The sequence below is a fragment of the Rhodanobacter sp. FW510-R10 genome (assembly GCF_058781105.1).
Genome location: NZ_JBYSWL010000001.1, coordinates 1948810 through 2006480, shown reverse-complemented (window position 1 = coordinate 2006480; position 57671 = coordinate 1948810). Strand labels below are relative to the sequence as shown.

Below are 57671 nucleotides of genomic sequence, written 5' to 3'. Positions count from 1 at the left end.
GCCGGGCTCGGCGAGGACATCGACCTGCGCGCCAGCATCTTCGGGCGCATCGACCTGATCACCCAGCTCGCGACCCTGCTGGTGCAGGTGCTAATTGCCGGGCGCTTGATGAAGCGCCTGGGCGTGCACATCGTGCTGGCGCTGTTGCCACTCACCGCCATGCTCGGCTTCATTGGCCTGGCCATGGTCGGCTCGCTGGCCGCGTTGATCGCATTCGAAGCGGCGTTCCGCGCCGTGCAGCGCGCCCTGGCGCGGCCGGCGCGGGAGACGCTGTATACCGTGGTCAGCCGCGAGGACAAGTACAAGTCCAAGGCCTTCATCGACACTTTCGTCTATCGCGGCGGCGACGTGCTTGGCGCCCAGGTCGAAGGCGGCCTGGGCCGACTCGGCCTCGGCCTGGGTGCGCTGGCCAGCGTGGCCGTGCCCTTGGCCGTGGCCTGGGCTGCCCTCGGCATCTGGCTGGGCCGCCGCCAACTGCGCCTGGCTGCTGCCGCCGAGATTGAAGGCAGCAGACCCGTGGCCTTCCCGGCCCCCTACCTGAGGAGTACGCCATGATCACCCGTCGTGAGTACCTGAAACTCTCCTTGGCCGCCGGCGCCGCCCTGGCGCTCGGCCCGCGGTGGTCCTGGGCCGACGACCAGCCCGCGAAGCTGATCACCCGCGCCATCCCCGGTACCGGCGAGCGCCTGCCGGTCGTGGGGCTCGGCAGCTCAGCCACCTTTGCCCAGGTCGCGAGCCGCGACGACGTGGCCACGGTGCGCGAGGTGTTGCAGGCGCTGTACCAGGATGGCGGAAGGGTGTTCGACACCGCGCCCAGCTACGGCGCATCCGAGGAAGTTGCCGGCAAACTGGCGCGGGAACTCGGCTTGAACCGCAAGCTGTTCTGGGCCACCAAGCTCAACGTGGCCGGCCGCGGCGGCGGCAAGGCGGATCCGGCGGCCGCGCGCGCGCAATTGGCGACTTCGTTCGCGCGCATCGGCAAGAGCCCGATCGACCTGGTGCAGGTACACAACCTGGGCGACCCGCCCACGCAACTGGCCTTGCTCAGGGAGGCCAAGGCCGCCGGCCGCGTGCGCTACGTCGGCATCACCAACACCTCGCCATCGTTGCATCCTGAATTGGAGCGGGTGATGCGTGCCGAGAAGCTGGACTTCATCGGCATCGACTATGCGCTCGACAACCGCCTGGTGGAGCAGCGCATCCTGCCGCTGGCCAAGGACCAGGGTATCGGCGTGCTGGCCTACGCGCCGTTTGGCCGCACGCGGCTGTGGGGCACGGTGCGCAGCAAGCCGCTGCCGGAATGGGCTGCGGAGTTCGATGCACGCAGCTGGGCGCAGTTCTTCCTGAAGTTCGTGCTCGCGCACCCGGTGGTGACGGTCACCACGCCGGCGACCAGCAAGGCCAGCCACATGCTCGACAACCTGGGCGGCGCCATGGGCCGGCTGCCTGACGCAGCCATGCGCCAGCGCATGATCGCCTACGTGGCGTCGCTCTAGGGAAGGTCTGAATAATTGCCGTCATCCCCGCGAGGCGCTCTTCAACAGCCGAAGGCTGGTCAAGCGGGGATCCAGTGAGATTAAGCTGTTGAGATCAAAGACACTGGATTCCCGCTTTCGCGCACTACTGTCCGGAACGTTTTCGGAACCGCCTTTGCTTCATCTACGGTATCGTGCCAGGACGCCGAAACCCTACCTGGCGTCATTCCCGCGCAAGCGGGAGGCGCTTTTCAACAGACGAATGTCTGGTCATCCAGTGCTTTGGCCTTCGCAGACACCTAAAAGCACTGGATCCCCGCTTGCGCGGGGATGACGATGGAGGTTCGAGGGTCTGGGTAAGACAACGGGGTGACCACCTTTTTTTGAGTCCAGGTTGCGCGTGACAGCCGTCCAGCCTTGCGTCGTCACGTCTTCGGTGTCGCGGCACGAATTTATTCCGGACAGCAGTGCGCTTTCGCGGGAATGACGATCAAGAGCGAATTGTTCAGAGCTCCCCTAGCCGCGGCTAAGGGATACCGGTGCCGGCGCCGCGCATCCACAGGCAGCCGGCGCGCTCGAGCACGTCAAAACGCAAGGCCCGTACCCCGTCCGGGTCGTCGCGCGCGCCCGTGTCGACGGTCAACGTCGTCGGGATGGATTCCCGCCCCGGCGCTGAACTCGATGGCGGCGCAGGCAGATCGCCACCGCCCTCCCCGGCCGGTTCCGTGCTCACGCCGAGCAAGGGGCGGCGCATGACGTCCTGCAGGGCGCGGATGTCGGCAACCGCGGCATGTGCCCCGTAGCCGCCCCACAACATCACCGCCGCCAGGCGATTGGCGTCGCGCCTGGCAAATGCCTCGATCACCACGCGCTTGAGCTGGCTGGCGTTGGCCGCGCACAGCGTCACGGGCGCGGGTGGACCCGCGGCCGGTGGCGCCGCCGGACTGGGTGTCACCAGTGTGGCGTCGAGCGTCGCACAGGGCTGGTCGGTGAAAACCGGGTTGCCCTGGTCGCCGACGCAGCGGTGGATCACGGTCTGCGCCGCCGCCGGGGCCATGCCAGTCCAGACGAACAGGAACACCAAGGCAAGCAGGGGACGCATCGCGCCAGCATACGGGATCGCGCACGGATCGCCGCAGGCCCCGGCGCGTCGACGCGCGTCGGCCGCGCTCCTAGGCCAGCCGGCGCAACACCGCGCGCGGTGCGTTCGCGCGATTCAGGGTGTAGATGTGCAGCCCCGGCGCACCGCCATCCAGCAGGCGCCGGCAGAGTTGCGCCACCACGTCGGCGCCCAGCGCGCGCACCGCCTTGGCGTCGTCGCCCAGCGCCTGCATGCGCTTGGCGAGCCAGCGCGGGATCTCCGCCCCGCACAGGTCGGAAAAGCGCTGCAGCTCGCTGTAGCTGGAAATCGGCATGATGCCGGGCACGATCGGCACGTGCACGCCGAGCCTCGCCACGTCGTCGACAAAACGGAAATAGGCGTCCGGGTTGAAGAAATACTGGGTGATCGCGCCATCGGCGCCAGCATCGATCTTGGCCTTGAAATGCTCCAGGTCGCGCCGGGCGTTTTCCGCCTGCGGATGGATCTCCGGATAGGCCGCCACCTGGATGTCGAAATGATCGCCGCTGCGCTTGCGGATGAACTCGACCAGTTCCGCCGCGTGGCGGAAATCGCCAGGGGACGCCATGCCGGACGGCAGGTCGCCGCGCAGCGCCACCAGGCGGCGGTAGCCGGCGGCCTGGTAGCCGTCCAGCAGCGCGCCCAGCTCGGCGCGGGTACCGCCGGTGCACGACACGTGCGGCGCGACGGCCAAGCCGTGGGCGCAGCGCAGGCGTTCGGCCGTGTCCCGGGTATAGCTCAGCGTCGAGCCGCCGGCGCCAAAAGTCACCGAGGCGTACTCGGGCAAGTTCGCCTTCAGGGCCTGTGCAGCGCGATCAAGCTGGGCGCGCTGCTCGTCGGTCTTGGGCGGAAAGAATTCAAAACTGATCGTCGGCATCGGTGGCTTCCTGGTGCTGCGCGGCCAAGTGTATCTCTATGTCGCGATGAAGCGATAGCTGGTACCCGACGGGTGCCGACCGATGCCGCGCCGGCCATCCCCAACCCGCCGCCAGGCGTTGCGTCGGCTCGCCGCGCAGCGCGCCAGCCGCCTATACTGGAACCGTTTCCCCAGGTCTGGATCGACACGGCGTGCAGCACCCACTGCCATCTTGCATCCATCGTCGTTGCTTGCGCCTAGGAACGGGCCAGTGGGATTGACGCTCACCCCCGACATGATCCTGGTGCTGGGCCTGCTGGTCTTCACCATGCTGATGCTGGTCCTGGAATGGATCCGCGCGGACATGGTGGCGCTGCTGGTGGTGGTCACCATTGGCCTGACCGGGCTGCTGCCGCCTGAGCAAATCTTCCAGGGCTTCGCCGGCAACGCCGTGATCACGATTCTCGCGGTGATGATCATGGGCACCGGCCTGGACCGGGCCGGTGTGTTGAACAGCGCGACCAGCTTCGTCATGCGCCTGGCCGGCGGCGTGGAATCCCGGCTGGGGCTGGTGGTGAACTCGCTGGCGTCCGCCTTCAGCGCGATCATTCCCAGCCAGGCGCTGGCCGCGTTGATGATCCCGGTCACCAGCCGCCTGTCGGCGCGCACGGGCGTGCCGCTCTCGCGCCTGCTGCTGCCCATGGCGTATTGCATCCTCACCGGCACGAACACCACGCTGATTGCCAACTCCCCGCTGATCCTGCTCAACGACCTGATCGCCAGCGCCAACCGCAACCTGCCGCCGGGCGCCCACACGATCCAGAAATTCAGCATGTTCAGCGTGACCCCGCTTGGCCTGGCCTGGGCAGTGACCGGCATCGCGTTCTTTTATTTCTTCTCGCGCAAGCTGCTGCTGCCGCGCGACGACGAGCGCCATGCGGTCACGCCCCGGCGCACCGAGAGTTATTTTGCCGAGACCTACGGCATCGTCGGCAACATGGCCGAGCTTACGGTCACCGCGGAAAGTCCCCTGGTCGGCATGAGCGTGTCCGAGGTCGAGCAACTCTACGAGGCGCCGCTGATCCTGGCGATCAAGAGCGGCAACGACGCGCGCATGGCGCCGCCGACCGACCACGTGATCTGGGTGGGCTCGGTGCTCGGGGTGCTTGGCCCGCGCGAACAGCTCAACCGCTTCGCCAACAACCAACTATGCCGGCTCTCGACCCGCATGCGCCAGTTGGGCGAGCTGTTCAACCCGACCCGTGCGGGCATTTCCGAAGCGGTGCTGCCGCCGAGCTCGCGCTTCGTCAAGCAGGTGCTGGGGGATCTCCACCTGCGCAAGCGCTTCGGCATCTCGGTGCTGGCGGTGAACCGCGGCGACCAGGTGTTCCGCGAGGACCTGCGCAGCATCAGCCTGCGCGCCGGCGACACCCTGGTGCTGCACAGCACCTGGCGCGACCTCACCCTGGTCCAGGAGGACAAGGACCTGATCGTGGTTACCGACATCCCCAAGGAGGAACAACGCCCGGGCAAGCTGTGGCTGGCGTTGGGCTTCTTCCTGGGAGCCATGGCGCTGGCCCTGTTCACCGAACTCGACCTGTCGGTGGCCATGATGACCGGCGCCATCGGCATGCTGCTCTCCGGCGTGCTGAACATGGACGAGGCCTACAAGGGCATCAACTGGATGACCATCTTCGTCACCGCCTGCCTGCTGCCGCTGGGCTGGTCGATGGATTCGACCGGCACGGCCAGCTGGCTCGCCCAGGAAATGCTGGTCTTTTCCCACGGTGCGCCGCAATGGTCGCTGCAGCTCGCGATCGCGGTGCTGACCCTGGTCTCCTCGCAGATCATGTCCAACGTCGGCGCCACGGTGATGATGGTGCCGATCGCCATCAGCATCGCGGTGGCCACGGGCGGCAATCCGGCCGGCTACGCGCTGCTGGTGGCGGTGTCCTCGTCCAACGGCTTCCTGCTCAGCGCCGGCCATCCGGCACTGATGATGGTAGCCGGCCCGGGCGGCTACAAGAGCCGCGACTTCCTGCGCGTGGGCCTGCCGCTGACCGGCGTCATCCTGCTGGTCACCATGATCAGCATCAACCTGATGTTCCGCTGAGGCTCAGGCGCCCTCGCCGAGATAGACCGCGTCGCCCTCGATGCGCAACGGGATCTCGCGCAGGCGCTCGCCGCAGCACGGGCCGCCAATGCACACGCCGCTGGCCTGCCGGAAGGTGGCGCCGTGCACGGCGCAGGTGAGGGTGTCGTTGCGCAGCAGGAATTTGCCCGGCGCGTAATCGAGGCGGCGCCCGGCATGCGGGCACACATTGAGGTAGGCATGGACTTCGCCGTCGCGACGCAGCACGATGACGCTGTCGGCGCCGTCATGCAGCACGGCATCGACCGCCGTGGCGCCACTTTCGGGTATATCACTCAAATGACACAGTGGTTTAACCCGCACCAAGGTATCCATCAGCCCTTGCCTCATCCGCCACATGACCCCATGGTCATGTCGTAGGTCCTTCAACTTTAACATGCGGGTCCTTGCCCTATGCTGCTGGTGTCCCCTTCGAACAAGTCGCAACACCCGCTGCTGCGCGTGGCGTCGATGCTGGTTGGCCTGGCGCTGCTGGGCCTGCTGCTGCTGTTCGGCCTCGTGGCCGCTGGCATCCTCCTGGTGGGCGGCGGCGTACTGCTGGGCTGGCGCCAGTGGCGGAAGCTTCGCGACAAACCGGCGGCAGCGCGGGCCGGAGCGTCCAGCCCGCCGATCCTGGAAGGCGAGTTTGTCGTGCTGTCCAGTGAGCGGCGCAGCACGCGCTGAACCCTCTCTGGGCTGCGGAGAACACTGGCCTGTCGCATGGACGCGGGACTGCGGCGATAATACGCAGTCCCCCTGCGATGCTCCCCTATGTCCGTTCCTTCCGCGCCGGCCGTCGCTGCGGCACCGCGCCGCCTGCTCGATCCCGGCACCCTGGTTCCGCTGTCGCTGGCCGCGCTGTACCTGATCTGGGGTTCGACCTACCTCGCCATCCGCTACGCGCTGGAAAGCTATCCCCCGTTCACCCTGGCCGGGCTGCGCTTCCTGTCAGCCGGCATCGTGCTGTACGGCTTCCTGCGCCTGCGCGGTCTCCCGGTGCCGTCCGCCGGCCAGTGGCGAAACGCCGCGTTCAGCAGCGTGTTGTTGCTCGGCCTGGGCAATGGCCTGATCTGCCTCGCCGAACAGGATGTGGGATCGGGCGTATCCGCGGTGGCCGTGGCCAGCATGCCGCTGTTTGCCGCACTGTTCGAAGGCATGTATGGCGCCTGGCCAAGCCGCCGCGAGACGCTGGGGCTGGTGACCGGCTTTGCCGGGGTCATCGTGCTGAACCTGGGCAGCGGTTTGTCGGGTTCGCGCCTCGGCGCCCTGGCCTTGCTGACGGCCGCGGCAGCCTGGGCGCTCGGCTCGGCCTGGAGCCGGCGTCGCGACATGCCGGCCGGACCGATGAATACCGCCGCGCAAATGCTCTGCGGCGGCCTCGTGCTGCTGCTGTTCGGGCTGCTGCACGGTGAGCAGTTGCCGGTGCATCCGACGCTGCGGGCCACCCTGGCCATTGCCTATCTCGCCGTCTTCGGTTCGATCGTGGCGTTCAGCGCCTACCTGTATGTGCTGGAGCGCGCCCGTCCTGCACTGGCCACGAGCTATGCCTACGTCAATCCGCTGGTCGCCGTGCTGCTCGGCGTGCTCGTGGCCGGCGAGCAGGTCGGCCCGCTGGACCTGGCCGGCATGGCGGTGATCGTGTCGGGAGTGGCCGTGATCACCCTGGGCAAGCGCCGGCGTGCGCACTGACCGAAGGAAGGTCTGAATAATTGCCGTCATCCCCGCGAAAGCGTTGCGACGCAAGGCTGGATGACTGTCACGTGCAACCTGGACTCAAAAAACGGGGACTTGCCCCTTCGTGGCTTACCCCTCTCCTTTGCCCCGACGTTCCCATCCGCCGTCATCCCCGCGAGGCGCTCTTCAACAGCCGAAGGCTGGTCAAGCGGGGATCCAGTGCTTCTGGTGACCCGCAAGAACCAGAGCACTGGATTTCCGCTTTCGCGGAAATGACGTCAGGCGGTGTTTCGGCGCCCTGTGCGATACCGTAGATGAGGCAAAAGCTGTTCTGGAAACGTTCCGGACAGCAGTGCGCGAAAGCGGGGATGACGATCAAGAGCGAATTGTTCAGGGCTGACCTAAGGAGCTTGCGCCGGCCGTCGCCGCCGACGACCATGGCGCCATGGGGCAACAGGCAAGCATGAGCGAACCGCAGGAGCGCTGGCTGGCGCGCTTCGCCTTGCGCTGTGCCGCCTGGTCGGAGCGCTGGTTTCCTGAAGCCTGGGTGTTTGCCGCGCTCGGCGTGCTGGTGGTGGTCGCGGCGGATCTGGCGTTTGGCGCCACGCCTGCGGCCACGGTGGAGGCCTTCGGCGACGGGTTCTGGAGCCTGATCCCGTTCACCATGCAAATGGCCTTCGTGGTGATCGGCGGCTACGTGCTGGCGACTGCACCGGTGGTGGCCAGGTTCATCGACGTGCTGGCGCGAGCGCCGCGCAGCGGCCGCGGCGCGGTGGTGTACATCGCCCTGGTCAGCATGCTGGCATCGCTGCTGAGCTGGGGCTTTTCCCTGGTCTTCGGCGGCCTGCTCGTCCGTGCGCTGGCCAGACGCCGCGAACTTTCCATGGATTACCGCGCCGCGGGCGCCGCCGCCTACCTCGGGCTGGGCGCCATCTGGGCCATGGGCCTGTCCTCGTCGGCGGCACAATTGCAGGCCAACCCGGCCAGCATGCCGCCGGGCCTGCTCGCCATCACCGGCGTGTTGCCCTTCAGCCAGACGATCCTCCTGTGGCAGTCGATCGCGCTGACCGGCGTGCTGATCGCGGTGTCCCTGCTGATCTGCTGGGCGACGGCGCCATCGCAGGCCAACGCGCGTACCGCCGGGCAATTCGACCTTGACGAGGCGCCGGCGGCCAGCTTGCCGCCACGCACGCGGCCCGGCGAATGGCTGGAATACTCCCCGCTGCTGTCCATGGCCATCGGTGCGCTCGGCCTGGGCTGGCTGGGCCACGAATTCGCCAGCAAGCCCGCGGTCGTCGCCATCGCCAACCTCAACACCTACAACTTCCTCTTCCTGACCCTCGGTATCCTGCTGCACTGGCGGCCGCGCAGCTTCCTCGATGCGGTGTCGCGCGCGGTGCCCAGCACCACCGGGGTGCTGATCCAGTTCCCGCTCTACGGCAGCATTGCCGCGCTGCTCACCCAGACCCCGGGCCGCGACGGCCAGACCCTGGCCCACCACCTGTCCAGCGTGTTCGTGCACGTGGCCAACACCGAGAGCTTCCCGGTGGTCATGGGCGCCTACTCGGCCGTGCTCGGCTTCTTCGTGCCCTCGGGCGGCGGCAAATGGCTGGTCGAGGCGCCCTACGTGATGCAGGCCGCGAACGACCTGCACGTGCACCTGGGCTGGGCCGTGCAGGTCTACAACGCGGCCGAGGCCATCCCCAACCTGATCAACCCATTCTGGATGCTGCCGCTGCTTGGCGTGCTGGGGCTGCGCGCGCGCGACGTGGTCGGCTACACCTTCGTGCAGTTCCTGGTGCACCTGCCCCTGGTACTCGCCCTGCTGTGGCTGTTTGGCCTGACCCTGGACTACCTGCCGCCAGTGCAACCCTGATCCGCGCGCGGAGTAGTCTCGGCATACCTATTCCGCAAGGAGCAGACGTGATGCCGAATCCAACGCACAAAATGCTGTTGCTGTTGCTGTTGTCCGCCATGCTGCTGCCCGCCATGGCTGTTGCCGCCACCATGCACGATCCGGCCACGCTGCAACAGGCGGTCGATGGGTCGTGGCGCTCAGCCGCCAACACTGCCCGCGACCCGTATCGCCATCCGCTGCAGACGCTCGAGTTTTTCGGGCTCAAGTCGGACATGACCGTGGTCGAACTCGACCCCGCAGGCGGCTGGTACAGCGAAATCCTCGCACCGTTCCTGGCCGCGCACGGCCACCTGGTCGAAGCCGGCTCCCCCGCTTTCGCCAACAAGAAGACGACCAACCCCGAGGTCTTCGGCAAGATCAGCGTGGTGCCGTTTGCCCCGCCGCTGCAGACCAAGTTGGGGGCGCCGGGTTCGGCCGACATGGTGCTCACATTCCGCAATACGCACGACTGGCTGAACCACAGCCCGGAGACCCTGGCCGGTGTATTCAATGCCGCATTTGCGGTGCTGAAGCATGGCGGCACGTTTGGCGTGGTCGAGCATCGCGCCAAGCCGTTTGCCGACGCCGTCGAGAGCGCCAGGCAATTGCACCGCATACCCGAGGACTACCTGATCGAGCTCGGCTTGAAGAGCGGCTTCCGGCTTGACGGAGTATCCGAGATCAACGCCAATCCAAAGGATCCCGAGGACATCAACGTGCATCGCCTGCCGCCGAATCTCGCCGGCCCCGACAGCGAACACGCCAAGCTGAAAGCCGTCGGCGAGTCCGACCGCATGACGCTGCGCTTCGTCAAGCCGTAACCGTGACTGCTGGTGACCGGGGAATCCCGGCGGCCGGCGGCGTCTTCGTTCTCTAAGAAACGTCTGAACAACACGTTTTTGATCGTCATTCCCGCGAAAGCGGGAATCCAGTGTCATTGGACTTCGACAGCTTGACGTCACTGGATCTCCGCTTGACCAGCCATTCGGCTGTTGAAAGGCGTCTCGCGGGGATGACAGCGATTGTTCAGACGTTCCCTAGCCAATCCGCTTGGACGTACCGTCGCGCAGCGTGCGGTCAAACAAGGCGATCGTCCGGCGCCAGGCCTCGTTGGCGGCGGCTTCGTCGTAGCGCGGCGTGGTGTCGTTGTTGAAGCCGTGCATCGTGCCGGGCGGCTGGAACAGCGTGTAGCGCACGCCGGCCTGCTTGAGCGCGGCCTCGTAGGGCGGCCAGGTGGCATTGACGCGCTCATCGTCCGCGGCCAGCACCACCAGCAGTTCCGCCTTGATCGCCGGTACGTCCGCAAGCGGCGGCGAGCTGCCGTAGAACGGCGCGGCGGCGGCCAGGGTCGGCCGGTGCGTGGCGAGGAAGTTGGTGATGCCGCCGCCGTAGCAAAAGCCAACCACGCCCATGCGGCCGTTGCCGCCCTCCATCCTGCCCAGCGCATCGGCTGCGGCGAGGAAATCCTGGTGCGTCTTGTCCTGGTCCAGCTTGGCGAACAGCGCGCGCGCCGCATCCTCGTCGCCCGGGTAGCCGCCAAGCGGGAACAAGGCATCCGGGGCAAAGGCCATGAAGCCCTCCAGCGCCAGGCGTCGCGCAATGTCCTCGATGTGCGGATTCAGGCCGCGGTTCTCGTGCGCCACCAGCACCAGCGGCAGCGCACCGCTAGGCTTCGCCGGCTTGGCCAGGTAACCGCTGCCGGTACCGTAGCCCTGCGGTGAGGCGAACTTGACGAGCTTCGTCGCCAGGCGCGGATCGTCCGGCTTCACCTGCTGCGCCTCGGCAAAGCGAGGGCTGAGCGCAGCCAGCAGGCTGGTTGCGGTTACCGCCCCCACCGCGAAGCGTGCCGCGCCCACCAGGAAGGCGCGCCGGTCGATCACGCCATGCACGTATTTGTCGAAGAGCTGCAGCACTTCCGGATCGAAGTCGCTGGCCTTGGCACGTGGTTGCTTGGACATGGGCTTCTCCGCAGCGGGCTGCCAGGATGGCCCAAGCATATCGGGCCTGGGCAGTGAATGGGCCAGGGAACGGGTCGCAACTGCAGGAGCCCACTCGGGTTCACTGTCGCGCCTTGTCCAATCGAAGTGTCGTTGGGAAGTGGTTTCCATGTATGCCGGCGTCATTGCCCCCCTTGCTTGCTGGCGTGGCTCATGTCGTTTCCCACAATGCGCGTATCGGCACGGCAAACAGGCCGTCGCCGCCGCCTTCACTTCCACGCCGACCAAAAGCCAAGGTTGGTGTTCGGCTGATTGCAAACTTCGGTACGGCCAATTGCAAACTTCACGCCCGGCTGAATGAAAGGCGCCACGGATCAGACAGGAACTGCCGCGATTCCTTTCTCCGTTCGGCCCGACGCCTGCGGGTCCAGCTGGCCGGTGACGACTGCAGGAACCCGGGTCAGGTTCACTCCCGCGCCACGTCCAAGTGAACCTGCCATCGCTTTGCATACCACGCAACGTCACTCCCGATCAGGCACCAATGCCAGTCGATAGCCGAGCGCCTTCGCCACCTTCATCGTGTTGGCGAGACTGGGGTTGCCTTCACCGGAAAGTGCCTTGTACAGACCGGCACGCGTCATGCCGGCAGCCTCGGCCAGCTGGCTCATGTTGCGGGCGCGCGCCACGGTACCAAGGGCCTTCAGCATGAACACGAGATCGTTGGGTGCTTCCTCCGCGCAAGCTTCGAGATAAGCGGCGATGTCCGCCTCGGTCTTGAGATAGTCGGCACTGTCGTAACGGGAAAAGGTCTCTCGCACGCCTTTCATGATCCACGCTCCCATTCGGCTGCAACGCGTCTGGCTGTGATGATGTCGGTACGCTGGCTGCGCTTGTCGCCACCAGCCAGCACCACAACGAGCACCGCGCCGCGTTGCATGAAGTACACCCGGTAACCGGGTCCGTAGTCGATCCGCAGCTCGCTGACTCCGCCGCCTACCCGGATTCAGTGCTCGCCGGGTTCCTGCTTGTTGGCCAACTGCTGCATCACGCGATCAAAGTCGCTTTCAAACAGGCGATCCTGCACGATCCGGTATTTCTCGAACTCGCTTTGCGCATGCAGCCTGGCGGTCTCGGCGGAAATCTTGCCGGCATCCTGCAGGATGTCGCGTTCAGTGAATGCGAGGAAGCCGCCGCAACGCCGCCAGAGACAGCGCGTGCGCGGCGTTGTAGGCAAGGTCGAAGCGACTTTCGAGCGACAGCGTCTTGTTTCTGGCGTCCTTCAGCCGTGCCAGACCGGAACGCCTGAGACCTCGAGCTCGGAAGCATCCGGCGGTTCGGCCTTCAGCGGCTTGCCCGGGCCGGTCAGGTTATCCAGCGCCGAGGTCATCTTCGCCTCCCACCACCCACAGCTTGGGTTGTTCCAGCACACGGGTCACGAACGCATTGCGCTGCTTGATCCGCTTGACCAAGTCCGCGCGCGAGTACAACGTCGGATTGACTTCGCGGCCCAGTTGTTCAATCGCAGGATGCAAGGCGCCGAGCAAGCTCGCGTACGTAAGCGAGTCGGAGAGAACCATCAAATCGATGTCGCTGCTGGCGGTATCGCTGTGTTTGGCTACCGAACCGTAGACGAAGGCCGCGGCGATCTCGTCTGCCAGCGGTGCCAGCGCTTCGCGCAAGGGCTCGGCCATGCCCACAGTCTTGCGGATGATGCTGACCAATTCGGCATGGATCGGCGCCACGGCGTTGGCCTGGTAATGCTTCTGGTTGCCCACGGCGCGCACCGTCACCAGGCCGCTTTCGAGCAGTTTCGCGATCTCGCGCTGGGCGGCACCGGAACCGGCGCCGGTCACAGCAATGATGTCGCTGACGGTGAAGCTGCGCTGCGGCTGGCCGAACACCAGACCCAGCACGCGTTGCTGCCCAGCCGTGAACAGCGCGTCGGCCAAGCTGCGTGTGGCTTCGCCGGGCACGACGTAGGGCGCGGTTGCATCACCCACGCGTGACTGGTGAACAGTCGATTTCCTGCCCGTGCCCATATTGGGGATAGTAATGCCCTTTTTGGGCATAGACAATGACCGGACCGGAAGCTCCCGTCGGCGGGCGAACATCAACACGTTCTATGGAGGCCGGCCTCACTCATCAAAATAGTCGCTGTCGATCTTCGGCAGCCTGATGTGTTGCGACGAGACGCCCACTTCGTGATCCATCATCAATTGCGCCAGCCTCGCACCATCGACCAGCACGATCCTCTCGACCGAGCCGGCGAACAGAACGGCTTGCGCCGTAAAGCTCGAAGTGGTGATGAACACGCCCTTGTTGGCGCGTTGCCCGGCAAGCGCGCCGTAGAATCCCTGGATTTCGGGACGGCCCACCGTGCCCTGCCAACGCTTGGCTTGCACGTAAACCTTTTCCAGCCCCAGACGGTCGAGGGAGATGACGCCGTCGACACCACCGTCGCCGCTGCCGCCCACTTGCTGCAGATCGCTGCGACTCGTGCCGTAACCCAGCTTGTGCAAGACATCGAGCACAATGGTTTCGAAATATTTCGGCGACGCCTGCAGCAGCCGCTCCAGCAACTCGCAGACCACCGACGCACGAATCTCATCGAGCGCTGTCTGCAAACGGTCATCGGGGGTCTGGACCTCATCCTCGACCGGGTGCGGCGGCGAGTCAGTGTGGCCGGATACCAGGGAAGCCAACGGTACGTTGATGTGGCTGCTGGCCAATTTATCGATGGTGTCGTCATTCAGCGCGGACGGATGTTCGGCGGCAAACGCCACGCCCTCAGGGGTGGCTTTCCAAACGCCATGTTTAGGACTGGATGAGAATCCGGACCGCTTGAGGCGGTCGTGCGCCCAGCCAGCCCGATTCTTGTACACCGCCTGGCCTGTGGAGAGCGTTTGGGCGCGATCGTCTTCGGACAAGCCAAGCTGTGCCGCCGCCGCATCGTGCGCATCTTTCGCGAACACGCCATCGGGATGTCCAACCAAAAACCGCAACACAGGCTCAGTGAACTTGTCATATGTCGGTACAGCCATCGTTGCTTCCCCTGCAAAATGTCACCCAGTAATAGCCTGACCCCCTGGCGCTTCCATACATCGGCGTGCTCACACCTCGACGCAATCAAACCGCCGATTCGCCTCCACGTCGGCGTCGTAGTCGACATCGTCGCGGTCGAAGCCGAACAGCTTCAGGAACTCGTGCTTGTAGCCGTCGTAGTCGGTCACCTGGCGCAGGTTTTCCGTGGTGACGGTGGGCCACACGGTCTTGCACGGCCCCTGCACGTCCTCGCGCAGCTCCCAGTCGTCCAGGCGCAGGCGGCCCTCGTCGTCGGTGGCCGGCGTGGCGCCGTCCGCGCGGTACAGGCGGTCGCGGAACAGGCGGTTGGCCTGCTCGATCGGCCCTTCGTGGATGCCCTTTTCCTTCATGACCTTGAAGGCGATGGAGACATAGAGCGGGATGACCGGGATGGCGGCGCTGGCCTGGGTCACCACCGACTTCATCACGCTGACATAGGCGTCCAGTCCCTGGTCCGCGTAGCGGCTGCGCAACTCCTGCGCCGTCTGGTCGAGATGCTGCTTGGCGTGTCCCAGCGTGCCGTGCCAGTACATCGGCCAGGTGATCTCGGTACCGATGTAGCTGTACGCCACGGTCCTGGCGTGCCTGGCGAGCACGCCGGCGCTGCTCAGCGCATCGATCCACAGCGCCCAATCCTCGCCGCCCATCACGGTGATGGTGTCCGCGATCTCCTGCTCGGTCGCCGGTTCCACGCTGGCCTCGATCACCGTGTCCTTGTTGGTATCCACCGAGGTGGCGGTGAATCTCTTGCCGACGGTCTTCAGTGCCGAGCGCACCACTTCGCCGGTATCGGGCAGCTTGCGCACCGGCGAGGCCAGCGAATAGACCACCAGGTCGATCGGACCGCCCATTTCGCTCTTGATGATGTCGATGGCGCGCGCGCGGGTCGCATGCGCAAACGCGTCGCCGTTGATCGACCTGGCAAACAGGCCGGCCGCCTTGGCCGCCTTGTCGAAGGCCGCCGCGTTGTACCAGCCGGCGGTGCCGGTTTTCTCGTGGGTGCTGGGTTTTTCGAAGAACACGCCGAGCGTGGCCGCGCCATAGCCGAACGCGGCGGTGATGCGCGAGGCCAGGCCGTAGCCGGTGGAGGCACCGATGACCAGCACGCGCTTGGGGCCTTTGCCCTTGGCGTGGCCGGCGGCCCGCGTCACCGCGATCTGCTCCTGCACGTTGCGCTCGCAACCGACGGGATGGGCGGTGATGCAGATGAATCCGCGCACTCGGGGCTTGATGATCACTTGCACTCTCCTGCTGGCCTACGGCAATGCGCCATCTTAACCAAGCGCCGCCATTCTGCAGCGGTCGCGGCCGACCACGCCTGTCCCGGCGCGTGGTTGGCGCCGCACCCGCGCCGCCTTGACGCATGCCGCATCGGCGTGCGCGTAGGATGCAGGCAACAGGCCGCCCGGCCTGTTCCGGAACGGAGGCAAGCCGTCCATGAGTACGGTCCTGGTCACCGGTGGCTCGGGCTTTATTGGCAGCCGCACGATCCTGCAACTGCTGGCCACGGGCCACGTCGTGCGCACCAGCGTGCGCCACCCAGATCGCGCCGAACACGTGCGCGAGCTCCTGCGCCAGGACGGCGCCGAACCTGGCGAGCGGTTGTCGTTCGCCGTCGCCGATCTCGAGCAGGATACCGGCTGGGCGCAAGCCGTCACCGGTTGTGACTACGTGCTGCACCTGGCCTCGCCCTTCCCGGCCACACTGCCCAAACATGAGGACGACTTGATCGTACCGGCACGCGAGGGCGCCTTGCGCGTCCTGCGCGCCGCGCGCGACGCCGGGGTGCGGCGCGTGGTGCTGACCTCATCCTTCGCCGCGATCGGCTACGGTCATCCACCACGCTCCACGCCCTTCGACGAACGCGACTGGACCCGGGTGGAGGCGCCCGGAGTGCAGCCTTATGCGAAGTCAAAGACCCTGGCCGAGCGCGCCGCCTGGGATTTCATAGCCCACGAAGGCGGTGCCCTCGAGCTGGCCGTGGTGAACCCGACGATGGTGTTCGGCCCGGTGCTCGGCGCGGACTATTCAAGCTCGATCACGCTGATCCGGCGCCTGCTGGACGGCTCCCTGCCGGGCTGCCCGCGCATCCGGTTCGGCGCCGTCGACGTGCGCGACGTCGCCGACCTGCACCTGCGCGCCATGACCGACCCCGCGGCAAATGGCGAGCGCTTCCTCGCCGTCGCCGGCGATTTCATGACGCTCGCGGACATGGCGCGCGTGTTGAAAGACCGCCTTGGCGCCGCCGCACGGCGCGCACCCACGCGGCAACTGCCGGACTGGCTGGTGCGCCTGGCGGCACTCTGGGATGCCAATGTCCGGCAAATCCTGCCGGAACTCGGCCAGGCGCGGAACGCCACCGCCGCCAAGGCGCAGCGCCTGCTGGGCTGGCAACCCCGCCCAGCGCAAGAGGCGATCGTCGCCACCGCCGAAAGCCTGATCCGCCTGGGCCTGCTGAAATCCTGAGGGCGCACCACGCTCCTGTTTCGGCATGCGCCCGCGCCTGAAAGAGCGTTTCGTGCGCATCCGGCGCGCGAAACGCTCCTGATCCAATACCGGCGCAAGCCGGAACGAGAGCACCATTGGCTGCAGGCGGAGCAGCGGGCGCGTAGCATGGAGCCGTCCAGGCAGTGGGATGCATCGACATGCGCGTGCTCAAGTCATTGATCGTGCTGATCGTGCTGGTGGTGATCGGCGTCGGGATCTGGATCTGGTCGGGGACCTACAACATCGGGGCCGATTCGCCGCATTGGGCAGTCACTTCCAAGCTCATCAACGTGCTGCGCGAGCGCTCCATCGACAAGCGCGCAGCACAAGTCACGGCGCCAAGCCTGGATGACCCGGCGCTGGTCAAGCTGGGTGCCGGGCACTACCGGGAGATGTGCACCGGCTGCCATTTGGCGCCCGGCATGGGTGAGTCCGAACTGCGCGACAGCCTGTACCCGGAGCCGCCCAACCTGACCCATGGCGCGCCGCCACCGGCTGAAGCCTTCTGGATCATCAAGCACGGCATCAAGCTCACCGCGATGCCGGCCTGGGGCAAGACCCACGACGACCATACGATCTGGGCCATGGTGGCGTTCCTGCAAAAACAGCCGCGCATGGGCGTGGACGAATACCGCGAGCTCACCGCGGATGCCGCGGACGTGGAGGGCCACGACGACACGGCAACGCCCGCGCACGCCGGCACGACGGGTGCCATGCCCGGCATGCCGATGGCCGCGCCTGACGCGTCGCCGCCAGCGCCAGCGCCCGCCATCTCCGCACGCTGAGGGCGCCATTCCGCACGCCGCATGCGGCCTGGCACGCGCAACCAGGGGATTTCAGCCGGCATTTACGGCAGACTTGGCGATTCGCAAATCCAGGGAATGTCCATGCCGCCCGTTCCACGGCACGTTGACGCATGAACGGCGCCGCGTCCGCCAGCCCGCCCTACCCCGGTATCGCACGCGCCTGCTCGGTGCTGCTGATCCTGTTTGCGACCGCCGTACTTGCCTACACCGACCGCCAGGTGCTGAGCCTGCTGGTCGATCCGGTGCGCCAGGACCTCGCCATCAGCGACACACAGATGAGTCTGCTGCTGGGCGTGGCGTTTGCCGCGATCTACGGCGTGGCCGGCATCCCGCTGGGTTTCCTGGCCGACCGCACCTCGCGGCGCAACCTGATCGTCGCGGGGGTGCTGATCTGGAGCATCGGCACGCTGATGTGCGCGCTCGCGCCATCGTTTGCCATGCTGTTCGTCGCCCGTGTGGTCGTTGGGCTCGGCGAGGCGGTGTTGTCGCCGGCCGCCATCTCGCTGATCAGCGACACCTTCGAACCCAGGCATCGCGGCCTGGCGGTCGGGACCTTCTTCACCGGCATTGCCGTGGGCATCGGTGGCTCGATCCTGATCGGCGGTGGCGTGCTCGACCTGGTGCGCGGCGGGCTGTTTGCCGGCACGCCGGTGGCTCATTGGGCGCAGTGGCGCCTGGTGTTCCTGGCCGTGGGCCTGCCAAGCCTGCTCTGGCCGCTGTTGCTGCTGACCATCCGCGAACCGGTGCGGCGCCACGACCAGATGTTCACCGCCGCCGAATCGCCTACGCTGGCCACCGATACCCTGCCGCGCCTGTTGCGGCGCATGGCGCCGGTGTTCATTGCCGTGGCGATCGCCTCGATGGTGGACAACGCGGTCGGTGCCTGGGCGCCCTCGCTGCTGATCCGGGAGTTTGCCGCGGACCCGGCGCGGGTCGGCGTCAAGCTCGGCCTGCTGCTCATGCTCGGCTACGGCGGCGGCATGCTCGCCGGCGGCGCTCTGGCCGACCGCTTTGCCCGCTGGCGCGGCCCCAGGGGCAAGACCGAACTGTGCTGGCTTGCCGTGCTGGCCACGCTGCCGGCGGCAGTGATGATCAACAGCCACAGCGCGTCCGGCGTCATGCTCGCCGTGCCGGTGTACTTTGCGTTGTCGGCCGTGGTCACGGCCTCGGGCCTCTCCGCCATCCTCGATGCCACGCCGAACCGCATGCGCGGCCAGGCCATGGCCATCAGCTTTTTCCTCAACGTGGCCATTGGCGCCGGCTTCGGGCCCACGGCGGTGGCGCTTGCCGGCGACCACGTGTTTGGCGCTGCCGCCGGGCTGGGGCCCGCCATCAGCTTTACAGTAGTGGTTTCCTACCTGTTGGCCGCCCTGGTGTTGCTGGCCGCCATCCGCTCCCGGAGAACCTGATGTCCACCCCCGACGACGATGCCTTTGAACTCTACGACCTGAGGGTCGAGGTGGTCGCCCCGCCGGGGGCGCGGCTGTACTGCTCGGCCAAGGTCGGCGACAGCTTCGAGCTGCGCGGCGAAGTCCTGCACCTCCCTGACGGCCAGGGCTTTTCAATCTACTCGCTGGCCGCGGTGCTGCCGCTGCTGGCGGCCAAGCAGCGGGTGACCGACGCCAACGACTGGATGAGTACCGCCGCCGAAGTCGCCTGCCCCGACCCGGACTGCCCCTCGCGCCTGCGCATCACCCGGCTCGGACGCCGCCGTTTCCTGCACCACGAGGTCACCGCCACGCCCAAGGTCGCGCCATGAGTTCGCCGGCAACCTTCGAGATCAAGCCTGGCTACGTGATCTCGCGCATCATCCGCGGCGGCTGGCAACTGGCCGGGGACCACGGCGCGGTGGATCGCGCGCATGTCACGGACGACCTGGCCGCGTTCTACGACGCCGGGATCACCACGTTCGATTGCGCCGACATCTACACCGGCGTCGAGGCCCTGTATGGCGACTTCCGCGCCGCCATGCTCCAGCGCCGGGGCGCGGATGCGCTGTCACGGCTGAAAATCCACACCAAGTTTGTCCCCGACATCGACCTGCTGCCCCGCATCACCGCAGCCGACGTGCGCCGCATCATCGAGCGCTCGCTGCATCGCCTGCGCATGGAGCGCCTCGACCTGGTGCAGTTCCACTGGTGGGATTACGCGCAGCCGCGTTACGTCGAGACGGCACTGCACCTGCGCGAGCTGCAGGCCGCGGGCAAGATCGACCTGGTCAGCGGTACCAATTTCGATGCCGACCATGTGCAGGAGATTGCCGACGCCGGCGTGCGCTTTGCCACGCTGCAGGTCCAGTATTCCCTGCTCGACCACCGCCCGGCCGGGCGCCTGAGCGACACTTGCGCACGGCTTGGCACCAGGCTGCTCTGCTACGGCACGCTGGCCGGGGGTTTCCTGAGCGACGCCTGGCTCGGCCGGGCGGAACCACAGGCTGCGCTGGAGAACCGCTCCCTGGTCAAATACAAGCTGATCATCGACGAGTTCGGCGGCTGGGACCTGTTCCAGGATCTGTTGCGCACGCTGCGCCAGGTGGCCGACCGCCACCACGCCAGCGTCGCCAACGTCGCTTCGCGCTACGTACTCGAGCAACCCCTGGTCGCCGGCGTCATCGTTGGCGCGCGGCATGCCGGCCACCTGCAGGACACGCTGCAACTCGCCTCCCTGGTGTTGTCGGCACAGGACCGCCGGGAGATCGACGCCATCCTGGCCCAGGCCCGCGGCCCCAAGGGCGAGGTCTATGCGCTCGAGCGCGACCGCAACGGCCCGCACGGCCGCATCATGAAGTACAACCTGGGCGACACGCCGCCGGCGTCGATCGACGGAGCGAATGCCGCCAGACCATGACTTCCGGAGCATGCCGGCGTTGCGGGCGAGCAGTATGTTGCCGAGGTCGATGACGGTCGCTACCGGAGTAGCCAAGATGAAATCCAGCCTGCTTGCCTCGGCGGTGGTGGCCGCCCTGTTCAGTCTTGCCCCACTGCTGACACAGGCCGCGGTGCCGCAGGCGCAGTCGCGCAGCGACAACGTACCGCCGCCGCAAGATGTTCCCTACCCCGGCAGCATGACGGTCCACGTCGACGCCACCGACACCGACCATCGCATCTTTACCGTCCACGAGACCATCCCGGTCAAGCCCGGCCCGATGTACCTGCTCTATCCGGCCTGGATCCCAGGCGACCATGAGCCCAGCGGCCCGATCCGCAAGGTCGCCAGCCTCATGGTGAGCGCGAACGGCAAGCACCTCACGTGGACCCGCGACAAGTACAACGTCTTCGCCTTCCTGGTCGACGTGCCCGCCGGCGCCAGCAGCATCGACGTGGACTTCCAGTTCCTGTCCTCGCAGAAAAAGGACGAAGGGTCCATCCGCATGACACCGGAAATGCTCGACCTGTCGTGGAGCAAGGTCTCGATCTACCCGGCTGGCTATTACGGCAGCCAGATCCAGGTGGTACCCAGCGTCACCTTGCCCGCGGGCTGGCAGTTCGGCACCGCGCTCGAGGTGGCCAGCCGCAGCGGCAACACCACGACGTTCAAGCCGATCGACTACACCAACCTGGTCGATTCGCCCATGTTCGCCGGCAAATATTTCTCGCGCCTGGATCTTGCGCCCGGTGCGAAGCAGCCGGTGCACATGGACATCGTCGGCGACACGGCCGAGGACATCAAGACCACGCCCGAGCAGGTCAAGGTGCTGCGCAACATCGTGACCCAGATGGACAAGCTCTACGGCGCGCTCCACTTCGACCACTACGACTTCCTGTTCTCCCTGTCCGACAAGATGAGCGGCAAGGGCCTGGAACATCACCGTTCCAGCGAAGACGGCACGCGCGCCGATTTCTTCACCAAGTGGGACCTGAAGACGCCGCGCGACCTGCTGACGCATGAGTTCAACCATTCCTGGAACGGCAAGTACCGCCGCCCGGCCGACTTGTGGACACCCAACTTCAACGTCCCGATGGGCGACAGCCTGCTCTGGGTGTACGAGGGCCAGACCCAGTTCTGGGGCAACGTGATCGCCGTGCGCGCCGGGCTGGAAAGCAAGGAGACCGGCCTGGACAAGCTGGCCAATGTCGCCGCCACTTACGACATGAACCGGCCCGGCATGCTCACCTGGCGCAACATCCAGGACACGACCAACGATCCGGTCATCGCCCAGCGTGCGCCGCTGCCGTACCGCAACTACCAGATGAGCGAGGATTATTATTCAGGCGGCCAGATGATCTGGCTGGCGGTAGATGCCAAGCTGCGCGCGCTCAGCCACGGCAAGCACGCGCTGGATGACTTTGCCCGCGCGTTCTACGGCATGGACAACGGCGCCTGGGACATCAACACCTATACGTTCGACGACGTCGTGGGCACGCTCAACAAGATCGCGCCGTACGACTGGAAGACCTTCCTGCGCACGCGTCTGGACGGCCACGACAAGATCACCGACGGCATCGCCGCCGAGGGCTGGAAGCTGGTCTACACGGACAAGCCGTCCGACATCGTCGGTGCGCTGCAGAAGCGCTATCACGCCATCGACTTCACCTGGTCGGTCGGCTTCACGGTCACCGACAAGGGCGAGTTGCGCGACGTGCGCTGGAACGGTCCGGCGTTCAAGGCTGGCCTGGCCCCCGGCATGACCATCGTCGGCGTCGATGGCAAGGATTTCAACGGCGACAACATGAAGCAGGCGATCACCGCGGCCAAGGGCGGCAGTACGGCCATCACTCTGCTGGTCAAGGACTTCGACGAGTTCAAGACTCTGCAGGTCGACTACCACGACGGCCTGAAATATCCGCACCTGGTACGCGCCGAGGGCGCGCCGGATTACCTCTCGCAACTCTACGCCCCGAAGTAGCTCTGCAACGATGGTCGCGGCGTCAACGGCATGCGCTCCCTCGTCATTCCCGTGAGGCGCTTTTCAACGGCCGAAGGGCCGGTCAAGCGGGAATCCAGGCTTTCGCAGGAAGTAGCGGAAAAGTCCAAGGCACTGGATTCCCGCTTTCGCGCACTACTGTCCGGAACGTTTTTGGGACCGCCTTGGCCTCGTCCACGGCATCGCGCCAGGACGCCGAAACCACCCCGGCGTCATTCCCGCGAGGCGCTTTTCAACGGCCGAAGGGCCGGTCAAGCGGGAATCCAGTGCTTTTGGCCCTTACTGGTCGCCTGAAAGCACTGGATCCCCGCTTTCGCGCACTGCTGTCCGGAATAAATTCGTGCCGCGACACCGAAGACGTGGCGACGCAAGGCTGGACGGCTGTCACGCGCAACCTGGACTCAAAAAAAGGTGGTCACCCCGTTGTCTTACGCAGACCCTCGAACCTCCATCGTCATCCCCGCGCAAGCGGGGATCCAGTGCTTTTAAGTGTCTACAAAGGCCAAAGCACTGGATTCCCGCTTGCGCGGGAATGACGCCAGGTAGGGTTTCGGCGTCCTGGCACAATACCTAGATGAAGCAAAGGCGGTTCCGAAAACGTTCCGGACAGTAGTGCGCTTTCGCGGGAATGACGCCGAAAGGTTGCGGTCCAGGGCGAGACAAGAGATGTGAGCCACCATTTTTGAGTCCAGGTTGCACGCAACAGCCATTTGGCTATGTGGCGCAATGTTTCGGTCTCGAGATACGAATTTATTCCGGACAGCAGTGCGCTTTCGCGGGAATGACGGAGAGGATAGTTGTTCGGAGTTTCCTTAGGCTGTTGTCGTGGCGGGCTCGGTGATGCGGTCGGCGAAGCGGTCGGCGAGCGCGGCGATCGTCAGCGAGGGGTTGGTGCCCACCGGGCCGGGCATGATCGAGCCGTCGGCAATGTGCAGGCCGGGATAGCCGAACACTTCGCCGTACTCGTTCACCACGCCTTCGTCCGCGCTGCGTCCCATAGGCGCGCCGCCCAGCCCGTGCACGGTGATGATGCGGCGACCGAGGTGCCAGGTGGGATTGCTCTGGAAATCGCCGCCCCAGGCCTCGGTGATCTCCCGCATCGTGTCGGTCAGCCGGGTGAAGAACGGCGAAGAGCGCTTGATGGCCCAGTCGCTGGAGAGCAGTCCATCCTCCAGCCTGAGGTTGCCGTCGGGTACGTCGCGCCCCATGCCCAGCAAGGGGATGGATGAGGCGGACAGGTCGCCTGTGCCGAGCAGGTTCGCGATGTCGGCGCTCAAGTTGGTGGTGGTGTTGATGCCGAGCGCCGAGAGCAGGCGGCGCCACGCCAGAAGCTGGGCGCGCCCCAACGTCGAGGCAAGGCCGGCCGTCTCCACCAGCCAGGACATGAATGCGGGATAGCCGGCATCTTCGATATAGAAGCCGCGGCCGGTGCCGCCGTCCAGCGCATCTGGCATGTGCAGCGAGCTGGTGATGACCGGGCCATAGGTCCCGTCGAGCGCCCACGGCTGCTTGCCGGTCGCGGTTTTTTTCGAGCAACGCAAGGCAAAGGCAAGCAGGTCGCCGTTGCTGCAGAAACGCGAGCCCAGCGCCTGGCTGAGACCCGGGAACTGCGCCCGGTTGGACAACAGGAGATAGGTGGTGCCGAACGTCCCCGCCGACAGGATCAGGCGGGTGGCCGAAATCGTGGTCAACGGCGTGTCCGCATGTGCCGGCTCGCCGGGCACGTGCTGGCGATACGAGATCAGGTAACCGCCGCCGGCGCGCGGCGCGAAGGTTTTCACCTCGGCCAGGGTGCGCAGGTCCGCCCCGGCGCGCTTGGCCGCCGACAGGTAGGTGTAGTCCAGTGTGTTCTTGCTGCCGTAGTTGCAGCCGACGTCGCATTCGCCGCACAGGCGGCAGGTGCTGCGGGTGCGGTCATGCAGGTTGCGCTGGGCCTCGATGATCGGCTCGCCGGGCACCGGTTCGGCGCCATCGTTGGCGAACGTCACGGCCAGCGGCGGCAGCATCCACTCCAGGCCCAGCTTCTCGCCGGCCATGCGCATGGCCTTGGTCTTCTCGGTCTGGTCGTAGGGAGCCTTGTGGAACGGGTAGCGCTGCACATTCATCATGCGCTCCACCCGCTCGTAGTGCGGATCGAGATCGGCGCGGGTCACCGGCCAGTATTCGTGCCCCGGCGCGCCGGGCTGCTCGCGCACGAACCACTTCTCGTCCTTGCGCAGCAGCACGTTCGCGTAGATCAGCGAGCCGCCGCCCAGGCCGCTGGAGATCAGCGCGTCGATGTGCTTGAACGACCATACGTCGAACAACCCAAACATGCCCGCGCTGGGATCCCAGAAGTTTGCGTGCATGGCCCGCGGCGTGCGCGCAAACGAGCCCGGCGGATACGCCTTGCCGCGCTCCAGCAGGCACACGCTCTGCCCGGCCTCGGCCAGCCGGTAGGCCGACACCGAGCCGCCAAAACCAGAGCCCACCACTACCGCGTCGAAGTGTTCCATGCCTAGGCGCTCGCTTGGGGGCCACCGGGCGACGCGGCGCTCGACGCGACCGGTGCCGGGACCGTGAAGGGATCCTCAATCAAATGCACCTGCGGCGGCTTGCCGTGCCGCGGGCGGAAATACGGCTTGCGCCGGTCGGCGCGCGGATCGAAACGCCAGCGCGCCACGCGGCGGATGCCGACCGCATACACTGCCAACGCGCCGTCCGCGCGCAGGTGGATGCGCAGGAAATTCTTGTAGTGCTCGATGCGCTGTGCCGAATAGGCCTCATTGACATTGACCCCGGGCAGCAGCGCCAGGCTGAACAGGAAGGCCCCCAGCGGACCACCAATCACGATCATCTCGACGATGTACAGCGCGCCCTGCGCCCACAAGCGCCCGTGGCCAGGCGCTTGCAGGCCGAGCAGCGCATTGAGATGGGCAAACCACCAGGTGAGCGCGAGCACCAGGCCCAGATGGGCAAGCCCGTGCACGAGGCCGATCCAGCGCAGCCAACCAGGTCGCCCCGGATCCGGCGAGCAGAACTTGTACAGGCCAAAGACCAGGAGTGCGGCAATCACCATGAGCGCCGGCACCTGCACCATGATTTCCACCAGCACGCCGAACACGTCCCCGGCACGGGCCAGCGGCTGCTGGCTCAGCCAGGCCATCAGGGCATTCATCGGCGTGTCTGCCCCCACCGTGCTCTGCACCAGCAGCGAGCCCTGGCTCGCGCTCTGCAGCAGCCATCCGCACAGCACATAGATCAGCCCGAGCGCAAGCACGAACCATGGGTTCTTGAAACCCAGCAGCAACACGCCGGCGCGCAGGCGGCGCGAGGCGGCCCGGTCCGGATACACCGCGCCGCGCGTGTAGGTCCCGGTCGTCGCGCTGGTACCCTCGCTGGCATCGGTCGGATCGACCTTGGTCAGCTCGATACGCTCCGGCAGGTGGCTCGTCCCATACAGATAGGCGCCACCGCCACCGGATGTGAGCTTGTGCCGCTGCCCGGTGGAATCCGAATAACGCGCGTAGTGGTGCAGGTCGCCAGTCAAGGTCAGCATCAGCTTGGCTTGCCGTGGGCACAGGATCGTGCGCTCGAAGAACAGGAGGTTGCGGTAGGCGTTCGAGGTGTCGCCCTCCTCCACCCAGGACGGCTGCGCCGTGCACAGGATCACCTGGTCGCCGGGCTGCATGTTTGCGGCCACTTCGGTGAAGTAGTCCAGTTGTGGCTGGTCAATGTCCGAGGCCAACTGGATGTCGATGCCGAGCAGCCACCAGTGCTGCGGCAGTTTCAGCGCGAAGTAGCTGCGCGTCTGCCGCGTCTTCCAGGCACCAATGGAGCGGCGCTGGCAGAACAGGCGCATGAAGCTGGTGAGGCCGTCGTACCAGTCGTGGTTGCCCGGTATCGAGAACAGGTGCGGCCGGGATGCCTCTTCGTCGATCCACGGCAGGGCGGCCTCGAACGGGCCGTAGAAGCGGTTCTCGTATTGCTTGCGGGAGGCGGTGGGATACACCTGGTCGCCGCCCAGGACCAGGACCTGGCCGCGTTTGGTCGCCGCCAGCAGCTCCCGCTGTCGCGGATGTTCTGGCAATGACTCGGCAGGCAGCTGCGCGTGGCCAAACAGCCACGCCACGCTGTAGGTGGCATCGAAGCCATCGCCGAGATCGGCGGCGAAATCGATCCACATATCCGGCAGCGGCGAGTAATCCGCAATCACCGGCAGCGCCCCATGCGCCAGCGCCGCCTGGGTCTCGCGCTGGTCGGCATAGGCGCCAAAGATGCTCGAGAGCAACGCGCGGATGCCGGTGCGGATGAGCTGCACCGGATCGAACCACTGCGTCATGCGCTGCGGGGTCCAGGTCAAGGGCACGGGCGCACGCTGCTCGACCACCACTGGCTCTTCCTCAGGCGGGAGCGCAGGATCGTAGGGAACTCGGGTGGTTGGCATGGAATGCTCCCCGGGATCTCAGCCCGACATCATTTGAAGGGACCCGGCGCGTAGCTCTTCCACAGCTCCCGGGCAAAGAAGCCACCAAACTGGGCAATCAGCCTGGTCGCCTCCATGGGCGAGGCGGCATCCACCGCACGCACGCTCGCCGCAACCTTGGCGAACGCCACGGCGTCGAGCCGGAGTACGCCAGCGCCGACCACCTGGCCCGTGGTATCCGGTCCCGCGTACAACCGGGTGTACAGCGTGGTGGTGTCGCTCCACAGGTCGAAGCCGGGATCATCGTGGACGCGCTTGGCGCCGGCCAGGTAATAGCGCCTGCCGGCATGCTCGAACGGCAGTTCGTACACCATGAGCGTGGTGTCTGCCGCGTCGGCCGGCGCAAACAAGCGGAAGATCCCCTCGCCGGTCGGCATGGCCAGCCCCAGCGGCGCGAAATCGACGGTGCCCGCCAGCGTACCGTTGTGGTTTGGGTCCTGGACGAAGCGGTCCAGATCACGCACGGTGACGGTGACATGGATCGCCAGCGTGGTCCCGGCGCTCTTGCCGGCGACAGCACCCGCTTCCGGCTCGGTGGGGCCGAGTGCGAAATGGCCCTGCATGGTTTCCTGGAACGAGATTCCTGGTACGGCGGCGGTCATCATCAGGGTCTCCGGGCGTAGGGCATCGCCCTCATCGGTGGTGGTGGCGAGATGGCGTTGGGCATCGACGTAGCCCATCTGGATCAGCGCACGCGCATCGGTACGGCCGAGATACAGGTCCGTATCCAGCGGCAACGGATGCGGTGGCCGGATGACGTGCACGCGGATCGGCGCCTGCTGTCCATGCGGCGAGTCGCCCGCGGCAATCCGCGCATTGAGCTGGGCAATGTCGTCGAATTCGCGGTTGAGGCTGGCGTTGGCGGCCATCTCCAGCATCTGCACGTAGATTTGCAGGGCGCCCCCGCGATACCCGGCGCTGTTGCCCAGGCACCAGACCAGCCAGATTTCCTCGGCGCCGCGGCGCACCGCCTCCATCAGGTTCGCGTCGCGCGCGAAGGCCGAGTCCAGGTAGACCGAACCGTTCCAGCTCACCGGCGGCATGACGCCCGGCAGCGACATGCCGGCGACGAAGAGCTCCTGGCACAGGTCCTGGTGCGCGATGACCTCGTTGACCTTGCGCGTATAGTTGAAGACGTTGAACGTGCCCTGCAGCCACTGCGCGCCGCGCACGGCCGCCAGGTCGATGCCCAGGTGCGGATAGACATAGTCGACGAAGGCCTCGGCACTGCCCATCGCCACCTGCCGGTCCTGGCGCAAGTAGCTCTCCAGCGGCATCAGCGACAGCGAGCGCCGGAGCTGCAGGCTCGTCCAGCGCTCGCCCATCTCCGCCGGCGAGAGCCCGGACAACATCATCGCGAGGTTGATCGCACCGCCCGACGTGGCGTCGACGTGCTGGAAGCTCAGGCCGGCCTCCTGCAGCGCGCGCAACGCGCCAGCCTGGTAGGACAAGCGCATGCCGCCACCGGAAAGCACCAGCGAGCGCCGCCTCGGGGCGTCGGCTGGCGCGGCAAACGCTTGGGCCGGGTGCGCGATCACGATTCAGCGGTCTCCTCCAGATGCCGCAGGATATGCGGATAGACGTCGTGGTCGGCGTGTTCGCCGATGATGCAGTCGACGTGACCGTAGCCTGGAATCACCTCCCGCCGGTACAGTGCCGAGCCATTGCGTCCGGCGAGTGCTTCCATTGACACCTCGGTGCTCTCCGGGAGCAGGCAGTCGTTGTCGGCGCCATGTACGAACAACATCGGGATAGCCATGCGCTCGAGGTATGGCAGATAGTCGTCGCTGCCGTCCTCGCGGACCACGTGCCCGGCACGCAGGTTACGGATGAGGTGCCGGAACGCGCGCAGGTTGGCCTGGCCGAATTGCTCGGGCAGGCTCGCGTGCGTCGCGTCGTCCAGCCTGGCGTGTCGGTACAGCGGCCCATACATCGCGCTGATGCGCCGGCAGGTGGTGCTGTCGCAGCGCTCGGCCGGCGCGATCGGCTGCAACCGGGCGCCCAGGGCAAACATGCGCTCGGTCCAGCCGCCGCGAGGCTGCGGTACCGCGTGCAGGGCCTTCACCCCGAACCAGCCCATGAGCGTCGGCATCCCCAGGTATGACTTGATCCGGTTCAGGGGCGCGGGGATGGGGTGGATCGCGACCTGCGAGCACACCGCGGAGCGCACGCCGTGCAAGCCGGACAGCATGGCCATGCTGAAGGTCTGCGCGCCAATGCCGTGGGCGACGACCTGGACGCTGCGCGCGCCGCTCACCCCCAGCACCAGGCGCACCGCCGCCGGAAAATCGTAGCGTGCGATCTCGTCGAAGCTCGATTGCCGCGCCTGCGCGGCCAGGTCGATGCTGAGCCGCATGTCCAGCAGCCAGACGTCAAAGCCGATGGCGTACAGGTATTCGAGGAGGTTGGTGGGAATGGTATCCAGGGCGTACATGCGACTGGACACGCCGATGCAGTGCACCAGCATGACCGGGCCGCGGCTCCCACCCTGATGACGCGTCAGCCGCAACTCCACGCCATCATCGGTGGTGAACGGATGGACCTGCGGTGCCCCTGTGCGCAGGCGTCGATGTACGGGGACGTCCCCGTGCTGCATGGCCGGCTCGACCAGCACGGTCATGCCCCGGCATCGACGGCAGAGTGGGAGGACACGTCACGCCTCTCTGCGGACGCCGCGAAACCAGGTGGCGGCAGCCAGGTCTCGCCCAGGCCCAGGCCGACCACGCTGTCCAGGCCCTCCGGCACCTGGGCCGGCGGCTCGGCATGGCTCAGGAACCAGCTCTCCAGGTGATCATCGAGCACGCCGGAACTCTCCGGGAAGTAGCCGACAAACAGCGGCCGTTCGCCAATCTGCAGCTGGCGCAGCACGTCGGCACGCGGGTGCGGGCCCAGGGTGAGCCGGGCGGTTGCCTTGCGCCACAGGCGAAAACCCATCTTGCCGTGGAAATAGATGCTGGACTTCATCAGCATGCCGCGAAACGCGCACCAGTTGACCGCGCCGGTACGCAACGGCAGCCACTCCCGCCTCGGCCGGTCGATCTGGATTTCCGCCACCATCGCGCCATCGAGGTCATAGCGGCTGCGCACAGACGTCGCCGTGATCTGGAAATCCAGGTTGGCCTGGTGCTTGGGCATGCCCCAAATACCCTTGCCGCCCTTCACCGAGATCTCGGTACTGACCGGCAGGTCGAACACGTATTGGCCGAGGCCGCAGGACTTGCGGAAGAGCACGGCGCGCGCCAGCGATACCGGTCGTGGCCCATGGGTGCAGCCGATGCCGAGGCTGTACTCGATGTACTTGCCGATATTGGTCTGGCGGTAGTCGATCACCGACACCAGCAGGAGCGCGTGGCGGCCAAAGCGCAGCGGATGCAACTCGTTGCCCGGCAGCAGTTCCGCCGCCCGGGCGGGGTCGATGGGAAACGCCGCCATCAAGGCGGGACTGCCGGAGGACGCCACCGGCAGCGTGAAGGGGATGCCGTCCACCAGGGCATGCCGACCGGCCTGTTGTTTCAACCTGCGGGGTATCGCCATATGCGCCTCGCGTCTGGGAGCCTGACTCCTAATTCGGTCGATCCAACTCCTGCACCATCAGGGGCAGCACGTCGCGATGGGCATTCTGGCCCATGAAGATGTCCAGATGTCCATATTCCGGAATGACATGCAGGCTGTGGTATCCAGGACGGATGCCATCGAGCCAGGCAAAGCTGCGCCGCTGGCTCTCGGGCAGGAAGCAGCGGTTCTCCGCCCCGGTGAAGAAGGCGAAGCGCGCCGAGGTCTTTGGCGCCTGGGCAAGCGGATCGGCCGGCACCTCGCCAGGACGGTCGTAGGCCACCAGATGGCCAGCCGCGACGCAGCGGTCCATCTGCTGGAAAAACGTGAGCGGCACGTCGGCAAATTCGGCCTGCATCCAGTCATGCGTGGCGGTGTTCAAATTCTCGTGCCGCCACAACGTGGGGAAGCCAACGCCGTAGGCGAAGCTCGACCAGCGGCAGACGATGTTGTCGCATTCGTGGTGCGTCAGCCGGATCACCCCGTTGAGCACCTTGGCCAGCACGTTCGGCGGATGCAGGCCCCACTGTGGATTCACGAATGGGGTAAGCGAGGCGAGCAGCGGCACGCTGAGCTTGCCCTTGAGGCGTGCCGCCAGCGGCACGACGGTATGGAATGACACCGCGTTGCTGACGATTGTGCTCACCTGGGGCACCAGGCCCAGTGCCGCGGACAGGCAAAAGGAAGTCGAGCCCTGGCAATGCACGATGGCCTTGATGCTGGTCGCGCCGGTCTCCCTGACCACCGTCTCCACCGCCGCCGGATGGTCGTACAACGCAGCCTGGTCGATCGTCCAGCGGCATGGCGTGAGGTCGATGCTGGCGCGCCAGTTCTCCAGCCACACGTCGTAGCCGGCATCGAGCAGCAGGTCGACGACCGTGGCCGCCACCGGCGCGCGGAAAATGTTCGCGCGCACCCCCGCGCCATGCACCAGCAGCACCGGCCCCTTGTCCGGCGGGCGAGCGCCACGCACCTGGACTACATTGCAGGGTCGCCCGTCGCGCGCCTGAAACGGCACCACCCGATCCGATACAGCGGCGTGACTCTGGCTGGCGAATGGCATGAGGCCTCTCCGTGAGTCAAAGCAAGCGACGGCTGAACGGCTTTACAGCCATTCGTGCAGGTACGGATACACCGTTCCCGGCACCTCGTCAAATCATTTTGCGGGGATCGTGCGGCACGACACACCTGGGCATCGAAACCGCTTGCCGCCGCAGTTTCAGGGTGCCGGCAGCGCCGCCAGGATGGCCGGCACGTTGGCTGTCGCGGACTCCAGATGGGCGAAAATTTCGGCGATGCTGATTTCCGTCTGGTCGCCGCAGCCGGCAGCAAAATTGGCCACCAGGGCCAGGCACGCATAGTCCACCCCCAACTCGCGCGCGAGCACGGCCTCCGGCATCCCGGTCATCCCGACCAGATCACAGCCGTCGCGCCGCAGACGGGCAATTTCCGCACGCGTCTCCAGACGCGGCCCCTGGGTGACGCCATAGCAACCGCCATCCACGACCGCCACCCCGGCCATGGCTGCCGCCGCCAGCAACTGCCGACGCAGTCGCGTCGCGTAGGGCTCGCTGAAATCAACGTGCTCCACCCTCGCGCCTTCGACGTCGTGGAAACTGCCGACCCGGCCCCAGGTGTAGTCGATGAGCTGGTCCGGCACCACGATGCGGCGCGGTCCCAGGTCGGCACGAATCCCTCCCACCGCATTGACCGCGACCAGTTGGCGGACCCCAAGCTGGTGCAGGGCCCAGACATTGGCACGGTAATTGACCCGATGCGGCGCGAACCGATGATCTTCCCCATGGCGGGCCAGGAACGCCATGCGCTGCGCACCCAGCACGCCGACCACGATCTCGCCGGAGGGCTCGCCAAACGGTGTTTGCACATGATGGCGCCTGGCGTCCCGAAGCCCGGCCAGCGCATACAGCCCGCTGCCGCCGATGACCCCAAGCGCTACGGGAGGTGTGGTTTCGGTCATGCCAGGTTCCCGGGGTTTGCCTTCCTGCCGCGGCGCGCGCACATCGAGCGGCCGACAGGTCATTGTGCCGCGAAATCCGCGGCCAGCCCAAGCCATCCGCGTACACCTGTGTCGACAATGGCAGTCCGGACGGCCATCGCGACGTGTCACCAGCGCCGGGGCGGAACCTGCACCCGGGCTGCGGGTAGACGCTGGCAGGCTGCTGCAGCATGATGGAACGACCGGCCAGGGGAGTACGCCATGTTCCAACGCATCATGCTTGCGGCTCTCGCGTTCGCGTTGTTCCCGGGCCTGCCGGCCCTGGGCGCGACCGCACCCGACACCACCCGCCATACCCCCAGCGCCAGCACCCTGCTTGCGCAATCCAAGCCCGATGAATGGCGTACGCCCGACCCGGGGAACCTGCTGTACCTGCAACTGCCGACCGGCCGGGTGATCATCGAACTGGCGCCGGATTTCACTCCACTGCATGCGGCCAACATCCGCGCCCTGGTCCGCGCGCACTATTTTGACGGCCTGTCCATCGTCCGCGTCCAGGACAACTTCGTGACCCAATGGGGCACGCCGGAGAGCGCAGAGGACGGCTATTCCCCCGCGCCGCGCGACCACGGCAGCGCCAAGACCAGCCTGCCGCCGGAATTCACCCGCCCGTTCGATGCCGCCTTGCCGTGGACCGGCTTGCCCGACGGCGACGTCTACGCGCCCGAGGTTGGTTTCAGCGAAGGCTTTCCGGTAGGGCGCGATCGCCGCAGCGGCGAGGAATGGCTGCTGCACTGCTACGGCATGGTTGGCGTCGCCCGCGGCAACGACCCGCAAACCGGCGATGGCGGCTCGCTCTACGCCGTGATCGGCCAGGCCCGCAGATTGGATCGGAGCCTCGCCGTCGCCGGCCGCGTGCTCGTCGGCATGCCGCTGCTTTCCGCGCTGCCGCGCGGCAGCGGCGCGCTTGGGTTCTATACCCCGAGCGAGCAACACATGCCGATCCGCTCGATGCAGGTGGCGGCCGACGTCCCTGCGGCGCAACGGACGCCGATTCGGGTGTTGCGTACCGGTAGCGCCACCTTCGCGGCCCTGCTCGATGCCGCGCGCAACCGCCACGATGCGTTCTACGCCCGCTCGCCAGGCAAGGTCAGCGTCTGCGACCTGCCCGTCCCGGTGCGCGAGGGCGCTGCCGCCGGGCAGTAATGCCGGGCCGATCGGCCCCTGATTCGGCCTGCTGCCGGGCGCCTACAATGTCCAGCCATCGCCTCGTGCCCCGGGCCAGTCATGCAAGCTACCACCCGCGCCTACCTGCAGATCCACTTCTGCGTCCTGTTGTGGGGCTTCACTGCCATCCTCGGCAAACTGATCACCCTGCCGGCCGCACAGCTGGTGTGGTGGCGCATGCTCCTGGTCATGCTGGCCTTGCTCACCGTGCCGCGGATGTGGCGCGGACTGCGGGCGATGTCGGCACGGCTGCGTTGGGCCTACGCTGGCATCGGCGTGCTGGTGGCCATGCACTGGCTGACCTGGTACGCGGCAATCAAGCTGTCCAACGCCTCGGTGGGCGCCACCTGCATGGCCTTGGCACCGGTGTTCATGGCGCTGATCGAGCCGTGGATCGCCAAGCGCCGATTCGACCCGCGCGAATTGCTCGTCGGTGCCGCGATCATTCCCGGCGTGGCGATGGTGGTAGGCGGCGTGCCTGCCGGCATGCGCGTCGGCCTTGCCATGGGCGTGCTTTCGTCGGTGTTCGTGGCCCTGTTCGGCTCGCTCAACAAGCGCTTCGTGGAGCGCGGCGATCCGTTGGCGGTGACCTTCGTCGAACTCGGCACCGGTGCCCTGTTCCTGACGCTGATCGTGCCGCTGCTGCCACACGAGGGTGCGGCATTTGTCCTGCCGGATGGGCACGACGCCTGGCTGCTCGCCGCGCTGGCATTTGGCTGCACCCTGCTGCCGTTTGCCCTGGCGCTCGTGGCGTTGCGTCAGCTGAGCGCGTTTGGCACACAGATGATCACCAACCTGGAGCCGGTGTATGCCATCGTGCTGGCGATCGTGCTCCTGCATGAGCAGCGCGAGCTGGATGCCTGGTTCTACGTCGGCGGCGCGGTCATCCTTGGCGCCGTGTTCAGCCACCCGCTGCTGGCCCAATTGCAGCGCAGGCCCGAGCGCCCCGAGGTGCTCGGCGCGACGGAAAGCCATGCGGTGATCGACTGAGGGCCGCGCATTTCCACGCCGGTGGCGACGCAGCGGGCGACGGCAGGATGGATCAGGCCTGGCTGCCGCGCCGCCCCGCCTATAATCGACAGCTCCGCGACCCGTCCCTGCCATGAACTATCGCCACGCCTACCACGCCGGCAACTTTGCCGATGTCCTCAAGCACACGGTGTTGCTGGCCTTGCTCGAGTCCCTGCAGGCCAAGCCGGCGCCGTTCTGCTACCTCGACACGCATGCCGGCAGCGGCAGCTACGCGCTGGACAGCATCGAAGCCGGAAAAACCAATGAGTACCAGGACGGCATCGCCCGGCTGCTGGGCGTGGACGAGCTGCCGCCGTTGCTGGCGCGATACCGCGACTACGTGTTGGATGGTGCCGACGCTGCCGCACCACTTCGCCATTACCCCGGCTCGCCCTTGCTGGCGGCGCGCCTGTTGCGGCCTGGCGACCAGGCCCAATTGTGCGAGCTGCATCCCGAGGAAGCGGCCAGGCTGCGCGCGCTGCTGGCCCATGACCCACGCCTCCACGTACACCAGCGCGACGGCTACGCCGCATTGAAGGCCCTGCTGCCGCCCGCGCAAAAACGCGGCGTGGTGCTCATCGATCCGCCCTATGAATTGCAGGAAACCGAATACGCCATCATCCTCAAGGCCCTGAAGACTGCGCTGGAACGCTGGCCGACCGGCATCTACGCCGTGTGGTATCCGGTCAAGCTGCGCAGCCAGGTGCAGCCCTTCCTGCGCGCGATCGGACAGGTGCCAGTCAAGCGCGTGTTGCGCGCGGAGCTCCTGGTGCACGCGGCGAACACGCCCTTGCGCCTCAACGGCGCCGGCATCGTGGTGCTCAACGCGCCGTGGGATCTGGACCAGCGGCTGCGCACCGCCGTACCGACCCTGGCGCGGCTGCTCGCCCAGGACGACGCCGCGGCGTGGCAGCTCGACTGGCTGCGCAGCGAAACACCCGCGCCGCCGCGCCAGCAGGGCTCACGCGCCGCACCGCGAGCACATTGAACACCGTGGCCGACCCGGGGTCTGTATCTCGTCACAGCAGGGACACCCTTGGCCATTGACTGTCGTCGGCAAGCGCCACACGCTTGGTGGCGCGTCGATCCCAATTCCGCCACCTACGCCGAGTATCCACTCATGCATGCCATCCGCTGCCTCGCGCCACTCTCCAGCCTGCTGCTAGCCGGCGTCCTGGCCGGCTGCGCACCCAAGCCCATCTTCCACACCCAGGCGCCGAGCCTCGCCGCCACGCCGGCCCAGGTGGCACAGACTCCCGAGCGCTACGCCCAGGGCACGGTCATCTGGGGCGGCAAGGTGGTGCAGGTCAGGAACCTCGCCGACCACAGCGAGATTGAAGTCCTCGGCTATCCATTGGATGCCTCACAGCGGCCGCGCGCCGGCGACAGCGACGGCGGGCGCTTCATCGCGGTGATGGCCGGCTACGTGGAGCCGCTGGCTTATCCGGAGGGCGCCCTGATGACCGTGCTGGGCACGCTCGATGGCACCCACGCGGGCCACGTCGGCGAAGCGAGCTACGTGTTCCCGCTGGTGAGGGTCACGCAAGCCCATCGATGGACGCCTGAGGAACTGCGGCAAGGCCGCAGCAATGTGCACTTTGGCGTGGGGCTGGGCGTCGGCATCCGCTGAAGCCCGTCGCGACCGCGGCAATGCACGCAGGCTGGGCACGCGCCTGACATCTCCGCAAACGAGGGCGGCCGCAGCGGCCGAGCGGTTACAATGGCGTGCTTTGCCCGACGCATTCTCCTGCCGGGTCCGCTGACCACGTCGTCCATGCCTGCCCGAATCACGCCGCCCGCGCTACCCACCACTCCCAAGCAACGCCGGTACTGGACCCCGCCTTACGGCTCGGCACGGGCGCTGGTGATCGCCGAGGCGGCGCGCGCCCATTCCGGTGTGCTGGTCGCGGTCACCCGCGACAACCTGCGTGCACGGGCGCTCGAGGCCGAGCTGGAAATCTTTGCCAGCGAGCTGCCGGTGCTGCACTTCCCGGACTGGGAAACCCTGCCCTACGAGGTCTTCAGCCCTCACCCGGCGGTCGTCTCGCAGCGCATCGCCACGCTGTACCGCCTGCCCGGCCTGGTGCGCGGCATGCTGGTGGTGCCGATGGCGACACTGATGCAGCGCATTGCGCCGCGCAGCCACATTGCCGGCGCCGGCCTGCTGCTCGACCGTGGGCAGACCTTCGATCTCGCCGAGGAACAGCGACGCATGCAGGCCGCGGGTTACCGTCATGTGCCGCAGGTCGGCGAGCCTGGTGAATTCGCCGTGCGCGGCGCGCTGATGGACATCTATCCCATGGGCGCCGCCGAACCCTACCGGGTCGAGCTGCTGGACGACGAGATCGACTCCATCCGCAGCTTCGATCCGGAAACGCAGCGCTCGCAGGAGCAGGTGGAGAGCGTGCAGTTGCTGCCGGCGCGCGAGTTCCCGACCACCGAGGACGCCGCCAAGGCGTTCCGCGGCAGGCTGCGCGAACGCTTCCCCATCGATCCGCGCCACTGTCCGCTGTACCAGGATATGAAGGCAGGCGTCACCCCGGGCGGGATCGAGTATTACCTGCCACTGTTCTTCCCCGCGGCAACGCCATCCCCCGATGCCCGAAATGGCACGCAGGCGCCGCCCACAGGCACCGCGACGCTGTTCGATTATCTCGCCGACGATGCGCTGTTCGTGCTGTGCGAGGGTGCCAGCGACGCCGCCGAGCAGTTCTGGACGCAGACCGGCGAACGCTACGAGCAACGCGCGCACGACATCGAACGTCCCGTGTTGCCGCCCGCGGAAATTTTCCTGCCGCCTGACGCTTTGCGCGCGCAACTGAACCGGCGCCTGCGCGTGGAGGTGGTGGATGCCGGCCACGAGCACGCGATCGACACCGGCAGCCGTCCGGCGCCGGAGCTGACGCTGAACCGCAAGGGCGAGGAACCCGGCGCGGCGTTGCGGCAGTTCCTGTCCAACTATCCCGGGCGCGTGTTGATTGCCGCCGACTCGGCCGGCCGCCGCGAAGCCCTGCTCGAATCGCTCTCTGCCGTCGACTTGCGCCCAGCCAACGTGCAGGACTGGCAGGCCTTCCTCGGTCCGGATTCAACCGCCCCCTCTCTCGTGGCTCCGCCGGGGGAGAGGGTTGGGGTGAGGGGGGCTCTTGCTGTAGGCGCCCCCCGCTTCGCCATCACCGTCGCGGCGCTCGAACAAGGCTTCGCGCTGAACCACCCCGCACTCACCGTCCTCACCGAGCGCGAACTCTACGGCGAGCGCGTGCGCAGCGAGCGCGAACGTCGGCGCCGGCGTGGCGGAGTACGTGATCCGGAAAGCGTCATCCGCGACCTGACCGAGCTCACCATTGGCTCGCCGATCGTGCACGTCGACCACGGCGTCGGTCGCTATCAGGGCCTGGTATCAATGGACGTCGGCGGCATGACTGGCGAATTCCTGGCCATCGAATATGCCAAGCGCGACAAGCTCTACGTGCCGGTTTCGCAGCTCGGCCTGGTCAGCCGCTATAGCGGCACCAGTCCGGAACTCGCGCCGTTGCATTCGTTGGGCGGCGATGCCTGGGAACGGGCGCGACGCAAGGCGGCGGAGCAGGTCCGCGATGTCGCCGCCGAACTGCTGGCCATCTACGCCCAGCGCGAGGCGCGCGGCGGCGAAGCGCTGCTGATCGATCGACCGCTGGTGGAGGCGTTTGGACGCAGCTTCCAGTTCGAGGAGACCCCTGACCAGGAATCGGCGATCGCGGCCGTGCTGGCCGATCTGGCCGCGCCGCGCGCCATGGATCGCGTGATCTGCGGCGACGTCGGCTTCGGCAAGACCGAGGTGGCGCTGCGCGCGGCATTCGCCGCCACCACCGCCGGCCGCCAGGTCGCCGTGCTGGTGCCAACCACGCTGCTGGCGCAGCAGCACTACAGCAACTTCGCCGACCGCTTTGCAGACTGGCCGGTGCGCGTGGACATGCTCTCGCGCTTCCGCTCGAAGAAGGAGGTCGGCGAGACACTGGCGCGGCTGGCGGCCGGCGAGATCGACGTCATCGTCGGCACGCACAAGCTGCTGATGCCCGAGGTCAAGTTCCAGCGCCTTGGGTTGGTGATCGTGGACGAAGAACAGCGCTTTGGCGTGCGCCAGAAGGAGCAGCTGAAAAAACTGCGCGCCGAGGTGGACCTGCTTACCCTCACCGCCACACCGATCCCACGCACGCTGAACATGGCCATGAGCGGTCTGCGCGACCTGTCGCTGATCGCCACACCGCCGGCGCACCGTACCGCGGTGCGCACGTTCGTCTCACCTTGGGACCAGGCGACCATCCGCGAGGCCCTGCAGCGCGAGCTCAGCCGCGGCGGCCAAGTGTTTTTCCTGCACAACGAAGTCAGCACGATCGACCGCACCGCGCGCGAAGTGGAGGCCCTGGCGCCCGAGGCGCGCGTGCGCATCGCCCACGGGCAGATGCCGGAGCGCGAGCTGGAAAGCATCATGGCCGACTTCCATCGCCAGCGCTTCAACATCCTGGTGTGCACCACGATCATCGAGACCGGCATCGACATCCCCACCGCCAACACCATCATCATCGACCGCGCCGACCACTTCGGCCTGGCCCAATTGCACCAGTTGCGTGGCCGCGTCGGCCGTTCCAGCCAACGCGCGTTCGCCTACCTGATCGTACCCGAGCGCAATGCCATCACCGCCGATGCACGCAAGCGGCTGGAGGCACTGGCCTCGCTGGAAGAGCTGGGTGCCGGCTTCACGCTGGCCACCCACGACCTGGAAATCCGCGGCGCCGGCGAGCTGCTCGGGGACGAACAATCCGGGCAGATCCAATCCGTTGGCTTTGGCCTTTACAGCGAGCTGCTGGACCGCGCCGTGCGCGCACTCAAGTCCGGCAAGATCCCCGATTTCGACCTCGCCGCGGAACATGAGACCGAGGTCGAGCTGCACCTGCCGGCGCTCATCCCCGAGGATTACCTGGGCGACGTCCATACCCGGTTGACGCTGTACAAGCGCATTGCCGGCGCCGCGGACGAGGAGGCATTGCGCGACCTGCAGGTGGAGATGATCGACCGCTTTGGCCTACTCCCCGAGCCTGCCAAGCAGCTCTTCGCGGTCACCAGCCTGAAGCTGATGGCCACGCCGCTCGGCATCCGCAAGCTGGACCTCGGCCAGAGCGGTGGTCGCGTCACCTTCCGCGACAAGCCCAACGTGGATCCGCGCCGCATCATCGAGCTGATCCAGCGCTCGCCGCGCGTCTACCAGTTGGCCGGACAGGACAAGCTGCGCATCATCCGCGAGCTGCCCGACGCCATCACGCGCCTGCAGGCGGCAAGGGACATCCTGCTATTGCTCGGCGCACGCGTAGCGCCATGAGCCGGCTGCCCACGCATCCACGACGAGCCTCAAGCGACGAAGCGCTGCACCCAAGCCACATAGCGGTCGACGAAGCCCTGCAGGAATTTCCGCGTCGAGTCGGAAGTGATGCGGCCATCGGCATCGATCGGGCCATCGTCCTTGAACTGCACGAACACTTCGGGTTGGGCCAGGGTCGGCACATCGAGATAAGCCAGCACGTTGCGCAGGTGCTGCTGCGCCATGGCGGCGCCGGGCGCACCGATGGAGGCGCCGATCACCGCCGCCGGCTTGCCGGCCCATGAGTTGGTGCCCCAGGGCCGCGAGGCGAGATCGAGCGCGTTCTTGAGCACACCGGGAATGGATCGGTTGTATTCGGGAGTGACAAACAACAGGGCATCGGCAGCCTCGACCTGTTTCTTGAGCTGCCGCCCGGCGGCTGGATAGTCCGCATCGAAATCCTGGCTGTACAACGGCAAGTTGCCGATATGCACCTGATCGAAATGCAGGCTGGGCGGCGCCAGGCCTTCCACTGCCCGCGCCAGGCGAAGGTTGAACGATGCATCGCGCAAACTGCCGACCAGCACCGCGACGGTGATTTTTTCTTTAGCGCCCATGTGTGACTCTCCACGTCAGCAATGTGAGTTCTGCGCCATGCACTGGCGATCACTGGATACTACAACGTGCACACACTGGGCCCGCCGGCGGACCGCCTGTAACATGCGCCGATTCCATGGCGTAAATATTGCTTGCTGGTCTCATGACTCGGCACACCGTTACGGCTTGTCCTGCACCCGCTCCGTGCCACACCTGCATCGTAGGGCGACCGGGGCTGCGGCGCGGCGTGCCTGCAGGACACCATCGACGGACGTCGACGCGATGGCGCTGGCTGGGCCTGGCCATGTGCATACTGTGCATGGGTCACATCAGCGCCACTACGTTGCCCAGCGGCGCCTGGCGTGCGGCGCACGCCGGTGACACCCCCAATCAGGTACTGCAGGAATATGGCGCAGGCCGGTTGCGGCGTTTCGACCCCATCCACGCCCAGCGCTTCGTCCCGGGACCTGCCGGCACATGGGTGGTCATCGCCCCACCTCCCAGGCCGGACGACAGCGAACGCGTGCTGACCATTGAGCCGCCGCCCTGGAGCCCGGTCACCGCCTACACCGAAAACCTCGCGCACGCCCAGACCCGCTCGCTGACCGATATTGGCGCGCCGCTCCCCAGTCACGGGCGCCTGGGCTGGCGGTTGTCCGACGACTACCGCGGGTCGACGGCGATCCTGCTGAAATTCGATCCCTCTCCGGCGCTCAATGCGCCGCTGCGCTTCCAGGTCCAGCCCCTGGCCGCCTACCTGCAGCACGATGCCGACTGGCTGACCTTCGCCACAGCCTGCTTTGCCACCATGCTGACCATGGTGCTGATGGCACTGTGTTTCGCGGTGATGCTCAAGGACGTGGTCTACGCCTGGTATGCCGGCTACATCGTCTGCTATGCGCTCATTCTCGGCGCCGAAACCGGCTTCGTATTCAATCCCCTGGGCTGGCACTGGCTGGCCGACAGCGTCGGCATGGCCCACGCCGCCGCGGTGTCGTTGTCGATTGCGTTTGCTGCGCTGTTCATGATCCGTTTCTGCGAACTTCGCCATTACGTGCCGATCTTTCGCGTGCCGGTGCTGGCCCTCGCCGTGGGCATGGTCAACCTGGCCCTGCTGCGCATCAGCCACGTGCCGATCCTGGTGGATGCCGCCGGCGCCCTCTTCACCCCGCTGATCACCCTGGGTGCATCCCTTCTCCTGGTGACATCGCTCGCCGCGGCGGCGCTTGGCTCGCGCGCAGCCTGGCTGTTCTTTCTCGGCTGGGTGCCGTTATTGCTGTTCACGGCAGCCAACAATGCGCACCTCAATGGGGCTCTGCTGGGTTTGAACTGGCCCGACCAGACTGGCCTCGCACTGGGCGCGGTCGAGGCCATCCTGCTTGCCATCGGCCTTGCCGACCGGGCCCTGACCTCGCGCCTGGAGCGCGACGAGGTCCGTGCGCTCGCTGACCATGACGCGCTGACCGCCGTCTTCAACCGCCGTGCCTGGAGCGAACACGCCAACGCCGTGCTCGCCACCAGCGCCTCGCAGCCGATGGCGCTGCTGTTCATCGACCTGGATCACTTCAAGACGCTGAACGACCGTCTCGGCCACCACGCCGGCGACCACGCGCTGATTGCCGTCGCCCAGACCCTTAATGCCGAGTTGCGGCCGCGCGACCTGCTCGGCCGGTACGGTGGCGAAGAATTCGTCGTGCTGCTCGACGCAACCTCTGCTGAACACGCCGTGGAGGTGGCCAACCGGCTGCGGCGCCGCGTCCATCGCCTGGAAATCCCGGCCGGCAGCGACACGTCGTTCCTCACCCTCAGCGTCGGCATCGCCATGCGCCAAGCCGCCGACAGTCTGCAGGCGATGGTGGAACGAGCTGATCAGGCCATGTATCGGGCCAAGTCCAGCGGCCGCAATCAAGTGGTCATGCATGATGCCGTCATGCTCATGCGCTCGGATCGGCTGCTGCCGGTCGAGCGCCGTCACCGCAGCGGCGCGCCCCCTGCCCAACCGTAGCCGCGCCGCCCGACGCTAGGCTTCGGCCAGGGCGTGGGCTGCCGCCACCACGTCGGCCTCCCCGGGCAGTACCAGCAATGCCGCGCCGGCCAGCGGCGTGAAGGTGTCGGCGCCGACCACGCGGCGCAAGGGCTTGGCGCCCAGCCCGGCTTCCACGATGGCCGTAATCACGCCTTCGCCGACGCCGGCGCTGCGCCGCCCTTCGTCGAGCACCACGATGCGTTTGGCTGTGCCCGCTTGTTCGGCAATGAAGTTCTCGTTCAGCGGCACCAGCCAGCGCAGATCGACCACACGTACCTGCCACGACAGCTCGGCCTCGATCGTGCGCGCCGCACGCAAGGCCATGGGTACGCCATTGCCAAAGGTGAACACCACCAGGTCGTTCGCTGCCTCATGGTAGACACGGCCGGCGCCGAAGGCCATGGCCTGGCCCGGTACCGGATAGGCAAACTGCCACTCGCCATCACCGGCCGCGTACAGGTCCTTGGTCATATACAGGGCGATCGGCTCCAGGAGCGCACACACGCGGCCATCCACCTTCGCCAGGGCCAGCAGGGTGCGCAGCATGGTTGCCGCGTCGTCGCCCCGGCTTGGACAGCCCACCACCAGGCCCGGGATGTCGCGCAAGGCCGTAATTGAATTGTCGTTGTGGAAATGGCCGCCAAAACCCTTCTGGTAGCCGAGCGAGGCAATCCGCAACACCAGTGGATTGCGGTATTGGCCATTGGAGAAGAACTGCAGCGAGGACGCCTCGCCGCGAATCTGGTCGCAGGCATTGTGGAAATAGGCCAGGTACTGGATCTCGGGGATCGGCAGCATGCCCATGTTGGCGTAGCCCTGGGCCAAGCCAAGGATCATGGTTTCATCGAGCAGGGTGTTGAACACGCGCGCGCCCTTGAACGCCTTCTGCAAGCCCTTGGTGACGGTATACACGCCGCCCTTCTGCGCCACGTCCTCGCCAAATACGAGCGCCTCGGGATACTTCGCCAGCGCGTCGTGCAGGGCGTGGTTGATCAGGATCGCCAGGTGTCGCGGCGGCAGGTCCTCCGGCAACTTGTCGGCACCGCCAAATGCCGCCAGGCGTTGCTCGGCAGTAGCCGTCCGCGTGGCCTCGGCCGCCACTGCGGCAGGCGTGTACGGTGCCAGGGGCGCAACGACCTCGGCCAGCGTGGCCAGGCGCGGCCGTGCGTCGGCCGCCTCGGCCGCGGCAAAGCAGCGCTTGCGCATTGCCTCGTAGACCGCCAGCAGCTCGTCCTTGCCGTAGACCCCGGCTTCCAGCGCGATGGCGGCCGAGCGCAGGAGGGGATCGGTGGCTTCCAGCGCCACCAGTTCCTCGAGGCTGCGCCACTCGATCTCGAAATCGCTGCCGGCGTGCCCCATCAGGCGCGTGGTCTTGAGATGCAGGAAGGTCGGCCGACGCGTGTCGCGGCAATGCGCGACCGCAGCCGCCACCTGGGCATAACCCACCGCGAGGTCCAGGCTGTCGGCAAAGAAATAATCCAGGTCGGGACGATGCCGGAAATTGTTCGCGACCCAGCCCGAGGGGGTCTTCACCGAAATGCCGATACCGTTATCCTCGCACACGAACAAGACCGGCGCCGGCAACTTCTGGTACGCCGTCCAGCCCGCGGCATTGAACGTCGTCTGCGCCGTGGCATGGTTGCTCGAGGCATCGCCAAACGAGCAGATCACGATGCTGTCCGCCGGCACCGGCAACGGATGGCCGATGCGCCTGGCCTGCTCGATGGCCACGGCGGTACCGAGCGCCTTCGGCAGATGCGAGGCGATCGTTGAGGTCTGCGGCAGGACCCACAGCGGCTTGCTGCCCCAGACCTTGTGCCGGCCACCGGAGGCCGGATCTTCCTTGCTGGCGGCAAAGCTCAGCGCCGAATCGACCACCGGGTCCATGCCCGGCAACTTGCGGAAGCGCTCGGCCATGAAGCCGCCGGAGCGGTAATGCAGGAATGCCGGGTCGGTGTGCCTGGTCAAACGCGCGACCAGCGCGTTGCCTTCGTGGCCGGAGCTGCCGATGGTGTAGAACACCTTGTCCTGCTTGCGCAACACCCGCGCCATGAGATCCAGGTGCCGGCTGACCAGCTCCGACTCGAACAACTCACGGAAACCCCGCACATCCAGCGTGCTGCCAGGCAGCACCGGGCCATCCTCGGGCGGAGTCGGACGCGTCTCGCCATTCCACTGCTGCACGAACTCGATGAAGTTCTGGTCGACGATCTCGGCGCGGTTGAAACCCTTGTGGCGTGCGCTGATGACAACTGGATTGGACATGGCGATAGGCGGCGATACGAATGGCAGGGGGGATTGCTTTTGTGGGAGTCCCCCGGCGGCAATGCCTTTAAACGCATTGCCCGCCGGCAGGTCCCACATCCGGAAGTCATGGCGCCGCGCACCAGGCGCGGCGGGCGCGGTTCAGAACGCGTTGATGCCGGTCAGCTCGCGACCGACGACGAGTTCGTGGACGGTCTGCGTGCCCTCATAGGTGATGACCGACTCCAGGTTCAACGCGTGGCGGATTGCATTGTGTTCGGTGGTGATGCCGGCGCCACCGAGGATGTCGCGACATTGGCGCGCCACGTCGATGGCCATGCGGCAGTTGTTCCACTTCGCCAGCGAGACCTGGGTTGGCCGCAACTGGCCGGCGTCCTTCAGGCGACCCAACTGCAGGGACAGCAGTTGCGCGGTGGTGATGCGCCTGGCCATGTCGGCCAGCTTGACCTGGATGGACTGGTTCGCGGCCAGCGGGCGGCCGAACAACACGCGCTCGGCGGTATACGCCAGCACTTCCTTCAAACAGGCCTGCGCGGCCCCGATCGGCCCCCAGGTAATGCCGTAACGCGCCTGGTCGAGACAGCCCAAGGGCCCCTTGAGGCCCTTGACGCCCGGCAGCATCGCGCTGGCCGGCACGCGCACGTCATCAAAAAAAAGCGCCGAGGTGACCGACGCACGCAGGCTCATCTTCTTGTGGATTTCCTGGGCCTTGAAGCCAGGCGTCGCGGTAGGCACCACGAAGCCGCGAATCCCATCGACGGTCTGCGCCCAGACGATGGCAATATGTGCGAGGTTGCCGTTCGTGATCCACATCTTGGCGCCGTTGATCACCCAGTCGTCGCCGGCTTTTTTTGCATGGGTTTTCATGTTGGCCGGGTCGGAGCCGCCGTGCGGCTCGGTCAAGCCGAAGCAGCCAATCACCTCGGCAGCCGCCATGCGCGGCAGGTACTCGCGCTTCTGCTCCTCGCTGCCATACGCAAAGATTGGATACATGCACAGCGAACTCTGCACCGAGGCGAAACTGCGCAGCCCCGAATCGCCACGCTCGAGCTCCTGGCAGATCAGGCCATAGCTGACCCCGTTCATGCCGGCGCCGCCGTATTCCTCGGGAATGGTCGCGCCAAGCAGCCCGAGGCTCGCAATCTCCGGGATCAACTCGACCGGAAACCGCGCCTGGTCGAAGCAGTCGCCAATGATCGGCAGGACCTTCTCGTCGACGAAGCGGCCGACCGTGCCCTGCACCATGCGTTCTTCATCGCTCAGCAGCGAGCGGACATCGTACAAATCGAGCGGATCGAGACGCGGGGCGGGCATGCGACCTCCAAGAACCTGGGTGTGAACGTGCATTGTAGCCCTGGCGCCTGCAAATCCCGCCACAAAGCCGGGGGGAGCCCCGGACGGAAGCAGCCATCACTGGTTGCTCACCCCGCTGGGCACGTGTCCGGTCGCGACATGCTGGCGCGCCGACTCCACGTTCGCCGGGGAATCGTCGAAAAAGATGTCGGCGCCAAACGCATCCAGGAACGGCCCCTTGTCGCGGCCGCCGAGGAACAGCGCCTCGTCGATGCGCACGCCCCACTTGCGCAAGGTCAGGATGACACGCTTGTGCGCCGGCGCCGAGCGCGCGGTGACGAGTGCCGTGCGGATCGGCGAATGCTCGGCCGGGAACGCCGACTGCAGGTGATGCAGCGCCGTGAGGAACCCCCGGAACGGGCCCACCGACAGTGGCTCGGCAGCGTGCTCGGTCTCGCTGCGATGGAAGGCTTCCAGCCCCTCTTCGCGCGAGACGCGTTCGCCTTCATCGCCAAACAACACGGCGTCACCGTCGAAGGCGATGCGTAGTTGCTCCCCTGCCCTGGGCGGTGCGGAGCTGGGCAGGATGGTGGCAGCTGCCACCCCCGCCGCCAACGCGCGGCCGACATCCTCGGCGTTGGCCGACAAGAAGAGATCGGCCTTGAACGGCGCAATGTAGTCGGATGTCGGCGCTCCGCTGGTGAATGCCGCGCGGCTGATGGCCAGGCCGTGGTGCTGGATCGAATTGAAGATGCGCAAGCCGGTGTCGCCGGAATTGCGCGAGAGCAGGATCACCTCCACCGGCGGCACCGCGCCACTCAACCGGTTCAGGTCAAGCAGCTTCTGCACCAGCGGAAATGCCACGCCCGGAGCGAGGATGTCGTCCTCGTGCGCGATCTGGAAAGCGCGGTAGGCATCCAGGCCTTCGCGCTGGAACAACGCGTGGCTGTCGCTGAGGTCGAACAGCGCCCGCGACGAGATGGCTACCACCAGCCGATTGTCGGCTTGCGCCGCGGCATCGTGGGCATTGGTCGTCGAAGTGCTCATGGCAGCATCATGCACGCATCGCAGCCGGCGAATCCAGCCAGGAGCCTAATCGGCCGCAAACTGTTCGTCGAGAATGCGTTGCTCGAGGTTGTGCTCGGGGTCGAACAGCAGGCGCAGCCCGGCGCCCTCGGTTTGCCGGACGGTTACGGTGTGCACGTCACGTACCTCGAGAAAATCCGCGGTGGCGCTGACGGGGCGCTTTTCCGCGCCCAGGACGCGGATACGGACCTCGGTGCGGTACGGCAAGATCGCGCCGCGCCAGCGTCGCGGGCGGAACGCGCTGATCGGGGTGAGCGCCAATACCTTCGCGTCCAGCGGCAGGATCGGGCCGTGCACGGACAGGTTGTAGGCGGTGGAACCGGCGGGGGTGGACACCAGGATGCCGTCGCAGATCAAGACGGGCAACTTGAGGATGCCGTTCAACTTGACCTCGAGATGCGCCGCCTGGTTGCTCTGGCGCAGCAACGACACTTCGTTGAACGCCAACGCCGTGTGCGATTTGCCCGCCCCGTCGCGTACCCGCATCTCCAGCGGGTGCAACTCGGCCACATGGGCCTTGCCGACCCGGGCGGCAAGATCACGCTGACGATACTTGTTCATCAGGAAGCCGACGCGGCCAAGCTTCATGCCGTAGACGGGAATGCCCCTGCCGCGATGGGCATGCAGCGTCCGCAACATGAACCCGTCGCCGCCCAAGGCGATGATCACGTCGGCGTCGGCGACCGGCACATCGCCATAACGCTCGATGAGCCGGCTCCGGGCCTGCTGGGCTTGCTCGATTTCACTGGCGACGATCGCAAAACGCATGGGCGCATCCTACGCGGCGAAGTATGCCGACTGACGGCAAAGTACCCATCCCACGAAGCCCTGCACAACCATCCGCGGAAACGCGCGCACGCGACGTTCCGGCGACGCAGAGGTCCAGCCCACGCCAAGCGGCGTGGGCCGGGCCGACACCTCAAACCGCGGCCACTTGCGCCAATTGCGCAAGGCGCCGCACCGCAACCGAGGCGATTGGGTAATCCGCAGTCTGCGTGAAAATCTCCGCCAACATGCTGCGCGTGTACTTCAAGGTCGGATCGTCGCGCTGCAGCCAGGCCGCGACCAACGCCGGGCCACTGCTGCCCGGGTGGCCCGAAGCCGCCACCTGCGACGCCAGGGCGCGATGCTGGTGGTTCAGCTCGTCGAGCAGCGAGCCGCGTGCCTGCGCGTGCCAGCGTCCTTCCACCGGCAAGGCCTCGATCTGGGTGCGCAGCCATTCCAGGTCCAGCGCCTCGCCCAACTCGTAGAACACGCTGGCCACCTGTTCGACCGGTTGCCGGGTCTGGGTTGCCACCTCGACCATGTCCAGCGACGCACGCAACGCCGGCAGCCGCGCCAACGGCAGCGCCAACTCAGGCGGAAGGCCGAGGCCAAGCCACTCTTGCTGGCTCTGCTCAAACGCCGCCTTGCCCTTGTCGTTGAGCACACCCGGCAAGGCGTTGCGCAGCGCGGATACGCCGCTCTGATAACGCTCGACGGTGTCGGCGATACCAAGGACGCTGCCTGGTCGATTGAGCAGCCAACGCGTGAGGTGACGCAGCAACGACCAGATCTGCTTGATTGCCTCCATCTGGGTGTCTTCGGCCACCTTGCTGTCCAGGGCCTCGACTTGGGCCCAGAGCTTCCGCGCATCGATGATTTCACGCGCCGCGGTATAGGCCTTGGCAATCGCGCCCGGGCCTTGTCCCGTGTCTTCCTGCATGCGCAGCATGAACGTGGCGCCCATGCGGTTGATCGTGGAGTTCGTCACCACGGTGGCGATGATTTCCCGCTTCAGGCGGTGGCGCTGCATATTTTCGGCGTACTTCTCGTGCAATGGCAACGGGAAATAGCGCACCAGCTCCTTGGACAGGTAGGCATCCTCGGGGACGTCCGAATCCAGCAACTGCTGGAACAGTCGGATCTTGTCGTAGGACAGCAGGATCGCCAGCTCTGGCCGGGTCAGCCCCAGGCCCCGACTCTTGCGCTCGGCCAGCTCCGCGTCACTGGGCAGGTTCTCCACCTGGCGATCGAGCGAACCTTCGGCTTCCAGGGTGCGGATGAAGTGCGCCATCGAGCCCAGGCGTGATACCGATTGATGCTCCATCAAGGTGATGGCTTGGTTCTGCCGATAGTTGTCGAGCAACACCAGCCGCGCCACTTCGTCGGACATCGACGCCAGTTGCGTATTGCGCCCGTCCACGGTGATCTCGCCACGAGCCACCGCGTCGTTCAACAGGATCTTGATATTGACCTCATGGTCCGAGGTACCCACGCCTGCGGAGTTGTCGATGAAATCGGTGTTGAGGATCACCCCGTGCTGCGCGGCCTCGATGCGGCCCTTCTGGGTCATGCCGAGGTTGCCGCCCTCACAGATGATCGTCGCGCGCACCTCCGCGCCGTTGATGCGCAGAGCGTTGTTTGCCCGGTCGCTGGCGTCGGCATGGCTTTCCGTGCTCGCCTTGATGTAGGTGCCGATGCCGCCGTTGTACAGCAGGTCGACCGGTGCCTTCAGGCAGGCGCTGAGCAGCTCATTGGGCGCCATGTGCTCGACGTCGGCCGGCAGGCCCAGGACCTCGCGTACCTCCGGCGAAACCGGTATCGACTTCAGGGTGCGTGCATAGACGCCGCCGCCGGCGGAAATCAGCGCGCGGTCGTAGTCGTCCCAACTGGAGCGCGGCAGCTTGAACAGACGCTCGCGTTCGGCAAACGAGCGCGCCGGGTCCGGATGCGGATCGAGGAACACATGCCGATGGTCGAACGCCGCCACCAGGCAGGTGTGCTCCGAGCGCAACATGCCATTGCCAAACACGTCGCCGGACATGTCGCCAATACCGACGCATGTGAAATCCTGCGTCTGGCAATCGCGATTGAGCGAACGGAAGTGACGCTTGACCGATTCCCAGGCGCCGCGCGCCGTGATACCCATGCCCTTGTGGTCGTAGCCATGCGAGCCGCCCGAGGCGTAGGCGTCACCCAGCCAATAGTGGTGGCCTTCGGAAATCGCATTGGCGATGTCGGAGAACTTGGCCGTGCCCTTGTCCGCCGCCACCACCAGGTACGGGTCATCGGCATCATGACGAACCACGTTCGCCGGGTGCACCACCTTGCCGTCCACCAGATTGTCGGTGATGTCGAGCATGCCCTGGTTGAACATCTGGTAGCAGGCAATGCCCTCGGCAAGCTGGGCGTCACGATCGCCGCCGACCGGTGGCTTCTTGACGAAGAAACCACCCTTGGAACCCACCGGCACGATGACCGCGTTCTTCAGCATCTGCGCCTTGGCCAGGCCCATGCTTTCGGTGCGGAAATCCTCGCGCCGGTCGGACCAGCGCAAGCCGCCGCGGGCGACTGGCCCGAAGCGCAGATGCACCGCCTCCGTGCGCGGCGCGTAGACCCACACTTCCCGGAACGGCACGGGCTTCGGCAAGTCCGGCACCTTGTGCGAGTCGAACTTGTAGCTGATGTATTGACGTGGCGCGCCGTCCCACAGCTGGAAGAAGCTGGTGCGCAAAGTGGCGCGGATGACGGCGACAAAGCTGCGCAGGATGCGGTCTTCGTCCAGGCTGTCGACATTCTCCAGCAGCACACCGATGGCGCGCTCGAGCGCGGCCATCTGGACGTCCCGCGGCTGGCCCATCGCCTCGCCAAGCCCGGTGACCAAACCCGGCTGGACCTTTTGCACCTTCGCCGGGATCAGCATTTCCATTTCGGCCACGAACGCGGTGGTAGCGGCGGCGCGGTCACCCGCGGTCTCGCGCTCGGGATCGAACTTGGCCAGGAACAGCTCGACGATCAGGCCGGCGACGGCCGGATAGTGGTTGAGTGCGTTTTCCATGTAGGCCTGGGAAAACGTCACCCCTACCTGCAGCAGGTACTTGCAATAGCCACGCAGCATCGCCACCTGGCGCCAGCTGAGCTTGGCGCCGAGCACCAGGCGGTTGAAGCCGTCGTTCTCCGCATGCCCGCGCCATACATGGGCGAAGGCATCCTCGAACAAGCTGCCGACCTGGCCGACGTCAAACGCCAGCGCGCCGACCGGCTGTACCTCGAAATCCTGGATCGATTGCGGTCGCGCGGCATCGGGGATCTCATAGACATGCTCGGTAAGCACGCGCAGGCCGAGATTTTCCAACTGCGGCAAAACCTCGGACAGGGCAATGTCACCACCGCTGCGATAGACCTTGAAGCGCAAGGTGTCCGGCTGGTTGGCCGGATGGTACAGCAGGGTACGCAAGGCGTCGTCGCCCTGGAGCAATGACAGCTGATAGATGTCCTGGGCGGCAACGGTCGCGTCGACGTCGGCCACATAACCGGGCGGCAACAGGCGCGCATATTGGTTGGCCAGCACCACGCCATCCTGCTCGCCGTGCCGCCGGATCAACGTATCGCGTACGTCATCGGCGAAATCACGGACGATGGTCGTCACTCCCTGCTCCAGGGTGGGCAGGTCGTACTCGGGGCGGTCACCAATCTTCGGACGCACGACCAGGGTGATGCGCGCCAACGTGCCCTCGCCCATCTGCACCGTCGAATCCAGCTGCTCGGCGCGCAAGGCCGTGCTGAGCAGCGCCTCGATGCGCTCACGCACCGTGGTGCTGAAGCGGTCACGCGGCACATACACCATGCAGCTGAAAAACCGGCTGTAGCGGTCACGACGCACGAACAGCCGGGTGCGTGGACGCTGGCGCAGCTCGAGCACGCCCATCGCGCTGGTGAACAGCTCGTCTTCCGTGCTCTGCAGCAACTCGTCGCGCGGCAGCGTCTCCAGGACATGCTGCAGGGCCTTCCCGGAGTAAGAATCGCGCCTGAGTCCGGAGCGGGCCAGGACCGCGGCCACGCGGTGACGCAACAACGGGACGTCCTGCGGGCGCGCCATGTAGGCGTTGGACGAAAACAGGCCCAGGAAGCGCTGTTCGGCCACCGGCTTGCCGGCGGCATCGAACTTCAGTACCCCGACGTAATCCATGTAGCCGGCGCGATGGACATCGGAGCGGGCATTGGTCTTGGTCAGGATGATCGCGTCGGTGGCGCCCGATTGCGGCAGCGCCGTCGCCACCAGCGATTGCAGTGAACGCGGCGCCATGGTGCGCGCATCGTTGCGCAGGATACCCAGCCCGGAGGAGGCAACCGCGCGCAACATGGGTTCGCCACCCTCCTCGAGCACCTCGTACTCGCGGTAACCGAGGAAGGTGAAATTGTCCGCCGTCAGCCAACGCAGGAACTCGCTGGCCTCAGCCACGGCAGCAGAACCGATCGGCAGCTGGCGCTGCGGCAAATCCTGGGCGATGGCCGAAGCCTTCCCGCGCATCGGTTCCCAGTCGCCCACGGCGGCACGCACGTCGTCCAGTGCCGCTTCCACGGCTTCGACCAAGGCTGCGCGGTCCGCGTCTTGTACCCGGTCGATCTCGAAATGCATGATCGATTCAAGTGTGGCGCCCTGACCCGCCTCGGCGCGCTCCGTCATCCCAGTCAATTCACCGGACGTGGTCCGCACCACGCCAAGCACCGGATGGATGGCCGCATGGACGGTTTGCCGATGGGCCAGGACCATGCTGGTCGAATCAACCAGGAACGGCATGTCGTCGGTGACGATCTGCAGCAGGCTCCGCCCGCCATGGGCTTCCTTCGGGTTGAGCACCCGCACCAGAGTCTGACCCGGGCGGCGTTGTTGCATGAAGTCCAGCAGACTGGCGACGATCACCGCCCATTGGGCGGGCGCGTGCAACTCCCCATCGCTGCTGCTCATGCGCGAGAAAAACGCATTGCAAAAGGCCTGGGCCGAAGCCAGGCGCTGCGGCGACAGGCCGAGCTTTTTCAGCTCGTCAAACACCGCTATGGAGGAAGAATTACCGGGCACCGAAGAATTGGAGGACATGGCATCAGCTTGGTTGGTGGAAAGACCCGATCGGGGCGTCTCAAACCGCTGAAGGATACGCCGGCGCGCATGCCGATACCACCCGCAGCCGCCCGCCACGAAGCGGTCGGGACGGCCTTCCGAGCCGTTTCCCGCCGGACGGCCAGCCGCTCAGGATGCGTGTCGCAACAACATCCAAAGCAGCACATTGAGGGTGACGAAGGATCCCAACGTCGTCAGCAGCAAGGCGGCGGCCGCGCGGTCCTCGGCGTGGTACCGCTGCACCAGTACCGAGTACATGGCCATGACCGGCATCGCCGCCATCAGCACCGCAGCAATTTTCAAATCCGCGTCCAGGCCGCCGAACAGTGCCGTGCCGATCGATGCAATGGCCACCCAGACGCCCAGCGGATGCAACACCAGCTTCGCCAACACGAGGGAAACCACGCCCCCAAGCAGGTGTGACATTCGTGACTCGGCCAGCGTGCCACCCACAAAGAACAAGGTCAGGACCCCGCTGGCCTGGGCAAACATCTCCATCGTCCGCGAAGCGAAGATCGGAATCTGCAAGCCCGACAGGGCCACGAGCAGGCCCGCAAACAAGCCGATGACCAGCGGCCGCGTCATCACCCTGCCGATTGCGCCCAGCGCCGAGTGCCCCGCCGTCCCCGATCCAAAACCGGATTCCGCCAGGAACAAGAACAGCGGCATGACCATCAGGTTTTCGACGACGGTATTCAGTGCCAGGGCAGTTCCCGCCACCTTCGGCACCGCCAGCAGGAGCACCGGGTACCCGACGAACGCGCTGTTGGATGACACCGCACCCAGCGCGTAAACCGCCGCCGCGGTTTCGCCACGGTGCCCGATCCAGCGCATGCCCGCCAACACCGCCAGGCCGAGGCCGGCGGAACCGACGAAGTAGGAACCGATATACGCCCAGTTCAGGGTATCGGCCAACCGCTGTCCGGCAATCGCCATGCATACGAGTGCCGGCAATGCAAAGTTGATCGCGAAGCGGCCCAGCGCATGGTTGTCCGTCGCCTGCACGCGCCCGGTGCGCACGGCAAGGTAGCCGGCCAGGATGGTGAGGTAGATCGGTACCGTAATGCGCAGCACGTCGGTCATCGTCGCTCCCCTACAAGGACGGCAGCAGATCAATAGGCAGCCATCACACAAACTGGCCCACCAGCGCTTTCATCCCTTGCAATCCTTGCTGTACTATCTGGTACGTCCACCATATCGCCGTGGGAATGTTGTAACCAACACCGCGCCCTGACAAGAGGTTTGGCCTGACCTGTCGCCGTGATGGCCAAGCTGCGGCCCGGGCCAGGCCACGCCCATGGCGGCAACGCTGCACCGCCATCTGGCGCAAGGAGTCATCGCATGAAACACCGGTATTCGTTGGCGCAATTGTCGGCTCTGCTGTTGCCGCCGCCGGCCTTGGTCGATGCCGCAGCCAAGGCTGGATATGACTATGTCGGGCTGCGGGCCAACCGTGTCGCCGCCGACGAACCTCTCTATGCATTGACCGAAGACGCGCATTTGCTGCGCGAAACCAAGGCTCGCCTGGCAGACAGCGGCGTCAAGGTCCTCGACCTGGAACTGGCACGCATCGGCGCGGGCGACCAGGCCAGGGACCTCCTGCCCTTGCTGGAACTGGCGGCTGAACTTGGCGCGCACGATGTCATCGCGCAATTGCCTGACCCGGACCGGCATCGGGCAGTCGACCAGTTCGGACAACTGTGCGATCTGGCGCGTCCGTTGGGCGTCTTTGCCAATCTCGAGTTCCCGTCGTGGACAGCAACACCAAACCTCGCCAGTGCCGTGGCCATACTGCGCGCGGCCGATCGCCCCAATGCCGGCATCCTGGTCGACATGCTGCATTTCGCACGATCCGGATCATCGCTTGACGAACTGGCCAAATTGCCAAGGCACTGGTTCCGCTACGCACACCTGTGCGATGCCCCGGCGGCCCGCCCCAGCTCAAACGAAGGGCTGATACGCGAGGCACGAGCGGAGCGGATGTTCCCCGGCGAAGGCGGACTGGGGGTCAAGGAAATCCTGGCCCAGATGCCCCAGGACATCCCCTACGCGCTAGAGATTCCGCGTCTGCCGTTGGCCCGTATTCTTGGAGACGTGGAATATGTGCGCCTGGCATTGGACGCGACTCGGCGCCATCTGGACCACGAGCCGGTCGCGGTCCATCACGTCTCTGCCTGACAATCGCTCGATGCCTGCAGGTCCGAGCCCGAGGAAATACGCATGGAATCGAAAACCGTAGCCCCGGCCGTCGACGTCATCGTCAGCGAGGTCGGCCCACGCGAAGGCGCGCAAAGCATCCACCAGACCATACCGACCGAGGTCAAGCAGCGCTGGATCGCTGCGCTGGCCGCCGCTGGCTTGCGCGAGATCGAAGTGGGCTCGTTCGTCTCCGCGCGGCGCCTGCCGCAAATGCTCGACGCTCCCGAACTGGTGCGGGCTGCCCGCCGCATCCCCGGCCTCACCGTACTGGCGTTGGCACCGAATGCGAAGCACGCCGCGCGTGCGTTCGCCGCTGGCGTCCACACCGTGACCATGCCGGTCTCGGCATCGCGCATGCACAGCGAAAAAAACATCGGCATGACCCCGGAGGAAGCGATCGAACAAGTCCGCATCACCTGCACGCTCCGCGATGGACTGGACAGCCATCCACGGCCAACTGTCGAGGTCGGCATTTCCACTGCCTTCGGCTGCACGATGGAAGGACCCGTGTCGGAGGACTGGGTCATGGAAATGGCGGCACGCCTTGCCAAGGCAGGAGCGGATAGCATCGGCCTGTCCGATTCCACGGGCTACGCCAACCCGACACAGGTGAAGCGCATGTTCAAGCGCCTGCGGCATGAAATCGGCGCGCTCGCGGGTGCCGCGCACCTACACAATACGCGCGGGCAAGGTTTGGCCAATGTGGTCGCGGCGCTGGATGTCGGCGTCACCACGTTCGACTCGTCCCAGGGCGGGCTGGGCGGCTGCCCCTACGCGCCAGGTGCGACCGGCAACATCGTCACGGAAGACCTGGTGTTCCTGCTTGAGGCCATGGGCTTGCGCACGGGCGTGGACATCGGCCGACTGCTGGAAGCGCGCACGTTGTTGGCACAGGCTCTGCCAGGCGAACCGCTGTATGGACACCTGGTGGATGCAGGCTTACCCAAGGGATTCATCGCCGCCACGCAACCGTTGGGCCGGCCCGCCGCCACACCATCATCCAGATAGGGAGCGGCGCTCCGTAGCCCTTGTGGCTCTTCGGCGCCGGCACACCGCGTGTAGAATGGCCAGCTTTCAGCGGCGCAATCAGGCAGCCATCGGCGGGGACGACTCCGCCGACCGCGCAGGAGCACAACGCATGGCCAAGAAAGGGGAGACGACCGGTACCAAGCCAAAGAAACGCGCGGCCGGCCGCGCCTCGACGGTCGCCGCCGAGGCAGAGCAAACCAGGCAAAACATCCTCAAGGTGGCAACTGAAGAGTTCGCCGCCTATGGCTTGTCGGGAGCGCGGGTGGATGCGATCGCCGAGCGCACGCTGGCCTCCAAACGCATGATCTATTACTACTTCGGCGGCAAACAAGGCTTGTACAGCGCAGTCCTGGAAAAAGCCTACGGGGATATCCGCGCCGAGGAAGCACAGTCCGATCTTGCCAATATGCCGCCCCGCGAAGCGCTGCAGAAGCTCATTGAAGTCACTTTTGAATACGACGAGAACCACACCCGGTTCGTCAGCCTGGTGAGTACCGAGAACATCCATCGCGCCAAAACTATCTCAAAACTGCCGTCGATCCGGCGCATCAACGAAAGCGTCATCCATACTTTGGAAGACATCCTGGAGCGCGGGCAGGCAACCGGGGAATTTCGCCAGAACCTGGTGGCACTTGATGTCCATCTGTTGATCAGCGCGTTCTGCTTTTTCCGCATCTCGAACCGCCATACGTTCGAGGCGTTGTTCGACTGTGACTTGTTTGATCCTAAGGTACGCGCAAGGCATCGGCGCATGATCGTCGAGGCGATCTTGTCCTACGTCGAATCGCCGAACCCGGTTGGTCCCAAAAAGGCCTGATTCGGGCCATTCCCAGGAACCGCTGAGGGCGGAGGGCCCGCCGCCCCGCTTCCGGTGAACATGAGCGCTGGTGGTGGCAGGGTGGACCATGCCATGACCATGACATGACCATGACCGCGCCTCTGGCTTCATCCAGCGACTACCCGTGAGCGATCCGCGGACCCGCAATCGGATCACCGTTCCCGGGAGAGCACACCCTGCCTTGGCTAAGCAGCCGCTGCGCAAACGGTGCCACTCATTGACTTGGACGTACTAGTTCGTATACTCAGAGCCGGTGTGACTGGGCAGGGAAACGGTCCCGCTTCGGCCCACCTTGGAGACGACATGGCAAAAGAATTGAGCGACGCCGAGCGCACCAGCATCGACGGTATGATCCAGCGTGCGCGTGCTGCAATGCGCGAGGTGAAGGACTACGACCAGGCCCGGATCGACCGGCTGTGCCAGGCCTTGGGTTGGGCCACCGCCAATGAAAAGACCTTCACCCGCATTGCTGAAATGGGGGTCAAGGAGAGTCGGCTCGGCGATCCACAAGGCCGCAGGTCCAAGCGCATGAAGATCATGGGCGTGCTGCGTGACGCGCTGCGCGAAAAGAGCACCGGCATTATC

At 66.2% G+C, this 57671-nt stretch carries 46 protein-coding genes and 1 pseudogene (2 of these 47 only partly in view); 23 read left to right on the top strand and 24 right to left on the bottom strand.

The features are described 5' to 3' along the window. Positions 1-555, top strand: the final stretch of a protein-coding gene (locus AC3WJB_RS08710; protein WP_492680652.1) for an NTP/NDP exchange transporter. The gene continues 798 nt to the left of window position 1, outside the view; only the last 555 of its 1353 coding nucleotides appear in the window; its start codon lies off the left edge, out of view; its stop codon occupies positions 553-555. Beyond that, positions 552-1496 carry an aldo/keto reductase gene (locus AC3WJB_RS08705; RefSeq protein WP_492680650.1) on the top strand — a complete coding sequence of 315 codons (945 nt, stop codon included), beginning with the start codon at positions 552-554 and terminating at the stop codon, positions 1494-1496. Before AC3WJB_RS08710 ends, AC3WJB_RS08705 begins: the two co-directional genes overlap by 4 nt. A gap of 505 nt (positions 1497-2001) precedes the next feature. On the opposite strand, the gene AC3WJB_RS08700 is transcribed toward AC3WJB_RS08705, so the two are convergent. Together AC3WJB_RS08700 and metF are read right to left on the bottom strand one after the other, a co-directional pair. Next, positions 2002-2577, bottom strand: coding sequence for a DUF4124 domain-containing protein (locus AC3WJB_RS08700; protein ID WP_492680648.1), 576 nt, complete (start codon positions 2575-2577; stop codon positions 2002-2004). Positions 2578-2647: 70 nt separating this feature from the next. Beyond that, positions 2648-3472 carry a methylenetetrahydrofolate reductase [NAD(P)H] gene (gene metF / locus AC3WJB_RS08695; protein WP_492680646.1) on the bottom strand — a complete coding sequence of 275 codons (825 nt, stop codon included), beginning with the start codon at positions 3470-3472 and terminating at the stop codon, positions 2648-2650. A 274-nt stretch (positions 3473-3746) separates the two neighbouring features. Here metF and AC3WJB_RS08690 point away from each other — a divergent pair, with 274 nt between their 5' ends. Further along, positions 3747-5564 (top strand): SLC13 family permease, encoded by a 1818-nt coding sequence (locus AC3WJB_RS08690; RefSeq protein ID WP_492683140.1) that lies wholly within the window; start codon positions 3747-3749, stop codon positions 5562-5564. Positions 5565-5567: 3 nt separating this feature from the next. Here the strand turns inward: AC3WJB_RS08690 and AC3WJB_RS08685 are convergent, their stop codons facing one another. Continuing rightward, on the bottom strand, positions 5568-5918 hold the full coding sequence (locus AC3WJB_RS08685; protein ID WP_492680644.1) for a Rieske (2Fe-2S) protein: 351 nt from the start codon (positions 5916-5918) through the stop codon (positions 5568-5570). 78 nt (positions 5919-5996) lie between these two features. On the opposite strand from AC3WJB_RS08685, the gene AC3WJB_RS08680 reads away from it, so the two are divergent. The 4 genes from AC3WJB_RS08680 to AC3WJB_RS08665 all read left to right on the top strand — a co-directional run bounded on the left by AC3WJB_RS08680 (position 5997) and on the right by AC3WJB_RS08665 (position 9974). Beyond that, complete coding sequence (locus tag AC3WJB_RS08680) at positions 5997-6266, top strand: hypothetical protein (protein WP_492680642.1); 270 nt, start codon at positions 5997-5999, stop codon at positions 6264-6266. A gap of 87 nt (positions 6267-6353) precedes the next feature. Further along, entirely contained in the window at positions 6354-7271 is a 918-nt protein-coding gene (gene yedA / locus AC3WJB_RS08675; protein WP_492680640.1) for a drug/metabolite exporter YedA, read from the top strand. A 448-nt stretch (positions 7272-7719) separates the two neighbouring features. Continuing rightward, a complete protein-coding gene (locus AC3WJB_RS08670; RefSeq protein ID WP_492680638.1) occupies positions 7720-9132 on the top strand; it encodes a short-chain fatty acid transporter in 1413 nt (470 codons plus the stop codon). Between the two features lie 50 nt (positions 9133-9182). Further along, positions 9183-9974, top strand: a complete 792-nt coding sequence (locus tag AC3WJB_RS08665; protein ID WP_492680636.1) for a class I SAM-dependent methyltransferase — start codon at positions 9183-9185, stop codon at positions 9972-9974. A 216-nt stretch (positions 9975-10190) separates the two neighbouring features. Here the strand turns inward: AC3WJB_RS08665 and AC3WJB_RS08660 are convergent, their stop codons facing one another. The 7 genes and pseudogenes from AC3WJB_RS08660 to fabV form a co-directional block, all read right to left on the bottom strand. Then, complete coding sequence (locus AC3WJB_RS08660; protein WP_492680634.1) at positions 10191-11111, bottom strand: dienelactone hydrolase family protein; 921 nt, start codon at positions 11109-11111, stop codon at positions 10191-10193. Between the two features lie 500 nt (positions 11112-11611). Beyond that, complete coding sequence (locus tag AC3WJB_RS08655; protein ID WP_492680632.1) at positions 11612-11917, bottom strand: addiction module antidote protein; 306 nt, start codon at positions 11915-11917, stop codon at positions 11612-11614. Next, positions 11914-12078 (bottom strand): annotated as a pseudogene (locus AC3WJB_RS08650) (type II toxin-antitoxin system RelE/ParE family toxin); the annotation flags it as partial. The pseudogene AC3WJB_RS08650 and the gene AC3WJB_RS08655, both read right to left, overlap by 4 nt. A gap of 15 nt (positions 12079-12093) precedes the next feature. Then, positions 12094-12324 (bottom strand): hypothetical protein, encoded by a 231-nt coding sequence (locus AC3WJB_RS08645; RefSeq protein WP_492680630.1) that lies wholly within the window; start codon positions 12322-12324, stop codon positions 12094-12096. 133 nt (positions 12325-12457) lie between these two features. Then, positions 12458-13090, bottom strand: coding sequence for a nucleotidyltransferase domain-containing protein (locus tag AC3WJB_RS08640; protein WP_492680628.1), 633 nt, complete (start codon positions 13088-13090; stop codon positions 12458-12460). A gap of 135 nt (positions 13091-13225) precedes the next feature. Then, positions 13226-14131, bottom strand: a complete 906-nt coding sequence (locus tag AC3WJB_RS08635; RefSeq protein ID WP_492680626.1) for a restriction endonuclease — start codon at positions 14129-14131, stop codon at positions 13226-13228. 69 nt (positions 14132-14200) lie between these two features. Next, entirely contained in the window at positions 14201-15409 is a 1209-nt protein-coding gene (gene fabV, locus AC3WJB_RS08630; protein WP_492680624.1) for an enoyl-ACP reductase FabV, read from the bottom strand. 199 nt (positions 15410-15608) lie between these two features. Between fabV and AC3WJB_RS08625 the strand changes: the two genes are divergently transcribed. The 6 genes from AC3WJB_RS08625 (at position 15609) to AC3WJB_RS08600 (ending at position 22310) form a co-directional block, all read left to right on the top strand. After that, positions 15609-16637: an SDR family oxidoreductase gene (locus AC3WJB_RS08625; RefSeq protein ID WP_492680622.1), complete on the top strand. Its 1029-nt coding sequence runs from the start codon at positions 15609-15611 to the stop codon at positions 16635-16637. A 179-nt stretch (positions 16638-16816) separates the two neighbouring features. After that, entirely contained in the window at positions 16817-17443 is a 627-nt protein-coding gene (locus AC3WJB_RS08620; RefSeq protein WP_492680620.1) for a c-type cytochrome, read from the top strand. Positions 17444-17574: 131 nt separating this feature from the next. Next, a complete protein-coding gene (locus AC3WJB_RS08615) occupies positions 17575-18873 on the top strand; it encodes an MFS transporter (RefSeq protein ID WP_492680618.1) in 1299 nt (432 codons plus the stop codon). Continuing rightward, positions 18873-19223: a TIGR04076 family protein gene (locus AC3WJB_RS08610; protein ID WP_492680616.1), complete on the top strand. Its 351-nt coding sequence runs from the start codon at positions 18873-18875 to the stop codon at positions 19221-19223. The genes AC3WJB_RS08615 and AC3WJB_RS08610 overlap by 1 nt, the downstream gene beginning before the upstream one ends. Beyond that, positions 19220-20311, top strand: coding sequence for an aldo/keto reductase (locus AC3WJB_RS08605; RefSeq protein ID WP_492680614.1), 1092 nt, complete (start codon positions 19220-19222; stop codon positions 20309-20311). Before AC3WJB_RS08610 ends, AC3WJB_RS08605 begins: the two co-directional genes overlap by 4 nt. Positions 20312-20387: 76 nt before the next feature. Beyond that, positions 20388-22310 (top strand): M61 family metallopeptidase, encoded by a 1923-nt coding sequence (locus AC3WJB_RS08600; RefSeq protein ID WP_492680612.1) that lies wholly within the window; start codon positions 20388-20390, stop codon positions 22308-22310. 830 nt (positions 22311-23140) lie between these two features. On the opposite strand, the gene AC3WJB_RS08595 is transcribed toward AC3WJB_RS08600, so the two are convergent. The 7 genes from AC3WJB_RS08595 to AC3WJB_RS08565 form a co-directional block, all read right to left on the bottom strand. Continuing rightward, a complete protein-coding gene (locus AC3WJB_RS08595) occupies positions 23141-24823 on the bottom strand; it encodes an FAD-dependent oxidoreductase (protein ID WP_492680610.1) in 1683 nt (560 codons plus the stop codon). Between the two features lie 2 nt (positions 24824-24825). After that, the gene (locus AC3WJB_RS08590; RefSeq protein ID WP_492680608.1) at positions 24826-26754 is read right to left on the bottom strand and encodes a hypothetical protein; all 1929 of its coding nucleotides are present in this window, start codon (positions 26752-26754) and stop codon (positions 24826-24828) included. Between the two features lie 29 nt (positions 26755-26783). Beyond that, positions 26784-28331, bottom strand: coding sequence for a patatin-like phospholipase family protein (locus AC3WJB_RS08585; protein WP_492680606.1), 1548 nt, complete (start codon positions 28329-28331; stop codon positions 26784-26786). Beyond that, complete coding sequence (locus AC3WJB_RS08580) at positions 28328-29413, bottom strand: hypothetical protein (RefSeq protein ID WP_492680604.1); 1086 nt, start codon at positions 29411-29413, stop codon at positions 28328-28330. Before AC3WJB_RS08580 ends, AC3WJB_RS08585 begins: the two co-directional genes overlap by 4 nt. After that, entirely contained in the window at positions 29410-30327 is a 918-nt protein-coding gene (locus AC3WJB_RS08575) for an acetoacetate decarboxylase family protein (RefSeq protein WP_492680602.1), read from the bottom strand. The genes AC3WJB_RS08580 and AC3WJB_RS08575 overlap by 4 nt, the downstream gene beginning before the upstream one ends. A gap of 28 nt (positions 30328-30355) precedes the next feature. Next, positions 30356-31408 carry an alpha/beta hydrolase family protein gene (locus AC3WJB_RS08570; RefSeq protein WP_492680600.1) on the bottom strand — a complete coding sequence of 351 codons (1053 nt, stop codon included), beginning with the start codon at positions 31406-31408 and terminating at the stop codon, positions 30356-30358. A gap of 156 nt (positions 31409-31564) precedes the next feature. Beyond that, a complete protein-coding gene (locus AC3WJB_RS08565; RefSeq protein ID WP_492680598.1) occupies positions 31565-32323 on the bottom strand; it encodes an S-methyl-5'-thioinosine phosphorylase in 759 nt (252 codons plus the stop codon). Between the two features lie 240 nt (positions 32324-32563). Here AC3WJB_RS08565 and AC3WJB_RS08560 point away from each other — a divergent pair, with 240 nt between their 5' ends. The 5 genes from AC3WJB_RS08560 to mfd all read left to right on the top strand — a co-directional run bounded on the left by AC3WJB_RS08560 (position 32564) and on the right by mfd (position 39893). Beyond that, positions 32564-33508: a peptidylprolyl isomerase gene (locus tag AC3WJB_RS08560; protein ID WP_492680596.1), complete on the top strand. Its 945-nt coding sequence runs from the start codon at positions 32564-32566 to the stop codon at positions 33506-33508. Positions 33509-33589: 81 nt separating this feature from the next. Next, positions 33590-34519, top strand: a complete 930-nt coding sequence (locus AC3WJB_RS08555) for a DMT family transporter (RefSeq protein ID WP_492680594.1) — start codon at positions 33590-33592, stop codon at positions 34517-34519. 112 nt (positions 34520-34631) lie between these two features. Beyond that, positions 34632-35528 (top strand): 23S rRNA (adenine(2030)-N(6))-methyltransferase RlmJ, encoded by an 897-nt coding sequence (locus AC3WJB_RS08550; RefSeq protein WP_492680592.1) that lies wholly within the window; start codon positions 34632-34634, stop codon positions 35526-35528. Between the two features lie 132 nt (positions 35529-35660). Then, complete coding sequence (locus tag AC3WJB_RS08545; RefSeq protein ID WP_492680590.1) at positions 35661-36170, top strand: Slp family lipoprotein; 510 nt, start codon at positions 35661-35663, stop codon at positions 36168-36170. A gap of 144 nt (positions 36171-36314) precedes the next feature. Then, positions 36315-39893: a transcription-repair coupling factor gene (gene mfd, locus AC3WJB_RS08540; RefSeq protein ID WP_492680588.1), complete on the top strand. Its 3579-nt coding sequence runs from the start codon at positions 36315-36317 to the stop codon at positions 39891-39893. A 29-nt stretch (positions 39894-39922) separates the two neighbouring features. On the opposite strand, the gene AC3WJB_RS08535 is transcribed toward mfd, so the two are convergent. After that, a complete protein-coding gene (locus tag AC3WJB_RS08535) occupies positions 39923-40489 on the bottom strand; it encodes an NADPH-dependent FMN reductase (protein ID WP_492680586.1) in 567 nt (188 codons plus the stop codon). Positions 40490-40788: 299 nt separating this feature from the next. Here AC3WJB_RS08535 and AC3WJB_RS08530 point away from each other — a divergent pair, with 299 nt between their 5' ends. After that, positions 40789-42474, top strand: a complete 1686-nt coding sequence (locus AC3WJB_RS08530; protein ID WP_492680584.1) for a sensor domain-containing diguanylate cyclase — start codon at positions 40789-40791, stop codon at positions 42472-42474. 15 nt (positions 42475-42489) lie between these two features. On the opposite strand, the gene AC3WJB_RS08525 is transcribed toward AC3WJB_RS08530, so the two are convergent. The 6 genes from AC3WJB_RS08525 to AC3WJB_RS08500 form a co-directional block, all read right to left on the bottom strand. Next, positions 42490-44760: a thiamine pyrophosphate-dependent enzyme gene (locus AC3WJB_RS08525; protein ID WP_492680582.1), complete on the bottom strand. Its 2271-nt coding sequence runs from the start codon at positions 44758-44760 to the stop codon at positions 42490-42492. A gap of 141 nt (positions 44761-44901) precedes the next feature. Further along, positions 44902-46074 carry an acyl-CoA dehydrogenase family protein gene (locus AC3WJB_RS08520; protein WP_492680580.1) on the bottom strand — a complete coding sequence of 391 codons (1173 nt, stop codon included), beginning with the start codon at positions 46072-46074 and terminating at the stop codon, positions 44902-44904. Between the two features lie 96 nt (positions 46075-46170). Then, positions 46171-47100 (bottom strand): 5'-nucleotidase, encoded by a 930-nt coding sequence (locus tag AC3WJB_RS08515; protein ID WP_492680578.1) that lies wholly within the window; start codon positions 47098-47100, stop codon positions 46171-46173. A gap of 45 nt (positions 47101-47145) precedes the next feature. Beyond that, positions 47146-47907: an NAD kinase gene (locus tag AC3WJB_RS08510; protein ID WP_492680576.1), complete on the bottom strand. Its 762-nt coding sequence runs from the start codon at positions 47905-47907 to the stop codon at positions 47146-47148. Positions 47908-48058: 151 nt separating this feature from the next. Next, entirely contained in the window at positions 48059-52999 is a 4941-nt protein-coding gene (locus AC3WJB_RS08505) for an NAD-glutamate dehydrogenase (protein WP_492680574.1), read from the bottom strand. A gap of 150 nt (positions 53000-53149) precedes the next feature. Further along, a complete protein-coding gene (locus AC3WJB_RS08500; protein WP_492680572.1) occupies positions 53150-54103 on the bottom strand; it encodes an AEC family transporter in 954 nt (317 codons plus the stop codon). Between the two features lie 258 nt (positions 54104-54361). Here AC3WJB_RS08500 and AC3WJB_RS08495 point away from each other — a divergent pair, with 258 nt between their 5' ends. From AC3WJB_RS08495 to AC3WJB_RS08480, 4 genes are all read left to right on the top strand, one after another. Continuing rightward, positions 54362-55198 (top strand): sugar phosphate isomerase/epimerase family protein, encoded by an 837-nt coding sequence (locus AC3WJB_RS08495; protein WP_492680570.1) that lies wholly within the window; start codon positions 54362-54364, stop codon positions 55196-55198. 42 nt (positions 55199-55240) lie between these two features. Next, the gene (locus AC3WJB_RS08490; RefSeq protein ID WP_492680568.1) at positions 55241-56227 is read left to right on the top strand and encodes a hydroxymethylglutaryl-CoA lyase; all 987 of its coding nucleotides are present in this window, start codon (positions 55241-55243) and stop codon (positions 56225-56227) included. 130 nt (positions 56228-56357) lie between these two features. Continuing rightward, positions 56358-57065, top strand: coding sequence for a TetR/AcrR family transcriptional regulator (locus tag AC3WJB_RS08485; protein WP_492680566.1), 708 nt, complete (start codon positions 56358-56360; stop codon positions 57063-57065). A 324-nt stretch (positions 57066-57389) separates the two neighbouring features. Further along, positions 57390-57671: the start of an aldehyde dehydrogenase family protein gene (locus tag AC3WJB_RS08480; protein ID WP_492680564.1), read on the top strand. It continues 1125 nt past the right edge of the window; 282 of the gene's 1407 nt are visible here — the first part of the coding sequence; the start codon lies at positions 57390-57392; the stop codon falls past the right edge of the window.

Coding starts and splice junctions, on each gene's coding strand:
- AC3WJB_RS08550 (WP_492680592.1), top strand. CDS start 34,632: ATGAACTATCGCCACGCCTACCACGCCGGCAACTTTGCCGATGTCCTC.
- AC3WJB_RS08565 (WP_492680598.1), bottom strand. CDS start 32,323: ATGACCGAAACCACACCTCCCGTAGCGCTTGGGGTCATCGGCGGCAGC.
- AC3WJB_RS08485 (WP_492680566.1), top strand. CDS start 56,358: ATGGCCAAGAAAGGGGAGACGACCGGTACCAAGCCAAAGAAACGCGCG.
- AC3WJB_RS08625 (WP_492680622.1), top strand. CDS start 15,609: ATGAGTACGGTCCTGGTCACCGGTGGCTCGGGCTTTATTGGCAGCCGC.
- AC3WJB_RS08700 (WP_492680648.1), bottom strand. CDS start 2,577: ATGCGTCCCCTGCTTGCCTTGGTGTTCCTGTTCGTCTGGACTGGCATG.
- AC3WJB_RS08530 (WP_492680584.1), top strand. CDS start 40,789: ATGGGTCACATCAGCGCCACTACGTTGCCCAGCGGCGCCTGGCGTGCG.
- AC3WJB_RS08690 (WP_492683140.1), top strand. CDS start 3,747: ATGATCCTGGTGCTGGGCCTGCTGGTCTTCACCATGCTGATGCTGGTC.
- AC3WJB_RS08580 (WP_492680604.1), bottom strand. CDS start 29,413: ATGACCGTGCTGGTCGAGCCGGCCATGCAGCACGGGGACGTCCCCGTA.
- AC3WJB_RS08600 (WP_492680612.1), top strand. CDS start 20,388: ATGAAATCCAGCCTGCTTGCCTCGGCGGTGGTGGCCGCCCTGTTCAGT.
- AC3WJB_RS08670 (WP_492680638.1), top strand. CDS start 7,720: ATGAGCGAACCGCAGGAGCGCTGGCTGGCGCGCTTCGCCTTGCGCTGT.
- AC3WJB_RS08615 (WP_492680618.1), top strand. CDS start 17,575: ATGAACGGCGCCGCGTCCGCCAGCCCGCCCTACCCCGGTATCGCACGC.
- yedA (WP_492680640.1), top strand. CDS start 6,354: ATGTCCGTTCCTTCCGCGCCGGCCGTCGCTGCGGCACCGCGCCGCCTG.
- AC3WJB_RS08655 (WP_492680632.1), bottom strand. CDS start 11,917: ATGAAAGGCGTGCGAGAGACCTTTTCCCGTTACGACAGTGCCGACTAT.
- AC3WJB_RS08525 (WP_492680582.1), bottom strand. CDS start 44,760: ATGTCCAATCCAGTTGTCATCAGCGCACGCCACAAGGGTTTCAACCGC.
- AC3WJB_RS08505 (WP_492680574.1), bottom strand. CDS start 52,999: ATGTCCTCCAATTCTTCGGTGCCCGGTAATTCTTCCTCCATAGCGGTG.
- AC3WJB_RS08605 (WP_492680614.1), top strand. CDS start 19,220: ATGAGTTCGCCGGCAACCTTCGAGATCAAGCCTGGCTACGTGATCTCG.
- metF (WP_492680646.1), bottom strand. CDS start 3,472: ATGCCGACGATCAGTTTTGAATTCTTTCCGCCCAAGACCGACGAGCAG.
- AC3WJB_RS08555 (WP_492680594.1), top strand. CDS start 33,590: ATGCAAGCTACCACCCGCGCCTACCTGCAGATCCACTTCTGCGTCCTG.
- AC3WJB_RS08560 (WP_492680596.1), top strand. CDS start 32,564: ATGTTCCAACGCATCATGCTTGCGGCTCTCGCGTTCGCGTTGTTCCCG.
- AC3WJB_RS08545 (WP_492680590.1), top strand. CDS start 35,661: ATGCATGCCATCCGCTGCCTCGCGCCACTCTCCAGCCTGCTGCTAGCC.
- AC3WJB_RS08665 (WP_492680636.1), top strand. CDS start 9,183: ATGCCGAATCCAACGCACAAAATGCTGTTGCTGTTGCTGTTGTCCGCC.
- AC3WJB_RS08510 (WP_492680576.1), bottom strand. CDS start 47,907: ATGCGTTTTGCGATCGTCGCCAGTGAAATCGAGCAAGCCCAGCAGGCC.
- AC3WJB_RS08610 (WP_492680616.1), top strand. CDS start 18,873: ATGTCCACCCCCGACGACGATGCCTTTGAACTCTACGACCTGAGGGTC.
- AC3WJB_RS08685 (WP_492680644.1), bottom strand. CDS start 5,918: ATGGATACCTTGGTGCGGGTTAAACCACTGTGTCATTTGAGTGATATA.
- AC3WJB_RS08595 (WP_492680610.1), bottom strand. CDS start 24,823: ATGGAACACTTCGACGCGGTAGTGGTGGGCTCTGGTTTTGGCGGCTCG.
- AC3WJB_RS08705 (WP_492680650.1), top strand. CDS start 552: ATGATCACCCGTCGTGAGTACCTGAAACTCTCCTTGGCCGCCGGCGCC.
- AC3WJB_RS08620 (WP_492680620.1), top strand. CDS start 16,817: ATGCGCGTGCTCAAGTCATTGATCGTGCTGATCGTGCTGGTGGTGATC.
- AC3WJB_RS08490 (WP_492680568.1), top strand. CDS start 55,241: ATGGAATCGAAAACCGTAGCCCCGGCCGTCGACGTCATCGTCAGCGAG.
- AC3WJB_RS08575 (WP_492680602.1), bottom strand. CDS start 30,327: ATGGCGATACCCCGCAGGTTGAAACAACAGGCCGGTCGGCATGCCCTG.
- AC3WJB_RS08535 (WP_492680586.1), bottom strand. CDS start 40,489: ATGGGCGCTAAAGAAAAAATCACCGTCGCGGTGCTGGTCGGCAGTTTG.
- AC3WJB_RS08570 (WP_492680600.1), bottom strand. CDS start 31,408: ATGCCATTCGCCAGCCAGAGTCACGCCGCTGTATCGGATCGGGTGGTG.
- AC3WJB_RS08590 (WP_492680608.1), bottom strand. CDS start 26,754: ATGCCAACCACCCGAGTTCCCTACGATCCTGCGCTCCCGCCTGAGGAA.
- AC3WJB_RS08500 (WP_492680572.1), bottom strand. CDS start 54,103: ATGACCGACGTGCTGCGCATTACGGTACCGATCTACCTCACCATCCTG.
- AC3WJB_RS08515 (WP_492680578.1), bottom strand. CDS start 47,100: ATGAGCACTTCGACGACCAATGCCCACGATGCCGCGGCGCAAGCCGAC.
- AC3WJB_RS08660 (WP_492680634.1), bottom strand. CDS start 11,111: ATGTCCAAGCAACCACGTGCCAAGGCCAGCGACTTCGATCCGGAAGTG.
- AC3WJB_RS08635 (WP_492680626.1), bottom strand. CDS start 14,131: ATGGCTGTACCGACATATGACAAGTTCACTGAGCCTGTGTTGCGGTTT.
- AC3WJB_RS08680 (WP_492680642.1), top strand. CDS start 5,997: ATGCTGCTGGTGTCCCCTTCGAACAAGTCGCAACACCCGCTGCTGCGC.
- AC3WJB_RS08520 (WP_492680580.1), bottom strand. CDS start 46,074: ATGCCCGCCCCGCGTCTCGATCCGCTCGATTTGTACGATGTCCGCTCG.
- AC3WJB_RS08495 (WP_492680570.1), top strand. CDS start 54,362: ATGAAACACCGGTATTCGTTGGCGCAATTGTCGGCTCTGCTGTTGCCG.
- mfd (WP_492680588.1), top strand. CDS start 36,315: ATGCCTGCCCGAATCACGCCGCCCGCGCTACCCACCACTCCCAAGCAA.